This is a genomic window from Streptomyces sp. NPDC058231, assembly GCF_042882275.1.
In the GTDB taxonomy this organism is placed as follows: domain Bacteria; phylum Actinomycetota; class Actinomycetes; order Streptomycetales; family Streptomycetaceae; genus Streptomyces.
Window position 1 is genome coordinate 1 of the sequence record NZ_JBHVWN010000035.1, and the last position, 57,671, is coordinate 57,671.

Consider the following 57,671-nt stretch of genomic DNA (forward strand, 5'->3'; position numbering starts at 1 on the left):
GACCAACGTCAGGTGAACTGGCAGTTCACCACCCACGACGCACGCATCAAACTGCGCCACCTCTATCCCAAAAATTAGCCGCGACGGTCTACTAGCTGGTCAGGGCGGGTTGACGTGGTTTCAGGTTCACTGGTTCGGTCGCTGCCTGGTCGGCGTAGTGCTTCTCCTCGTACTCGATCGGGCTGAGGTAGCCGAGTCGTTTCTGGATGCGGCGGGGGTTGTAGAAGCCGTCGATGTACTCGAAGAGCGTGAGGTTCGCTTCGGCTCTGGTGGCGAAGACGCGGCCGCGGATGCACTCGGTCTTGATGACCATCCACAGGTTCTCCGCGAGGGCGTTGTCGAACGAGTCGCCGACCGTGCCCATGGATGCCTGGATCCCGGCTCTGACCAGGCGTGTTGTGAGCTTCACGGAGGTGTATTGGGTGCCGTGGTCCGCGTGGTGAATGAGCTCACCGGGCGTGACTTCGCGGCTGGCCAGGGCATACTCCAGCGAGGTCAGGACGAGGTCGGCGTCCGCACGTGCGGAGGTTTCCCAGGCCACGACCCGGCGGGAGAACGCGTCGCGGATCGCGGAGAGCCACAGGGGGCCCTCCAGAGTCGCGATCATGGTCAGGTCGGTGACCCACAGCCGGTTCGGCACGGCCGCGGTGAAGTCGCGTTGCACCAGGTCAGGAGCGAGATCGGCGTCAGGGTCGCGTCGGGTGAAGCCCTTGCCCCGGCGGGGACTGATCCCGGCCAGGCCGGCCTGGCGCATGAGCCGTTCGACGCGTTTGCGGCCGACGTGGACGCCTTCACGCCGCAGGACGGCGTGCACGCGGGGTGAGCCGTAGATCCCGCCGGAGTCGGCGTGGACCTGCCGGATCTTCCCTGTGAGTTCGGCGTCCTGGCGGCGTCGCTCGCATGGCTCCTTCTCGGCCTGGCGCCATCGGTAATAGGTGGAGGAGGGGATGGAGAGTTCTCGGAGTACGGGCTCGACCCCCAGGTGCGGGTGCGCATCGACGAGCGCGGTCACCTGGGCCGGGTCGGGTCGAGCTGGGCCGCGAAAAAAGCCGAGGCCGTCCGCAGGACCTCGTTCGCCCGCTTGAGCTGGGCATTCTCTTTCCGCAGGGCGGCCAGCTCCTCACGCTCGACGGTGGTGAGGATGTCGTCTCGCTCGCCGGTATCGGCCTCTGCCTGGCGGATCCAGTTGCGCAGAGCCTCGTGGTGCACGCCGAGTTCCTCCGCCATGCGGCGGATCACAGGCTTCGGCTCAGCGGTCCGGTACATCCGAACCGCACGCTCACGCAACTCAAGCGGGTACTTCCTCGGGGCAGGCATCGTCTGGGCTCCTCTCGTGAGACCCATCTGACCCTCTGTCACCCATCCCCGCATCTCGGGGGAACCTCAGTGGGCGTCCCTTCCTCAAAGTTGCACCGGAGAAGTCGGATTGACCGCCCCGTCACAGGTGCAACACGTCTGGTGTGACGGCCCTGTGTGCGGCGCCGGCTTCGACAGGCGGCGGCCGCCTGCCAGATGAGGGGTGGCGGCCCACGGCGGAAAGATGCCGTGGCACACGCCCATCTGTTCGCCCAGGCAGCGCGGGGGCACTCGATTCGATAGGCAAGTCGATACTTGCCCATGGTGGGGGTGTGGCAGAGGATGTCTTCAAGGCGCTGTCCGACCCCACTCGTCGGCGCATTCTTGATGAGCCGGCGGAACGGGACGGTCAGACCCTGTTCGAGTTTTGCGCACGCCTGCTGACCGAGCACGGTCTGGAACTGTCCCGCCAGGCGATCAGCCAGCACCTGGCCGTACCGGAATCCGCGGGTCTGGTCCGTTCACGGCGCCAGGGCCGGTACAAGTTCCACGATCTGGATAACGAACCGCTGGAGCACATCGTGACGCGGTGGCTCAAACCCGACACACCCGGAGGGGACCCCATGAGGATCCATCTGTCCAGCGTCTTCGTCGACGATCAGGACAAGGCCTTGCGCTTCTATACCGACGTACTGGGCTTCGTGAAGAAAACCGAGGTCCCGCTGGGCAAGGACCGGTGGCTGACCGTTGTTTCACCGGACGATCCCGACGGGACCGAACTACTGCTGGAGCCCGATGGCCATCCAGCGGTGAAGCCGTACAAGACGGCACTGGTCAAGGATGGCATCCCGGCCACCGCATTCGCCGTGGACGACGTCCAGGCGGAGTTCGACCGGCTGCGTGGCCTCGGGGTGCTCTTCACCCAAGAGCCGGTGGAGATGGGGCCGGTCACCACAGCGGTCCTGGACGACACCTGCGGCAACCTGATCCAGATCGTGCAGCACGACAAGTAGACCTCCGTCCCTGAGGCCGGCAGCGGCACCTCGCCCACGGAACAGGTCCCGATGCGTGCGCTGCCCCCGCACTCGCGAGGGCGCGACGGAGAGCGATCCACATGCGATCCACGGACACATTGCGAGTGATCGGAGAGCGATTCATGTAGCGTGGCGCCCGGAGGTGATCCTTGTGTCCCACGAGGAACAGACACTGTTCGGTGCCGTCGACGCGCTGCTGGAGCAGGTCGCGCAGGACCCCCTGCCGGACCCCGCGGAACGCAAGCGCCTGCGCGAGGCGGCCGGGCTGAGCCAGGATCAGATCGCGAAGGCGTTGCAGACCCGACGCGAAGCAGTAGGGAACTGGGAGTCAGGGCGCACGGAGCCGCGGGCGCCGAAACGCGCCGCCTACGCCCGGCTCCTGGAAGGCCTGGCCGCCAGGTACCCAGCCGCCAAAAATACCGGGATCCCGGCCCCGGACACCTCCAAGTCCACCCCGGCCCCAGCTCCGTTCGGCGCCGCCACCCCAGCCCCTGCCGCGCAACCCACCATCGTGCCCGCGGCCCCCGCGCCCGTACCGAAGACGGAGCCTGAGCCGGTCCCCGCCGCCAGGGCAGCGTCGTCACGACGCCCGGCGAAGAAGGCCGCCGTGCAGCCCACCCCCGATCCGCGCTTCCCCCACGGCCCCCTCGCCGTGCTGGACGGCGACGGCACCGCTTACGGCGTGGACGGCATCGTGCTGGACTGCCCGGCGACGACCATCGCGGAACTGGTCGACTGGACCCTGCAGGAGTCCGGGATCGGCGCGCCCCGCCTGCACCGCAACGGCAAGGATTCCGACGCACTGATCGTGCTGACGGCGACCGCCGCCGTACGCCTCGGACTCCCGGAGCGATTGGAGGGTTTCGAGGCCCGCCGTTCGCTGCGTCTGCCCGAGGACCACCCGGTCGTCGAACAGATCTCCCGTGCGAAGTGGAAACTCACCCGGCGCGGCTTCGGGCCGTGGGCACGCATCTACCGCCCGGCGAAGGCCGGGCGGCGTCAGTGCGTGCAGTTGGCGACCCTGCCCTGGGATGCCCTGGACACCCGCGCCTGGGGGGACGCCGCCGCCCTTCCGCCGGCCGAGCTCGCCCGCGCCCTGGGCGTGTACGCGACGCGCGTCATCACCCCGCGCGGCTCGTCCGCGGTCTCCGGACTGGAGCTGATGACCGCGATGCGTCCGCCGACCCGTGCGGTGAAGGACGATGCAACCGGTGCTTGGGTCCAGGGCCACAACCCCGGTTCTCTGGGCACGCAACCGATGGATCCGGCGCCGCCGGAGGCTCCGGCCGAGCACCCGGTCGCGCAGGGCTGGACAGGCGGCTTCCTCGATGAGGAGGCGTACCAGTGGGTGCGCGACCCACAGCTGCTGTCGGACCAGGAGTGCCTGCTGCCGTGGGCGGTCGGGCTGGACATCAACACCGCGTTCCTCGCGGCCGCGGCCCGTCTGATGGTCGGTCTGAGCGAGCCCGTCCACGTCCAGCAGCCGGTGTTCGACAAGAAGCTACCCGGCAGCTGGCTGGTGGACCTCTCCGGCATCGAACTGGACCCGCGGCTGCCCAGCCCGTTCACGCCGTCCGGCGTCCGGCCGATCGGCCCGGCCTGGTACGCCACGCCCACCGTCGCCTACGCCGTGGAACTCGGCCACGACGTCACCCCGGCCCAGGCGTTCCTGCGCCGCGAGACCGGTGCGTTCCTTGACCCGTGGCACGACCGGCTCAGGGATGCCTATGTCGACACCATGGCCGACCTCGGTGTCTCGAAGGACCTGGACGCGAACACGTTCCTCGCCTCGATGGAGACGCACAGGCACAACGACCCGGCCCTCACGGCAGTGCTCTCTGCGATCAAGTCGACCGTCAAGGGCGGCATCGGCAAGCTGCGCGAGCGGCCCCAGGGCCGCCACTACACGGACGGCGACCGCTGGCCCGCCCTGGAGCGCCCGACCTGGCGCCCCGACATCCGGGCGGCTGTCATCTCCAAGGCCCGCGTCAACATGCACCGCAAGATGGTCAACATGGCGAAGGCAACGGGTCAGTACCCTCTCGCCGTGCTGTCCGACTGCGTCGCCTACGCCTCAGCGGGCCCCAGTCCGCTGGACTTCCTGCCGCACACCGAGGACGGCAAGCCGCTGCCCGGGACGTTCCGGCTCGGCCCCGCACCCGGTCTGGTCAAACTGGAGGGTGTCCAGGAGATGGCCTGGGCCGTCGACCTGATGGAGAAGGGCATGAACCCGGCCCGCCACATCAAGGGCGGCGACGCCGTCATGGACGAAGGAGAGTAGCCCGTGGGCGACATCGACGACGCTCTGGAGCGCGCCGACCGCGAGGGCTTCACCCGCGAGCCACCCAGGACTCTCCAGGCCCGCATCAACTTCCTGATAGGGAAGCTGAAGACGACGAGGGCCGTCGCCCAGGAGCTCGGTGTCACGCAACGCTCGGTGGAGCGCTATCGCACAGGCGAGCGGAAACACCCGCCCGGGGACATCGTCGCCAGGATCGACGCGGCTGTCCGCTCCCGCTGGCAGCCCCAGGTCCGCAAGCGCCGCCGCAAGCAGGCCGCGTCCACGACCGGCATCACGGTGGAGACACGGGCCCGATTCGGCTACTCCGCGCCGATCGGCACCACTGACGACGGGCGGATGCGGCGGCTGACCGTGCACCTGCCCCCGGCGTACGCCGACCGCCTCTTCGACGCCCAGCAACAAGGCGCCGGCGACCACCGGATGCGGGAAATCGTCGCCGAGGGGCTTCAGGAGATCTATTTCAAAGACGGTGGCCGCCGCGCCGAACACCTCGAAGTCGCGTTCACGGACATCGACTACTTCGACGTTTCCTTCTGACCAACGGCTGTCCGGGCTTCGGACGGTCGCACGTCGGTACCGTGTCGAACCGCCCGAGCCCCGACCTCCGCGACCGTGCTCGGCTGCTGCCGCCCCGCCCGGAGCTGCCCGACGCGCCGGTCAGTCGGTGCCGGACTCCATCGCGGCGCGGTCCAGCAGCTCGTCGTCGCCGGATACCTCGCCGCGGGAGGCGATGGCCTCCGCGCCGCCCTCCGGCATGGTGCCGATCAGGCCGGTCGCCGCGGCCTGGGCGGCGCCGATCAGCACGGGGTGGGTCGCGCCGACGATGCCGAGGCCGGCGTACTGCTCGAGCTTCGCGCGCGAGTCGGCGATGTCGAGGTTGCGCATGGTGAGCTGGCCGATCCGGTCCACCGGTCCGAACGCGGAGTCCTCGGTACGCTCCATCGACAGCTTGTCCGGGTGGTAGCTGAACGCCGGACCGGAGGTGTCCAGGATCGAGTAGTCCTCACCGCGCCGCAGTCGCAGGGTCACCTCGCCGGTGACCGCCGAGCCGACCCACCGCTGCAGCGACTCGCGGACCATCAGCGCCTGCGGGTCCAGCCAGCGGCCCTCGTACATCAGCCGCCCGAGGCGCCGACCCTCGTTGTGGTAGTGGGCGAGGGTGTCCTCGTTGTGGATCGCGTTGACCAGGCGCTCGTACGCGGCGTGCAGCAGCGCCATGCCGGGCGCCTCGTAGATGCCGCGGCTCTTCGCCTCGATGATCCGGTTCTCGATCTGGTCCGACATACCCAGACCGTGGCGGCCGCCGATCGCGTTCGCCTCCATCACCAGATCGACCGGAGAGGCGAACTCCTTGCCGTTGATCGTCACCGGGCGGCCCTGGTCGAAGCCGATCGTCACGTCCTCGGCGGCGATCTCGATCGAGGGGTCCCAGAACCGGACGCCCATGATCGGTTCCACGGTCTCCACCCCGGTGTCGAGGTGTTCCAGCGTCTTGGCCTCGTGTGTGGCGCCCCAGATGTTGGCGTCGGTCGAGTACGCCTTCTCCGTGCTGTCGCGGTACGGCAGCCCATGGGCGACCAACCATTCCGACATCTCCTTGCGGCCCCCCAGCTCGGAGACGAAGTCGGCGTCGAGCCACGGCTTGTAGATCCGCAGGTGCGGGTTGGCCAGCAGGCCGTAGCGGTAGAACCGCTCGATGTCGTTGCCCTTGAACGTCGAGCCGTCGCCCCAGATCTGCACGTCGTCCTCGAGCATCGCGCGGACCAGCAGGGTGCCGGTGACAGCGCGGCCGAGGGGCGTGGTGTTGAAGTAGGCGCGGCCGCCCGAGCGGATGTGGAACGCTCCGCAGGTGAGCGCGGCCAGGCCCTCCTCGACGAGCGCTGCTCGGCAGTCGACCAGACGCGCGATCTCGGCACCGTAGGCCTGCGCGCGACCGGGCACCGAGGCGATGTCGGGCTCGTCGTACTGGCCGATGTCGGCGGTGTAGGTGCACGGGACGGCGCCCTTGTCGCGCATCCAGGCGACCGCGACGGAGGTATCGAGTCCGCCCGAGAAGGCGATGCCGACGCGCTCGCCGGTGGGCAGGGAGGTGAGAACCTTTGACATAGGAAGAGTATGTGGTAAATCGCATTGTTATGCAACACTGCGGCAATCCCGGGATGTCGGCGCGGCCCGGTGCCGCCCGACCGAGTCCGCGCGCCGCCGGCCAGGTCCTTGAATAAGAGACCTCGATCGACGCGGGGACGGCGCGAGGATTCGCGCTCCCTGAGCAGTCGACCGACGGTCCTGCCTGATCCTCGCACCCTCCACTCGGCCCGGCTCGCCCGGCCACGGCGGGCGGCCCGGGTCGGCCGTGGCAGAGACCCACCCCGACAGACCGACCCGCCCTGGTCCACCCCGTCTTCCGACACCTCCACTACCCCCGTTGTCTCCGTACACGAGCACTGCGGACCCGATGCATGCAGGAGAGCCGCTTGCCCGCTTCGGGCCCCCGCCCGGTTCACCGCGCGAGTCCGGACTCGGCGCAGCCGGGCAAACTCGCCCGCACACATGACGGCCCGCCCTTCGCCGGACCACCCAGACATCGGCGACCGTCGCCGAGACCACCGGCGCGGAGCCAACTCGTCGCAGCGCCCCCGCTCCGCCCCCATCAGGCATGACGCAAAGGCGACTTGTCGCAGGGTGGACAGCCGAAAGGGCTGACGGCAGCAACCGGGGAGTTCAGGGTGGGGTCCAACACCAGCTGCAGGACATCGCGCGCCGCCTCGCTTCAGCGCGGAACGTTCCTGCCGCGCTCCGGGCTGTGCGCCCCCGGAGCGTCGAACACGAAAGGGGCTCGATGACCAGCTCCCGGCCGCGGCCGAAGGCCGGACAGGACGGCCGGGAAATGGGACGCCGACCGACGGGGAGGGCAAGCCCGCGTGCGGGCGGGCCGCGGTCCGGCCCCGCAGGGCCGCTCGACGCGGTCGAGCTGCCCGGTAAGCAGGGCTCGTACGGGATCGGTCCCGAACGACGCGGACAGGCCGCCCGGCGTCGGCCGCCTGCCGGCGCCGCTCGCCCATGAGGACGGCAAGCAGGTCTGCGTCTCCGAACCCGTCGGTCCGAACGGTAGAAGAGCGGACGGGATCGACTCGCCTCCGCTGCCCTTGAACAACCCCCGGCCACAGGTCCCATGTGTGACCCGGCCACGCACCTGACGTCGTGTCACACGTGGCAACCGTTGCCATGCCAATCCAAGGATCCACATGCCATCCATACCTGCCCGCAAACAGGGGCTCACAGCCGTCGGTGTCGCGCTGGCAATGTTCGCCGCGCAGCCACTGGTGTCCGCCTCGGCCACACCGGGGAGCGGTCTCCCGGACCGGCCCCCGACCACTACCGCGACAACACACCAACACACTTCACGCACCGTCACACTGTTGACCGGTGACAAGGTGACGCTCAGCACCGCTCCCGGAGGCAAGGTCACCCGTTCCGTACAGGGTCCGGGCGGCCGGCCGACAGGCTTCGCCATCCACACCGTCGGCAAAGACACCTACGTGTATCCCGACGTGGCGGTGCCCTACATCGCGGCCGGACGGCTGGACCGGGAACTGTTCAATGTCACCCGGCTCCTGGCGGACGGTTACGAGGACGCACGGAGCAGCAGTCTGCCCCTGATCGTCACGTACACCGATGCTGCCGTCCGCGCACGCTCGCAGGCAGTGCCCGCCGGCGCCACCAGGACTCTTGCCCTGGACAGCATTCAGGGCGCGGCACTGTCGCAGCAGCGGACGAAGGCGGGTGCCTTCTGGTCCGCACTCACCGGTGGGACCGAGTCGGCCGCCAGCCGTGGCACCGTGGCCGAACCCCGGCTGAGCAGCGGCATCGCGAAGGTCTGGCTGGACGGGAAGGTGCAGGCCGATCTGGCCGACACGACCGCGCAGATCGGCGCGCCGCAGGTGTGGTCCGGTGGTGACACCGGCCAGGGCGTGGACGTGGCCGTGCTCGATACGGGGGTCGACACCCGCCATCCCGACCTGGTCGGTCAGGTGAGTGCGAGCACGAGCTTCGTGCCGGATCAGGACGTCGAGGACCGCAACGGTCACGGCACTCACGTCGCCTCGACCATCGCCGGGACCGGCGCGGCCTCCGACGGCAAGGAGAAGGGCGTCGCGCCCGGCGCGCGCCTGCACATAGGCAAGGTCCTCGACAACGAGGGCAGTGGCCAGGAGTCCTGGGTACTGGCCGGTATGGAATGGGCCGCCCGCGACCAGCACGCCAAGGTCATCAGCATGAGCCTCGGCGCCGGCCCGACCGACGGCAGCGACCCGCTGAGCCAGGCTGTCGACAAGCTCAGTGCCGAGACCGGTGCGCTGTTCACCATCGCGGCCGGCAACAGCGGCAAGTACACCGTCTCGACTCCGAGCGTTGCCGACGCCGCGCTGTCCGTCGGTGCGGTGGACGCCTCCGACCAGCTCGCCGACTTCTCCGGCACCGGCCCGCGCCAGGGCGACGCCGGTCTGAAGCCGGAGCTGACAGCTCCGGGTGTCGACGTGCTCGCGGCCCGCTCGCAGTACGCCGCCGAGGGTGACGGCTACTACCAGACGATGAGCGGGACCTCCATGGCCACCCCGCACGTCGCCGGCTCCGTCGCACTGCTCGCCCAGGCCCACCCGGACTGGACCGGGCAGCAGCTCAAGGACGGTCTGGTCAGCACCACCAAGATGACACCCCAGTACACCCCGTACGAGGGCGGCAGCGGCCGCCTGGACGCCGCAGCAGCTGTCAAGGGCACCGTCTTCGCCAGTGGCAGCGTGTTCGGTGGCTACCGCGACTCCACCATGCCGGCCGGCGGCAAGACCGAGAAGAAGGTGACGTACACCAACACGGCGGACCATGCGGTCACCCTCCGTGTGGCGGTCCAGGCACCTGGTGCAGCCTCCGGAGCGTTCACAATGTCCGCGCCGCAGGTCACCGTCCCGGCCAACGGCAGCAGTACGGTCACGCTGATCACCGATTTCGACCTGGTGAAGAGCGACACCGTCACATCGGGGCAGATCGTGGCCACGGACCCGTCCGGCGCCCTGGTGGCCCACACGATCACCGGCGCCTACAAAATGGGCCCGCGCTACACCATCACGGTCAACGGCAAGAACCGCGGCGGCCGTCCGATGGGCGGCGCGGTGTGGGTGCTGGGCGACAGATTCGCGCTGCCGCTGGTACTTGACGATTCGGGCACGGGCACGGTCACTCTGCCCGGCGGCACGTACTCCGTCGAGCTGATGGGCGACGTCGAGGGCACTCACGGGCCGCACTCCCTGGGCAAGGCGATCCTGACCGATCCTCAGGTCGTCCTCGACAAGGACGTCACGGTGGATCTGGACGCCTCCAAGGCGAAGGAGGTCGTCGTCCGGACTCCCCAGCAGACCACTCCTGTCCTGACCCGCGTCGACTCGTACCGGTTCTTCAACGACACACACGCCTACCGCAGCGAGTACGTCGCCGACCCGTCGTACGACAGCACCTGGGTGCTGCCCACGCGCAAGGTCACGACGGGCACCTTCGAGTTCGGCGTCGCGTCACGACTTCAGGAGCCGACCCTGACGGTCGCAGCCGGGGGGCGTGCCTTCGACGACCTGCGTGTTCAGCGCGGTCACACCCCTCTCAAGGAGGGCAAGCACGAGTTCGACACCGTCTACGCCGGGGAGGGCGGCACATCTGTCTACGCCGGGCTCAAGGTGAAGGGCAAGGCCGTCGTGGTCCGGCGCAACGACTCCGTCGACCTGGTGCAGCAGGCCGACGCGGCAGCCGAGGCCGGCGCGAGCATGCTGCTGGTCGTCAATGACGGCGACGGGCGTCTGACCCCCTGGAACGACAACCCGTATACCGTCACCGAGAACCCGGCTCCCCTGACCGTGGCCACGCTGACCGCCGACGAGGGCAACGAACTGATCGCCGGGATCAAGCAGGGCAGCAGGAGACTGCGCGTGGCCTCCCACCCGACCACGGACTACCTCTACGACATCTCCCACCACCAGACCGGCGTCCCCACGGACCCCAGCTACCGGCCGCAGCCCCGTGATCTCACCCGGGTGAACGTCTCCTTCCGCAACAACCGTCCCGCCCGGGCTCTGGAGACCCGTGTCGCCGTCTGGCGCGGGGACTACATCCCGGTACCGCTGCCCACCCCGGCCCAGGGCGAACGCACCGACTGGGTGTCCACCGATGCGGACTGGTACGAAGAGGCCCAGGTCAACCGGGAGCTCCAGGTTTCCAGCGACTCCTTCAAGCGGTACCCGGCCGACGCCACGTCGCACCTGGAGTACTTCGGGCCGATCCAACGCCCCCGGCTGAACGGCAACTACCGGCCGCTGCGCGCGGGCAACACGGTGTTGGCGCTGATCCCCGGCTGGAGCGACTCGGGAGCCGGACACGTCGGCACGACGTTCGGCAACCCCGATGTCCAGGACAGGGTGAAGATCTACCAGGGCAACACCCTGATCAGAGCGTCCACCACCAACACCATCGGCAGCGTTCGGTTCCCCCTCGTCCTGGCTCCCGAGAGGCTGCGCTACCGCCTGGTGTCCGACAACTCCCGGGGCGCCTGGACGAACGACTACTCGACCGCCACACACACCGAGTGGGGCTTCGTCTCCGAGCAGACCGCTGCCGACACGGTCGCCACCCTGCCGCTGATCCAGCTCGACTACACGGTCAAGGACATGGACGCCTCCGGCAAGGCACACCGCCGGACCGGCATCACCGTCACCCCCTCGCACCTTCCGGGTGCTCCGAGCTCCAGCGCCATCAAGACGGTGAAGGTGGACGTCTCCTACGACGACGGCGCCACCTGGCACCGTACAGCGCTGCGTCACACCACCCAGGGCTGGCGCACCCGACTGGATGCCCCGGCAAAGGCTCGGTTCGTCACGTTGCGCACCAGCGCGGGCGACAGCCAGGGCAACACCGTCGCGCAGAGCATCACGCGGGCCTTCGGCCTGAAGTAGGCACCGACCGGGTCAGCCCTCGCTGACCGGCACGGGGGCGGGGCAGCATTCAGCGGCCCCGCCCTTCGGTCCGCCCACTACCGCGCCTCCCGGACAACCGGCCCGGTCGGGCACCCATCGCCGGACCAGGCCGGACGGAACCGACTGCTCCGCACTCCGGGGCGCGGCCGAGAAGTGACCCCAAGCACACCGCAAACCCGTCTACGCCCATGGAGAACAGGCCGCGGACCATGAGGTACCTGGTTCGAGCAGCGGATCCTTGCCATCACACAGAAAGGAGCATATGCTCCTTTCTGTCGGTGGGGCCCCTCGGGACCGCCGTCGGTCAACGAGCGGAAGCCACAGCGGTTTCCGTGACACAGGCAGCCAACCGGTACCGGGTCGGCAGGCGCAGCGAGTCGCACGTCCAAGCCCGCGCCTCGCCCCGAGTGCCACGCGCAGCCTTCATCGCCCTCCCCTCGGGACCGCCTGCGGGCAGGCGAAACACCACAACCCTTGCGTGGATCGCGCATTTTGGAAGGGAATCACATCGTGACTGTCATAAAAGCAGCCGCAGTCCAGATCAGCCCCGTGCTCTACAGCCGGGCAGGCACGGTCGAGAAGGTCGTGACGAAGATACTCGAACTAGGGGAACAGGGCGTCGAGTTCGCGGTCTTCCCCGAGACCGTCGTTCCCTATTACCCCTACTTCTCCTTCGTGCAGCCGCCCTACACCATGGCCGAAGAACACCTGCGCCTGCTCGAGGAGTCGGTGACCGTTCCGTCCGCCGAGACCCACGCGATCGGCGAAGCCGCCCGGCAATCCCATATGGTCGTCTCGATCGGCGTCAACGAGCGTGACGGCGGCACCATTTACAACACGCAGCTGCTGTTCGACGCGGACGGCACGCTGATACAGCGACGCCGCAAGATCACGCCGACCTATCACGAGCGGATGGTCTGGGGCCAGGGCGACGCATCGGGCCTGCGTGCGGTCGACAGCACCGTCGGCCGCATCGGCCAGCTCGCCTGCTGGGAGCACTACCTGCCGCTGGCCCGCTACGCCCTGATCGCCGACGGCGAGCAGATCCACGCCGCGATGTACCCGGGCGCCTTCGGCGGCCCGCTGTTCGCCGAGCAGATCGAGGTCAACATCCGCCAGCATGCACTGGAATCGGCCTGCTTCGTGGTCAACGCCACCGCCTGGCTCGATGCCGATCAGCAGGCGCAGATCGCCAAGGACACCGGTGGCCCCGTCGGTGCGATTTCCGGCGGCTTCTTCACCGCGATCGTCGATCCGCAAGGTCGCATCATCGGCGAGCCGCTCACGTCCGGCGAAGGCGAAGTCATCGCCGACCTGGACTTCGCGGAGATCGACCTGCGTAAGCGCCTGATGGATGCGCGCGGCCACTACAGCCGCCCGGAGCTGCTCAATCTGCAGATCGACCGCACGCCGACGGCCAACCTCCATGAGCGCAGCACCCGCGCTCCGGCCCCGGCTGCTCAGGCAGACGAAGACGGCCACTCCGTCGAGGCCCGGTGATGTGATTCCGGCCCGGTCGGCGGTGCAGCTACCCGTGCGAGGCGCCTCCTGGTCACCGGCGCCTCCGTAGCGGGCCAGCAGGCGAGTCGGAGAACACGGGGGCATGAGCGGACGGTCTCCGCCCGCCCGGATCGCCCGAAGGCCAGGCAGGCCTGCGCCGCGCGATCCGGTGGCAGCCCGCCCGCGCCTCCTTGATGACCGGAACGGTCAGCGGCCGGGCAACCGCTGCGTGATCTCCTGGAGCACCCAGCCGTTGCCGTCAGGGTCACTGAAAGTGGCATAGGAGGCGTAGCTGGCGCGCTCAGGATGGGGACCGGCGATCCGCTCCTGTCCCCCGCCGTCGTGGGCAACGTCTCCGGCATCGTGGCCGTGGAAGAAGAGCCCTCCGGCGTCGTGGAACACCTCGCTCACCTCGATGCTGCGGTCGACGAGCTCCGTGCGGGCCTCTTCGATGTCGGTGACGATGAGGTACAGGCCCTGCGCCGACCCCGGCGCTGCGGTGGTCATGCCTTTGCCGAAGATGATCGAGCATTCGGAGCCGGGCGGCGTGAGGTGCACAACGCGGTACTCCTCATTGATGTCCTTCGCGAGGTCCAGGCGGAATCCCGCCTTCTCATAGAAATCCCTCGCGCGATCCACGTCCGAGACGGGCAGCACGACGAGTTCGAGTTTCATGTTCATTCTGCGTCCACCTTTGTCGGTTCGGAGTCCGCACCCTGATGTGGACCCTGCTCACTGAGTGGAGAGCCTGGCGTCGTCCGCCGCCTGGCAGGCAGGTGTGATGCCCCTTGACCACTCAGGGCGAAACGGACTTGACGCCCTAAATTCTCACAGTTTTCTCCATAGTGCCGGACCTCGCGACGGAGCCTGTCGTCCGATACGGCGCGACCGACGGGGAGACCTCCGGGCGCAGGAGCCACGGACCTGATGTCCGGGAAGGTCACTTCAACGCGGCGGGCCGTCGCCTACAGGGTCGTTTTCAGCCTCGCGATCGAGGTTTTGCAGGTACTCTGTGTGGCTCTTTTCCACAATTACCGGCAAGCAGATGTCAACCATCTGCTCGTCGGTTGTCTGCTGGGATACTGGATTGTCCGGTTGGCGGTCAGGGTCTCTTTCCTGGGGCACGTCCTGCGTCGTTTCGCGCTGCTTGGCTCCGTCCTGGCAGCCGACCCCCAAAGCGTCGGCGCGGTGTTTCACGGTGGATCCCGGGAGTGAGCTCCTCATACGCCGCACAGGTCCAGGCGGGCTCGACATCGGCTCTTGGCTTCACTCTCATCGGACCGGACGGGGTCTGGTCACGATGGCCACGGCGGCTCTTGTCCGCCAGGACCTCCAGTTTGCGGATAAGAGGGCGTGAGGTGTCAGCCGGCCTTGGGGGCGTGTCTCTCAGGCCGGGTCGTCGGTTGATCGCCTGTGTCTGTCCGACTGGTACTCCACGGGGTTCATGACCTGTCAGAGGGTCAGGTGGTGAGCGCAAGCGGTGGGTCACGAGGACCGTTTACGACTGGAAGTACTCCGCCATCAGGCTGCTGACCCAATCGGGCTGTTTGACACTCACCGCGCGGAACTCCGCCATCGTCGGCTTCAGGTCAATGACCGGGGTGCCCGAGACCGCGTCGAGGCCCACCACTGTCAGTTCCCGGCCGTGGACGGATTCGATGGCGCAGCACGTCACACCGATACGGTTCGGCCTGCGGGGGCCACGGCCTGCGAAGACACCAACGGGCGGGAGGTCGGAGCGGCCGCGATAGGGACGGGGCTCGCGATAGTCGTCGTGTTCCGGGAACTGGTCGAAGATGAAGAGAACCTCCACGTGGGAGAAGCCCTCCAGACCCTGCAGGCACGTCTCGCCGAAGCGCTCGTCGACGGTGATCGTGCTGCAGACGGCACCCCAGTTGTCCGTGTGCTGGACGTCCGTTCGGTTGTTCCGGACTGTACCTATCGATGTGACCTCGAAGCTTCGCATGACAAGGTTCTATCTCTCCGGGCAGCGTTGTGACCAGATGAAAACGGCCGCGCGACGGAGTCCGGCTCGGTGGGTGACGGCAAGTTGTCGCACCGTGTGGCCGGGCCGCACCACTGCTTGAAGCGGTGGATGCAGCGTTCGACGGTGTTGCGCCGCTTGTACACCTCGGCGTCGAAGCCGGGCGGGCGCCGCCGTCTGCGGCCAGGTGGACTTTTACTCAGGCAGCCTCGGGAACGCCCGACCGTGGCACCGGTCTTCGCCTTCGCCGAGGTCGCATTTCGATGGTGGGCTCAGAAGGCATCGAGTAGCGTCCGGACATTGATGACTGAATCCTGGGACACCATCGCCGACTGGTACGCAGAGCTGTTGCGATCTGGCTCGGCCATGCACGACTTCGCACGGGACATCCTTCTCGCCCGTCTCCCTGAGCCTCTTGCGGGCCAACGTGTCCTCGACCTCGGATGCGGTGAGGGAATCATCGCCCGCGCTGCGGCCGCCCGAGGAGCCGCAGTGGTCGGCATCGACTCGTCACCGCGAATGATCGAAAATGCGCGGAATGCCGAGAGGGGCCGGCCAAGCGGGATACGCTTCTCGGTCGACGACGGATGCACGCTCGCCACAATCGCCACCAACTCGGTCGAGTGGGTGACAGCTGGGCTCTCGCTGAACAACGTCCCCAACCTCGACGCCGCGCTCTCGGCTGTGCGCAGGGTTCTTGTCCCCGGAGGGCTCCTGGTCTTCACCATCCCGCATCCCTGTTTCGAGGCACCCCACGCCACCTGGACGGAGACCGAGAACGGGACCGTGCGCAGGGTCGTCGGCGACTATCCCACCGAGGGATTCTGGCGTTCCGAGAACCCAGAAGGCGCCCGTCGGGCGGGAAACCAGCACCGGAAACTATCCACCTATCTGACCACACTGATGCGGCAGGGCTTCAGGACCGAAGGCGTCGAGGAACCGGCACCAGATGCCATCGTCGCTGCCGCGCAGCCCCAGCGTGCTGGACTGCCTCCCTTCATGGTCTTCCGAGCTCGTAGCCCGGGGCCAATGCGGATCGAAGATCCATCTGATCACCGAGCGGACCGCTCGGCCCCCTCGCAACCGGGATCTGGGGTGCAGACGTGCACGCCGGCCAGGCCCTGCCCCTCTCGTGCACGGGATACCGCCGATCCGCTCCCACCGCAGACGTCTGCACCTCAGGTCAACAGCTGAGCCCCGTCAAGCATTCATCTGAGAGCGCTTCCAGGCTCTTGACGACGGGTCCGGCCCAGTATGGGATGTGGACCGTGTCTGCAAGCCGCTTTCGAGACCACTTCCCGGCGAGCGCCTTCGCTGACGCGCCGCAAGGGAGCGGGCAGCGCCCGTTCGACTGTTCTCGTCGCCTGGTCGTGGCTCGGCACGCATGATCGCTCCGGCGAAGGAAGGGACTCAGTGCTCATCAGGTCTGCACGGCGAGCGCTCTCACGATGCCTGAGTGTGGAGTTGCCCGCATGAGCGCAGAGTCAGGCCACGGTGCGAAGTCGTCCATCTGGCGCGAGCCCGGCCTCGCCCGATTGGTCGTCAGCATCTCGGTCAGTCAGCTCGGCACCGCAATAACCGGCGTCGCCCTGCCCATCTTTCTGCTGGGCCGGTTCGGTCTGGGCCTTGACTTCGGGCTCACGCTGGGGATTCGGCTGATCCCGAACATCCTGCTCGGCACGGTCGTATCCGAAGTGGTCCGACGCTGGGACCCTCGTGCCGTGTCCGTCCTGGCATCGGTCGCCAGTGCCCTCATCGCCGTCGTGATCCCGTTCACCGGCGCCCTGTGGCAGATCCAGGTCCTATCGTTTCTGATCGGTCTGACCACGATGTTCCTGGCCCCGGCCCGGCTCGCGCTGCGCACCAGGGTGACCCCGGACGGCAGAGAACTCGAGTCGAACGGGTTGATCGTCACGGCCCAGCGGGTGGCCTCACTGCTGGGCCCGGTGGTGGTCGGGCCGGTCCTCGCCTTCGGAAGCATCTCCGTGGCGTTCTTCGCCGAGGCAGCCACTGCCCTTCTCGCGGCGGGACTGCTGGCCGGGCCGTTTCCCGCCCCCAAGAGCGAGCCCACTACGGCGGTCGGCGCGGCGGTTCCCAGAATGCCGAAGTCTCCACTGAGGATCCCGCGCCGGCTGTTCCTGGACAATCCTCGGGAGCTTCTCACCATCATCCGTGGCGATGGGATGATCTTCGGCCTCACGCTCACGGCATTCACCTACGTCTTCGTCGTCGGCATGAACTCGGTCTTCGTTCCCGCGTTCGCTCGCATCCGGTTCCCGGAGATCGACGGAATGCTCGGGTATCTGATCGCCGCCATGGGCCTGGGCGGTGCTGCCGGCGGTATTTTGGCCGGGCGGCTCACACGGTTCAGTCCGGGCTCGATGTACATCCTCGGCAATGTGGCGGAAGCAGTGTGCTGGCTGCTTCTGCTCCTTGCCCACCAGCCGGCGCTCGCCATCGGTCTACTGGTTGCCGGCGGCATCCTGGAATCCCTGGCGACGACGGTCTACATGGCCGAGGTCCAGGCACGCTTCACGGAACGCGAGTTGACCCATTACTACTCGATGCTGCTGCCGACCAACGACATGTTCGTCCTGCTCGGGGCCACGGTGGCCGGCTTGCTGGTGGCACCGGGCCGGCTGGGTGTCTCCGCCGTTGTGCTCGCGGGTGTGATGGCGGTACCGATCCTGCTGCTGGCCCACAGTTTCTTCACCCCGCGGCCGGAGCGCATCACGACCACCGTCCGTACGGATGGGGCGGCGCCGGCCGCCGACGTCGCTGGTTGAGTCCGTTCCGGATGGCCTGGAAGGAAGGGGCGGCGGTGAGCCAATGGGGTCGGGTCACCGCCGCCGGTAGCGGCATCGGCTTCGCGGTCACTGAGCCTTCGCCGCCGCAGGAGAGCGGCTGCTCAGAAAAGATGAAGGAAGCAGCCCACTGCGATCGCACTCGCAGCCGACACGGACGTCAGCTGCAACAAGAGCTTCCGGGTCCTCATAAGGGTCTCCCTGGGAGGGGTGTGGATCGTTCGATCGGCTGGTCAGCACCGGGTGACGCCACGGGGAGGATCAATCCAGCCTCACCCCCTGTCCGCACGGCCAGGGGGCTTCGATTCGGATCGTGCCGGGCCCGATCCGAACGAAAGGCCCTGAGCGCTGTCCGAGGCGACCCTCGGACCAGGCACCCCTCAGGCCAGGCACCGGCTCACACGCCGCCCATGCGCAGAAGCCACCAGTCCGAGTTGAATGCGCCGCTCACCGAATCATGCGTCGCTGCCGGCCGCTCTTCGATCATGTCTTCCAACCGGATACGCTCCGGCAGTTGCGAGAACCGCAGGTGGCGCAGCGCCTGGGCGGTGTCGGTGTCCTTGCGTTCCTGTTCCATGTCAACGCCTCCTCAGTGCAGTGTGTCCACGAGCACTTGATGGCCGGCCACCCCGTCTGCTCGACAGGGCTGGAAGCGGGATGCCTCCTGGCAACTCCCCGGCTTGAGAGTGGCGCGGCGGCAACACCGCCCACGCTCTCAGTCCGGACACGCCAGTCCTCTTCGGCTGAAAAGTGGTACGTGAACGTCACCGGTCTAACGGATGACGATGCCCGCAAATTCCACCCGCACCAAGTCGTTTCCGTCGACTCATCACTGCCGCACCGCGAGGCAGCGGCAAAGTCGGCCTCCCGCGGAAACACGCCCCCGAACCACTGCCCCTTGCCCAGCGTCGGTTCGTGCAGATGCCGGCACGCAAGTCAGGTGGCGTGCGCTTCGAGGCGGCGGGTCGGCCACCCGGCCGGTACCGCGCGTGAGAAGACTGAGTCCCACTCCGCCCGTCCGCCAGCCCTGTTCACATCAGAAGACGTCCGCACGGCAGAACAACCGGGTCTCACGCGCGTGCGTCTATGCCTGCTGAGCCGCGCGCTTACGTGCGCGGTACGCCGCAGCCTTGATCTTGTTGCCGCACGGATCCATCTTGCACCACTCCCGGCGCGCGCCCCTGGAGCGGTCGATATAGGTCTGAGTGCAGTCGGGGTTCGCACATTCCTTGAGCAGCGGCACCTCCGGCCCGCCGAGGACTGCGACAGCGTCACGGGCGACGTGGGAAAACGCCTGCTCGATGGTGGCTTCGACCTGGCGACCGTCCGCCGTGAGCTGGGGAACAGGGGAAGGCAGGCGTGCCGCATCGTTCACCAGGCGCAGTGCCTCGTCGTCGTAGTTGTCTTCGGCGATCCTCGCGACGACCAGCCGGTAGATCGCCTCCCTCAGAGCCACCGCTCTACGGAGATCGGACGACCGGCAAACAATGTCACTCTCTGTGATTCCTGACTCACGGAACCAGAGGTTGAGGCTCTCCGTCGAGTCGAGCATCTCCCGGGGTTTCGGGCTACGCCGCACACGCAGCGTCCCCGCAAAGTCGAGTGCCGGGGCTCCGGCAGGGAAGGAATGTTTCACATCACTATTCTGACAGGTGACGTTTTCACGTGCAATATTCTGCCCGGAGGGGCGCCCGCGCCGCTTCACAGGGTTCCGGGCGGACGACAGTGACCGGCCACACCCTCAGCTCCGCCTCAGCCACCGAGGCAATGCGACCGCAACGGGTGCGCCACGTGTCGCGAGGACCCCACTCAGCCGAGACCCCCTGCACCGGCGTGAGCAGTTCGAGGGTCTCCACATGGCGCCGCGCCAGGGCGAGCCCGAACGTCGCCAGCCAGGCCTCCGACAGAGGCGCGCCGCACGAGCTGCCGCCCTCGACCCGTTCAAAGCGCAAGGGGCCGCCCAACCGCGCCGCCAAGGGTGGCAGACCGGCCTCCCCAAAGGCGTAGGTCTGCCAATTTCACCATCTTCGTCACCTGTTTGACAGGTGATTCCCCTCGTGTGAAAGTACGATTGAGAACCTTCGTAAGACGTTGTCCACGAGTCAATCGAAGCGGGGTCGACCTCAGGTTCAGGTCGAGGTTCCACATCCTTTCGCCGCCGCCGATTCGACACATCAACAGAACGGAGCGGCGAAGTGCCGAACACACTCAAGAAGAACAGGGTCCGATACCTGAGTGCAGTCATGGGTATGGCTGCAACGCTCTATGGCGGCGTCGCCCTTGCGCCGTTGGCGTCGGCCGACACACCCAGTTCCGTGAGCGCACCGGCCTCCGAGCATCACGCAGAAACTTTCGAGCTGGTCGGAAAGCAGACTTCGCTCGCAGAAGTCGATCTGGGAAAGCCAGGCATCAGCGCGGGTGACCAGCGTGTCATCCACGAAGACCTATACCGCGACGGCAAAAAGGTGGGTGACCACAGCGTGGTCTGCACCTACACCCAGGTCAGCCCGGCAGCTCTCCAGTGTCTGGGTACCTTCTCCCTCCCCGAGGGGCAGTTCGGCGCGCAGGCGCTGCTCCACCTGCCCGCCCCGGCGTTTGTCGACGTCGGCATCACCGGTGGCTCGGGCGCCTACAGCAATGCCCGGGGCTTTGTTCGTACCGTTCCCGCCGGCGACACGGAGCGCCACTTCACCGTCCACATGACGCGCTGACAGCCGCTTCCCGAAGTTCCCTGCTCCCTTCACCGAGAGCGCCTCGGGCCGACCGGGCTCGGTCTGACACCTCTCCCACCTCTCCGGCAACGCAGCGCGACCGTGCGCGCCACCGCTGGACCGGCCACCACTATCGTCACGACACCGACAGAGGAGTGATCAGGCGGACGGTTTCGCCGGCAGGACCATGACCGGCGCTCCGCATGGTTGGGTCGGAGGCCCGCAAGGCTCGCCCGGGACAGGACCTGAGCGTCCCGTGACGACGCAGGCCTCCCTACGAGGAGTTCCGTAGGGAGGCCTGCGGTCATTCGGAGCAGCCTCGAATCAGACTTCTCCGCGCTTCGGCAGTCGCCAGTTCGGGCGCGGGAAGTGGCAGGTGTAACCCTCCGGATAGCGTTCCAGGTAATCCTGATGCTCCGGCTCCGCCTCCCAGAACTCACCGGCCGGAACGACTTCGGTCACGACCTTGCCCGGCCACAGACCCGATGCGTCGACATCGTCGATCGTCTCCTGGGCGATGCGCCGTTGATCGTCGTCGAGGTAGAAGACGGCGGAGCGGTAACTGGCGCCGATGTCATTGCCCTGCCGGTTCTTCGTGGAGGGGTCATGGATCTGGAAAAAGTACTCGAGGATGGTGCGGTAGTCGGTTACGGCGGGATCGAAGACGATCTCGATCGACTCCGCATGACTCCCGTGCTCGCGGTAGGTCGGATGGGCCGTACTGCCGCCGCTGTATCCGGTCCTCGTGCTCAGGACACCTGGGAGCTTCCGAATCAGGTCCTGCATACCCCAGAAACAACCACCCGCCAGCCAGGCCTTCTGCTGAATTTCACTCACAACCTGTTCATCCTTCTCTTCGTCTGAAACGAACTCGGGAACGGGCGGCTGCCCGCTCGGTGGAGATCAGCAGGGTCACGGTCGGACCTCGATGTACCTCAGGCCCGAGGCGCCCCGCCATCGTGTGATGCGGCATCCGCTACCCATGATGCGTCGGCCGCGTACACACGCACGTGAAGGCTCCGGTACCGGGCCCGTACCCCGACATCACCGATGACTCCACCCACGACAACACCACGGACGAGTCCGGCCATCCCGCACGGGAGACCGGGCAGTCCGGGGTGCATCCGGGATGCTTCATGGAACCCGTCGTACAGCGCCAGTCTGTCGGACGGCAGATGCTGATCTACGGGGCGGGGTGTGCCCAGGTCCCGTCGGTCGGTCTTCGCGGATCGGCGCGCGGCGTCCGCTGCGGTGCATCGCAAGTCCGAGGATCGTCCTCGCACTGGAGGTACTCGGGCGCCTCCGACAACACGTCAAGGCGCTGCGCCAGGCGCCGCTGGCCCGCGAGGATCGACCGCACAGGACCCGGTGGAGGTGACATGCCGCGCCTGCCGATCCGGAACGTTCGCGTGAGCGGGTACGGAGATTCCATGGGGTCGCAGGTCCCGCGCCCGGACGACGTGAACAAGTGCGGGACCTGCGGTTCGGGTGGGCCGGTCGGATCCGGCCGGTTCGCGGTGGGTCAGACGGCGACGGCGTTGATGGTGACGGGGACGTTGCCGCGGACGGCCTTGGAGTAGGGGCAGATCTGGTGCGCGGCCTCGGCGAGCTCGCGCGCCTCGTCCTGGGTCACGCCCCCGACCTGGAGGTTGAGGACCGCGGCGAGGGAGTAGCCGTCGCTGCCGTGGTGCAGGCTCATCTCGGTGTCGATCTCGGTGCTGGTCAGCCGGATCTTGCGCTCGGCTGCGGCAACCCGGACCGCGCCCAGGTAGCAGGCAGCCCAGCCTGCGGCGAAGAGCTGCTCGGGATTGGTGGCCGTCCCTGCCCCACCGAGCTCCTTCGGCAGCGACAGGTCGGTCTCGAGCAGACCGTCGTCGGACTGGGCGTGGCCTCCGTTGCGACCTTCGCCGGTGACCTTGACAACGGCTGTATAGCGGTGCGACATGGCATTCCTCTTCGAGTGGGGGCGTTACGGATTCCGTAAGTCGACGGAACTTCGCAGCGGGAAGACAGAGCGTCACCCGCTCAAGCGGTGACTTGATACTCAGAGTCGCATCATCACCCGTCAAGCAGGTGACGCATGAAGGTCGCGCACCTCACACCGACCACCCGGACCCGCCCCACCCCCAAGCCACCTCGAATACCTGAAATCCCACGGCGGGACCGGTCGCCGTGCAGGGACACGGGCACTCCCGCCACTTCAGCGCATATACTCTTATCGTGTCAGGGAAGCTCTGGAGGAGATCATGGCCGATACGCAGACGGACCTCGTCGCCACCTGCAACAACCTCGCCCTGCGCAAGGCGGCCCGGTACCTGAGTGCCACGTACGACAAGGCCCTGGCCCCGACAGGGCTCCGGGCAACACAGTTCAGCATCCTGCAGAAGCTGAGCACCTGCGAGGAAGCAACCATCACCACCCTCGCCGAGCTGATCGCCATGGACCGCACCACCCTGGCCACCAACCTCAAGCCACTCGCCCGCGAGGGCCTGGTCACCGTCGAACCGTCGCCCACCGACCGCCGCGCACGGATCGTCACCATCACCCCGGACGGCCTCGCCCGGATGAAAACCGCACTCCCCCTCTGGCGCACCGTACAAGCCCAGTTCGAGGAGAACTTCGGCACCGAGAAGGCCGCCAGCCTCCGCGCATCGCTCGAAGACGTGCTCCACACCGGCTTCCAACCCTGGGCCGAGTGAGACAGGGCGCGGCGCTTGGCGACGACGTGGCAGGAGGTTGTCGCTGCTGTCCCAGCGTGACGGCGAATACCGACCTCGCGCCCCTTCCGTCTCCGGATCTGAAGTGCCTTTCCGCACAGGAAGGTTCCCCGTCGGGCGGCGCGGGGCGTACGGGCGCTCTCACATACACACGAAACCTTCGCGGCCACTGTTGACGAGGGCTCCCGGCGAGCCGGCGGAGTGGCGAAGGCCCTCCGGTCGGCGCGATGGAGCGGCCGTCGCGCAGACGACGCACAGCGCTCCGGGCCGGCGCGACCTGGCCCAACAGCTTGCTCCGCATCCCGGACGCAATGCCTGAGGCGAGGGTGTGGAGGCTGTCGCGCCGGACGGCTTCCGGCCACTGCGGCAGCAGTCCACCTTTGCGCTCGGTGTACATCTCCGCAAGGATCGCGCACTCACGCTGCCTCGCCTCAGCACCGTCAGGGGCCCTCGTGTGCTCCGTCTTCGCTACAGCCAGCCGCGGCGGGCCGCCTGCCAGGCGAGCTGCATACGAGTGGCAGCGCCGGCGAGGGCCATCATGTGCTGGATGTGACGCTGGACGGTCCGGCGGCTCAGCCCCATCTGACTTGCTATGGCTTTGTCGGCAACACCCGCCACGAGGAGCGAGAGCAATCTGCGGTCGGTCTCCCCCAGGACGTCCTCGTTGTGGGCACTGCCGTCGGCGCCGTCGACGGCTCCGGAGTCGCTGACGTGCAGCGGCACCGCGTCCTCCCAGTAACGTTCGAAGAGGGCGATCAGCGCCTCCAGGAGACTGCTGTCGCGCAGGAGTGCCGCTGTGGGTTCATTCGGGCTGCCGTAAGGGCCGCCGGGCACCAGGGGGCAGATGGCGATGGCCCGGTCCGCGACGGCGAGCCGGAGGGGCAGATGGGGGACGGAGCGGGCGACCTCACCCGCCCGGACACCTTCGATGACGTTGTCCACGGCGCCGTCGTCGTCGAAGAACGCCTGCTCGTAGACGACGCGGTAGCGGACCCCGCGGGCCAATGCTTCGAACTCGGCCCGATTGCTCTCCGAGGACATGGCGACGTACTGCGCCTTGCAGAACCACAGCATCTCGTGGCGTGTGTTGTCCTGTAGTTGGCGCAGGCGCTGACGCAGGGCTTCGGCACCGGTGATGACCTCGATGAGCTGGTCGGCATCCTGGCGACGGCGGGTACTGCGGTAGCTCTCCAACAGATCAGTGACCGCGGCGCGGGCCTGGTCGATGGCGTCGGCGTTGCGTTGCAGGCGCGGCAGCAGAGCCACGTCGGGAGGGGCCGCGGTGAACTGGCGGGGCTGGCGGTCGGTGGGAGTGGCGAGACCCTTCGTGGCGAGCGCCGCGAGGATACCTTCGGCCTGACCGGGTGCGAGCCCTGTCTGCGAGGCGATCTCGTCGGCCGAGGCCGTGGCGTTGGTGATCAGAAGCCGGTAGACGGTCTCCTCGACCGCTGTGAGGCCAGCAGCCTCGAGCATGCCGCGTCCCTCCTGGCCTGAACGGGTTTCGTGCAGGCAATGGACAACACAGATGATTGAAAATTGGACTATACCTGAGCGCCCTGCACCCCGCGCGGCGGATCCGCCCGACCCGAGCACCGTCCTCCAACAGCCCGGCGTCGGACGGCGGCACCTCCGCGCCGCACCGCTCCGACATCCTTACGGAGAGGTCTTCACGACCGATTCCGGATTGCGCCGATGCCGCACGTCAGGTTTCCCAGTCACCGGCCACAGGTCACCGGCCACCGGCCACCGGGATTGAACGACACAGGAGCCGCCACGCGTGTCAGCCCTGGCGACGCCGTCGTCGATCGACGGATCGATTCCATCAACCATGCACCTTCCATACAGCGTGAAGCCTCTTGCTGCACGACAGAATCCGCCGACATCACCGGCCGTGTCACTGACGCCAGGTGTCACAGGTGCGACATGTCCCAACGGCGACAGCCGCGCGGCAAGACACCGTCTCGCGGCGCAACCCACCTCGGGATCCCGACCCCAACGGCCTGCCGTCCGCAATCACCCCCACCGGACGGTCGGATCCCGCGAGCCACGCACACCTTTGACAGTTCCGGACCGGTCGCCCACTTAACTAGGCAACCGGTCTACTAAACCTCGATGCCGGGATTGGGACCGGAGCGGAGGTCCGCCTGCTCAAGGCCGCCGAGCTGGCCCCGCAGGCCGCCATCGACGCCAACCCCGCATGGGCCGCCAACAACACCGCCACCGCACACACCCCGGTGGCCACCCCCGAGGACATCGAGTGGGCCGACGCCGTGATCGTCGGTACGCCCACCCGCTTCGGAAACGTTTCCTCGCAGCTCAAGCAGTTCATCGACACCCTCGGTGGCCTGTGGGCCCAGGGCAAACTGGCCGGCAAGGTCTACAGCGGCTTCATCTCCACCGCCACCCCGCACGCCGGCCAGGAATCCACCCTGCTTGCCCTCTACAACTCCGTCCATCACTTCGGCGGCATCATTGTCGCGCCCGGATTCACCGATCCGTCCAAGGGATCTGCCGGCTCCGGCCTGGGGACGCTCGCGTGCATGCGCCGAACCGGGGGACGTGAGCGTCGTCGGGACATGACCCGCCCGGGCCCTGATCGGCCTCACGCCGTCGCGGGCCCCCAACGCCCGTACGCTCCCCCACAATCCGACCCTGGAGATACCCACACATGCGCGTCGAGATCTGGCCCGATATTGCCTGCCCCTGGTGCTACATCGGCAAGGCACGTTTCGAGCGGGCACTCTCGACCTTCGAGCACCGCGACCACATCGAGGTGACGTACCGCTCGTTCGAACTGAATCCGAGCGCCGAGAACGGCACCACGCCGATCATCGACGCCGTAGCCGCCCAGTACGGCCGGACCCGCGAGCAGCAGATCGCGAGAGAGGAGTACGCCGCGTCCGAGGCGCGCTCCGAAGGACTCGGTTTCCGGATCGGCGGACGCGTCCACGGCAACACCTTCGAACTCCACCGTCTTCTGCACTTCGCCAGGACCTGCAACCTCCAGGTCGAGCTGATGGATCTCGCCTACCAGGTCAACTTCGCAGATGAGCGCTCGATCTACGACCAGGAGACCTTGGTGAACATGGCGGTCGAGGTGGGGCTGCACGAGGCAGCGGTCCGCCAGGTGCTCGCCGACGGCGACGCGTATGCGGATGAGGTACGGGCCGACGAGCGGCGGGCCGCTGAACTGGGTGCAGGTGGTGTGCCGTTCTTCGTACTGGACGGGCAGTACGGCGTGTCCGGTCTTCAGTCCGTCGACGTGTTCACCCAGGCGCTGGAACAGGCATGGCAGAATCGTTCGACGGCGGACTGGTCTGCTTCGACGCCTCCCGTGGAAAGCTGCTGCCGGCATGGGCACTTGTCTTCAGAGTGCGGCGGAGGCAGATGATGCAGCATGCGAGCTCCAGCAGGGCCCGGTGGAGCTCGGCTCGGCGTTCGTAGCGGGTGCGGAGCCGTTTGAACCGGTGGAGCCAGGCGGTCGAGTCGGCCGCCCCTGAATCACAGCAGGTAAGGCCACAGGCTGACGCTGTTCCGCTCCACACGGACCTCGACCCACGTTCCATCGCTTGGAATCGGCGGCGGGTCGGCGAGGTCGAACAGGATCTGGGCGTCGGCCACTTCCAGGACGGCCCCGCCATCGCCCGTGAGACTCAGTCGACCCCGGAAGACAACCTGACCGCCGTCCTCGCCCAACGCGGGAGAGGACACAGTGGCTGGCCGCGTGTTGCCGTCCCAGGACACGTCTTCATCGACGGTCCACTCCACATGATGCTCACGACCCACTTCTGTCGGATCGCCGCACCAGAACGCCGCGGCGGTACCCACCCCCGAGCGCACCCGGACCGTAACAGGCCCGCCGGGGGCCGCTCGCACTGCTTCCACCTGGACCAACATCCGGTAATCATCCACGGCAGCGCGGCGTTACCAAACACTCCTGCCAGGACAAAACGATCTTTGAGGAGGCCGTCCTTGTTGAGCGAGAGACCAGACGACGGCCCGGTCCGCCGTTTCGTGCGGCACCTGGACCACCGAGCCATCGGCCTCCACATCGGACCCGCCCACGCCAGGCCTCGGGTCAGTCGAAGAGAGGGCCGACGGTGCGACTGCGCTTGATTTCGTAGAAGCCCGGGGTGGAAGCGACGACAAGGGTGGCATCCCACAGTCGCCCGGCCTGCTCACCCTTGGGAGCGGGCGAGACGACCGGGCCGAAGAACGCGACCTGACCGGCATCGGTGCCACCGCCCGGACCCGGTACCGCGATGACGGGGCTGCCGACTTCTTCACCGACAAGCGCGATGCCCTTCTGGTGCGAGGCCCGCAGCGCCTCGTCGTAAGCCTCCGTGTCCCCGGCGTCGGCAAGGTCCACGGGGAGTCCGACATCTCGCAGTGCGGCTTCGATGGTGGTCCGCGTCCGGGGCTGCTGCTGCAGATGAAATCGAGTGCCGAGCGCGGTGTAGAGCGGCTCCAGCACGTCGGGGCCGTGAACCTGCGAGGCCGCGGTCATGACACGAACGGGGGCCCACGCCTCCCCCATCAGCACACGGATACGTTCGGGCAGTGTGTCGAGACGGCCTTCGTTGAGTACGGCCAGGCTCATCACGTGCCAGGTGGTGGTGACGGGCCGGACTGTTTCCACCTCCAGCATCCAGCGAGAGGTCAGCCAGGTCCAGGGGCACACGGGATCGAACCAGAAGTCGACGGGGGTGCTGGTACGGGAGTCGTTCACGAGATGGTCCAAGCGTGGTCGCGGCGCCCGCGGGACGGGCCTGGCATGGTTCAGCGATCAATCGGAAATCGGGGTGGACCCCGTCACGGCGGCCCCCATGGTGAGGACGGCAATCAACTGCTCGTACCGCCTGTTCCACCAGACGCTGGGCGTCGGTGCCGAACACGAAGTGGACCGGCGGGTCATCGGCATCGAGCCCCTGCGGCAGGATCTTGGCGCGACACCGCGTCACGACTCGCCCCACCGGGAAGTCGGCGGTCTGCCGATGCCGACCTTCTCCCGTCGTGCCCACTCATGTGTCACGCCGACGGGCCCCTGCCTCAAGCCCCGACACACCGGCGCGCCGCCACATTGCGGCTACCTGGACGGGGCCTCTGCCCCCAGGGACAGCAGGGGGCCGCGGCTCAGCGGCCGGCGCTCTGGCCCCCGTCGACGGGGAGAATGGCACCGGTGACGAACGGAGCCTTCTCGAGGTAGATCACCGCGTCGACGATGTCGCTCACCTCGCCCATCCGGCCGACCGGGTGCAGGGCACCGAGCATCTCGTGGGTTTCCTCGGGATGCATGGGGGTCTTGATGGTGCCCAGGGCTACGGCGTTGCTGCGGATGCCACGGGTGGCGTACTCAATGGCGAGAGCCTTGGTGGCGGACTGCAGGCCGCCCTTGGTCAACGAGGCGAGCACGGAGGTCACATGGGAGTCGGCCTGATCGGCCAGGCTGCTCGTGATCTGCACAACGTGACCGCCGCCCTGCACGAGCATGCGCTCGACCGCGAGCTGGGTGACCCGGAAGAAGCCGTCCACGTTCACGCCGAGCACCGCGTCGTAGTCGTCCTCGGTGTACTCGGTGAACGGCTTCGCGATGAAGATCCCGGCGTTGTTGACCAGCGTGTCGATGCGGCCGAATCGCTCCACGGCTGCAGCGACGACGCGCTCGGCGGTGGCACGGTCGGCTATGTCCCCCCGGACCGTGACGACGTCCGGGTCCTGAGACTCGGCGATGCTGCGCGAGGTGGCGACGACGGCGTAGCCCAGCTTGCGGTATCCGGCGACCAGGCCGGCTCCAATGCCTTGCGAGGCTCCGGTGATGACCGCGACCTTCTGACCCTGACTGCTCATGTCCTTCTCCAAAGGGGTGGGGGGTGGTGAGTGCGGGACCGATACTGGCCGACCGGTCGACTATTAAAGTAGACGACCGGTCGAGAAACGTCAAAGAACTTGCTTCCATCGCAGCCGGCGCAGGCCCACACCAACGACCCCGCATGCCCCTGCGCGCGCCCTCGTCACCGGGTTCGGCCGGGCAGGGAGGGGTGCGACAGTCGCGCAGCCGGCGCCGGCCCGAGAACGCCTACGACCACACCACGGAAGCCTCGCCTGCTCCTCCACGAGACCGAACCGGGACAGCCGGCCAGGTCGACACAGCCACCGGGTGGGACACCGGGGCGCGGGAGCAGGCGAGGCGAGCCGGGGCGCCTACCGCACCCGCCGGAGACCGAAGCGTCGGCCCCCACGGCGTTGCGGCATGCGCCCACGGCATCTCGGCGACGCTCGTGGTGCCCACAGGGCGGGGAGCCGCCCCAACGGATGCCGGACGGACGGCTTCGCGCGCGACGCGCCACTCGACGAGGCGGGCTCAGGGGTTGGCGTGCCGAGCGCAGGTCAGACGACGCAACCCGGGTCGTTGGGATGCGGCCGGACGGCGGTGACGGTCGGAGTCATCCACGGCCACAGAGGGAGCGTGCCGAGCACCTTCTCGTACAGCTCCGCCTCGTCGGCAGCTCGCCAGAGGCCGATGCTGCGCAGTTCGCCCACCGGACGCCACAGTCTGACCAGGTGGCCGGCGGCGGCCAACTCCCCGGCACGGACAGCTTCGGCTGCGCGGCGCCGGTCGACCTCAGCCGGGTCGGCGTCTTCGGGGACGGCCGTGGTGAGCTCGACCAGGTATTCCTTCACGGTCTTTACCTCTCCGTACAGGGCATGGGGACTTCGGCGGGGCCGCGAACGCGTTGCGCGATCGACGCTTCTCCCCGCCGCCGGGACCGCCTCGCGGCGCCGTCGGCAAGGCAGACGTGGAATCGCGCAGGTCTCAGCGATCGACGGCGGTCCGGGAGACGTGGTACTGACGGATTCGCCAACGGCCGCACTCGCTCCGGAGGACCAGCGACAGATGCACAGGGGCCTCCCAACCTGTCGGATCCCGGAACGTGACGTCGGCGAAGCCGCCGGCCACTTCCTCACCGATCCGATAGCTGTGGACGTCCCCAAGATGGGCACTGCGGGAGTCCGGAACGGCCTCGTAATATCCGCGCACCGCCTCCCGGCCCGAGATGACCTCGGGCCCGAACCCTTGGAAGAGGGTGTCGGACGTGAACAGGTCAGCCATGTCGTCGGCCCGGTGGCCGTCGAAGGCGGCCTTCCAACGCCTCAGCACCTCGCGCATCGGGTCGTTCGCTTCGTGAGTACTCATGATGTCAACGCTCCTGGGGACGAAAGGACGGAAGGGATCGGCAGCACCCCTCCACGGGTGGACGCTGCCTGGAAAACGGAGGAACCACACCAGCAGGTCGGCACGGCGGCAGGACTTGGCCACGGCCACGTCCACCGCACCGAAGGCGCGGGCCCGTCGGCGGTATCGGGTCCCGGGCGCCGGGTCGCGCCTCGGACGTCGATCACCGGGCGGCCCGGCCATCGGGCGCGAACGATTTCGACCACACCCGACACCTCTTCGACGGGTGGCTCCGCGAGAACTAGCCGACCGGTCTAGTACACCGTAGTCGAGCGGTCGTATACTGGCAACATGGGACGTACCAGTGATGCCAAAGAGAAGATCCTCAGCGCTGCACATTCGCTCATCGAGCTGCGTGGCTACTCGGCTCTGGGCGTGGCCGAGATCTGCAAGACAGCCGGCGTACCCAAGGGCAGCTTCTACTACTTCTTCGAGTCCAAGGAAGCTCTCGCCCTGGCCGTGATCGACGAACAGTGGGCCGTCCAGCAGCGCGACTGGACCCGCATCCTGAACAGCGACGTGGAACCACTGCAACGATTGCGCCAGCTGTTCGAGGAGACGGAAGCCGATCAGCGGGCCGGTCAGCAGAGCTGCGGGACCGTTTCAGGCTGCCTGTTCGGGAATCTCACCCTGGAGATGAGCAACCAGACGGAAGCCGTCCGCGAGCACCTGAAAAAGATCTTCGAGGCCCAGGTCGAGATGGTCGATTCGGTCATCGCCGAGGCCCGCGAGCGTGGCGAGGTCACCGTGACCGACACCCGCGAGGCCGCCCGCTCCGTGGTCGCACAGCTTGAGGGCCAGGTCCTGTTCGCCAAGCTCTACAACAACACTTCCCAGCTCAGCGCCCTCTGGACGAACTGCCTGGCACTGCTGGGCAGCCGGACGCCACAGGCATCGACCAACGCCTGAGGGTCGAACTCGCCAAATCGACCCCCGGCCGCACACGCCGCGTGGCACTCCCCCACCAGCCGCCACAGGGAGGCCACGATCGAGCCGAACGGTCAGCACCCGGCTTTCGCAAGGAGGCGCCGCAGGTGCACCCGTGGGCCCGCGCGAGTCCACGGCCTGCCGCACCGAAGCCAACTCGCAGGCCGTGAACGTTCGGACCCCCTCCCGGACCGACGGACGGCTCATCCCGGCGAAACCGGCCGCTCCGATTCCGCGGACCGAGACCCGAGTCACAGCAATGCGGCACAATAGGAGCATATACTCTCAATTGAAGAATCCGCCGCGCTGACGAGTGGGCCGCCTCCGCGGCGGAGTCATGTCGGCCGGCCACATGCCCGAGGAGACATCTCGCAGATCAAGAAGAAATCCGCCATGAGTGATCTCGTCACCACTGCCATCGAGGCGCACGGCGGCCTGGACCGCTACAACCGGTTCAGCTCGGCGACCGTGCATCACCGGGTCGGGGGGTTCGCCGTGGAAGCCGAAGGGCCGAGATCGCGCCCACGCCGCGGATCCATAAGTACGCTTCGCGCGGCGATCCGCATCGAGACTCCAACCCCGTTCATCGGATGGCTTGTTGCAAAGTCGTCAGCGGTGCCGCGTTTCACATCACAACGAGCACAGGGCTGGTCGAGCGCTGCCCCGACGCCCGTGCCGGGCCGGCCGCCACGTCGCACGCGGTACGCCGCGAGGCGGAGCGACGTCCTCACAGCTGCGGTTCGGCAAGCGTTTGACACTTTTAAGACGACCGACCATATTGAAATGACAGAGCGAGCCATGCAGCGCTCCGAGGTGCCACGAGTGAGGCAGGCCGACTCCTGCCACGCCAAGGCCCAGCCACCAGCACGCTTCACTGTTCGAGGAGAGCCATGTCCACTTATCGCGCATTCGAGGTCACAAGGGCGCGGAACTTCGAGCTGGTCACCCGGGAGCTCCTCATGCCGCCTGCCGGGCATGTGAGGCTGAAGGTGGAGAGTTGCGGGGTCTGCCACTCCGACGCTCTTGCCGTGGAGGGCCTGCGGGCCGACCCCTCTCAGCCGATCGTTCCCGGCCACGAGGTCGTCGGCGTCATCGACGCCATCGGCGAGGGAGTGCACGCCTGGCGCATCGGGGACCGGGTGGGCGTGGGATTCCTGAACGGCCACTGCGGTGAATGCACACCCTGCCGACGCGGAGATTTCGTCAATTGCACCGACCAGCCCCAGACCGGGACGACCACGGACGGCGGATACGCGGAGGTGCTCATCGCCCGCAGCAGCGGCCTGGTACGCGTACCGGACGACATGTCCTCCGTCGACGCCGCCCCGCTGCTCTGCGCGGGATTGACCACCTTCAGCGCTCTGCGCCGCCTCGATGCCCGCCCGGGCGCCCTCGTCGCGATCCAGGGCATCGGGGGCCTCGGGCATCTCGGCCTGCAGTACGCCGCCCGGCTCGGCTACCGTGTCGCGGCCGTCGCCCGGGGCAGCGAGAAGGAAGCGCTCGCCATGAAGCTGGGCGCGAGCCACTACATCGACAGCTCGGCGGAGGACCCCGGTGCCGCTCTGCAGAAACTGGGCGGCGCCGATGCCATCATCGCCACCGCGGCAAGCGGCGCCTCGATGACACCGCTGATCCCGGGCCTTGCCCCGCGGGGGCACATGGTGGTGGTCGGTGTCGCTCCGGATCCCGTCTCCGTCGCCACGACGGACCTGATCCTCGGCACGCGCACCATCAGTGGGAGCCTCACGGGCTCCTCCATCGAGAACGAGGACAACCTCGCCTTCAGCGACCGCTTCGGTATCCGGCCGATGGTGGAGGCCATGCCCCTGACGCGGGCACCCGAGGCGTACGAGCGGATGATGTCCGGCCGGGCACGCTTCCGCGTTGTGTTGGACATGACCGCCTGAGGCCGCGACAGGGGCACTCCCTAGCCGGATGCCCCACCGGACATGCCCGCCCTGCCGCATGCGGCAGGGCGTTCCGGTCAGTGAACAAACCGCCGTGCGTCATTTGACCCGGTAGAGGCGACCGACCATATTGTGAAGGGGAGGTGGCGTCATGGCCCGACACAGCATGCGTGAAGAGATCGTCGACGCGGCGGTCGCCCAGTTCCACTCGAAGGGGTACAACGCCGCGGGCGTCAAGGACATCACCGACGCCGCCGGTACGCCCAAGGGGTCGTTCTACAACCATTTCGACAGCAAGGAGTCCCTGGCTCTCGTCGCCCTGAACCGCTACGGTGCGGCCCGGCGGATGCAGGATCTGGCAGCGTCCGATGTCGCCCCCCTGCTGCGTCTGCGTACGCACTTCGAGTTCCTGCGTGACGAAACAGTGAATGCGGGGTACACCCGGGGCTGCCTGATCGGGAACTTCGGGGCCGAGGTCGCCGACCACAGCGAGACGATCCGCGCCGGCGTCCGCGAGTCGCTCGGCCACTGGGCCTCGATGATCGCCGGCACGCTCGCCGAAGCCAAGGAGGCCGGCGCGCTGCGAGCGGACCTCGACACGGAGAAGACGGCACGCTTCCTCCTCAATGCGTGGGAAGGCACACTCATCGCCGCGCGCTCCAGCCGATCCCCCGGCACCTTCGACGACTTCTTCGACACGGCCTTCGGGACATTGCTCACGCCGCCCCCGACGCAGTCTCAGCCATAGCTCCACCGCCGCGCCGGCGACGACCTTCGGGTAGTCGGTCCCCCGTACGTGATACGAGTAGGCGCTCATAAGGGCCCGGGGGCCGCACACCGCCAGGGCCGGTGGCGAACTCCATGAGCCTCGACGGATTTCACCCTGTTGCCATCGAGCAAATAGGAGCATATGCTCTTATTGAGGACCTCCGAATGGTCTTCCCACGCGCCCACGTCCCGCCATCAGAAAGCTCCGTCCATGAAATTCCCCTTCGGATCCGCTTCTGAGCAGACGGCCTCCGCCACGGCCGCGCTCTCCCCCGAGCCCCGCACCGCCGCCCGGCCACCGGTGAAGGCCTGGCTCCAGCCGACTCTGATCGCCTTGGTCGTCGTGGCGGCCTTCATCTCCTGCTACGTCGGTCTGCAGCGCAATCCCCAGCCGCACCAGCTCGCCATCGCCGTCACCGGACCGGATCTGCAGGGCGAGATACAGCAGGCCCTCGGTGACGCCGTTGAGGTCCACCCGGCCGCTGACGCCGAGGCGGCGCACCGCGCACTGGAACGCCACGACGTCGCGGCGGCGCTCAGCACCGACAGTCCGGACCGACTGCACCTGGAGATCGCGGGAGCGGTCGGTACGTCCACCACATCGGCCGTGAGCCACCTCGTCGGCGCCTACGCCCACGGCGCGGGGAAGGCCGTCACCACGGAGGACGTCGTTCCGCTGGCCCCCTTCGACGCACGGGGACTCGCCGGCTTCTACGTCGCATTCGGTGTGACGCTGGCCGGTTTCGTCCTCGGATCGAACGCCCTCGGCCTGGCCGGCGTCCTGCACCTCCGTCACCGATTCCGACTGCTGGCCGGTGCCTCCGTGGCCATCGGCACCGTCGCGGCGATCATCGCCGGACCCATTCTGGGGGCGGTCCCGGCCCCGGTCCTCCCGCTGGTGCTCACCCTCACCCTGCTGGCGGCTGCGGCCGCTTTCACCACCAAACTTCTCGGCACCTACCTGGGTCCGATCGGCGTCCCGGTCGCCACCCTGGTCCTCCTCACCGTCGGCAACGCAACCAGCGGTGCGGCCATCGGCGCCGATCTGCTGCCTTCTGCGGCCCGGGCCGTCTCCGCGCTGCTGCCACCCGGCGCGGCCGTCCGCGCGATCACCGGTCTGAGCTACTTCGACGGCGCGCACGCGGCAGGCCCCGTGATTACCCTCGCCCTGTGGGCCGTCGTCGCTGCCGGCCTGCTCGGACTGCGCCCCCGTCTGACGCGGCGGCGCACCGCGGCTGTCTCCTGACCCCCGGTCCCGGCCGTTCCACCATTGCCACGCCGGACGGCCGGGGCGACCGGATCGGCATCGCGATCCCAGAAATCACAACGGTGCGGCGCCACGGCGGTGGCGCCACGCCGCGAGAGGGCCGCCATCGCATCGGCCGGTGGATGTGCGGCCACGCACCCGACGCCGTCACCCGGCGTCCTGTGACATCGGGGAATTCCCACCATTCGTACGGGTGATCACAACCCACACCAGTTACTCGCAAGGAGACCGACGATGGTTGCCAGCAGCCTTGTTCTCATCGCCAATGCAGGTGGCGTGGGCCGGACGGCCCTGGACCAGTTGCGCGCGCAGGACGTACCGGTGCGCGTGATGGTCCGCCGCGACGACGAGCGTGCGGCCGAGCTGCGTACCCTCGGCGCTGAGGTCGTCGTCGGTGACCTGACCCGGCCGGAGAGTGTCGCGGCCGCGCTGGAGGGTGTCGGGAGGATGTACTTCGCGATGCCTGTATCGCCGGACCATCTGCTGGCGGCAACTGTGGTGGCCAGCGTGGCACGCGAGCAGGGGCAGCTGGACTGCCTGGTCGGCATGTCCCAGATGACGGTGTCACAGATGACTGCCACCAGCACCGCGGAGTCGCAACAGCAACGGCTGCACTGGCTGGCGGAGCAGGTACTGAACTGGTCCGGGTTGCCAGTCGTACACATCCGGCCGACGTCGTTCCTGGACAACCCGCTCTTCACGTCGCTGCCCGCCAGAACGATCAAGGAGAACGGCACGATCGCGCTGCCGTTCGGTAGCGGGCGCACCTCGCCGGTCGCCGTGGACGATGTCGCACGGGTGGTCTCCACGGTGCTCCGCGACCCGGCCCCGCACATCGGCCACGTCTACGAGCTGACCGGGCCCCGCACCGTCGACATGCCCGAGCTGGCGAAGGAGTTCTCACGGGCGTTGGGGCGCCCGGTGTCCTATGTCGATGTGCCGCTGGACCAGTGGCGGACAGAGGTGCTCGCCAAGCTGGGCCTGCCCCCGCACACCGAGCAGCACATCGCCACGATGGCCCGCCTGCACCGCGAGAACCGCTACGACCGCGCGTCCGACGACGTCGAACGTGTGACGGGCGTACCGGCTCGATCGATCGAGGAGTTCGTGGCCGCTCACAAGAACCTTTACCTGGGCTGAGCCGCCCGGACACGGCGTCGGATGCGGGCTCCTCCATGTGTTCTGCACAGCCCGATGCGCACCTCACTTCCTTCCTCCGGACGATGCAGGTACGGGTGGTCGCGGCGCGGAGCCGTGCGGTTCGCCCAGGAGCCGCGCTGCGTGATCACCGGGCGTGACGAGGAGCGGGAAGTTCGCCGGAGCCTCGGGGTACGAGACGGGTCTCGACCATGATGGTGCGGCCCCGGGAACGGTCTCCCTCAAGGCGCTCGATGGCAATGGCACCCGCCAACTCACCCATGGCTACGGGGTTCTGGGCGACGACCGTGAGCCCGGGATCGAGAATGGCGGCCATCGGGACGTCGTCGAAGGCGACGACCGCGACGTCCTTGCGGCCGCTGCGGGAGACCTCGGTCATCACGCCGATCGTCATGACGTTGTTGCCCGACACCAGCGCGGTCGGCGGGTCGGGAAGGGCGAGCAGCCGGGCCGTCGCCTCGGCCGCCCCTTCCGGGTCGTGGGCGTCGGCGACCAACGCCCGGTCGTAAGGCAGTCCCGCTTCGGCGAGCGCCGCGCGGTATCCGGCGATTCGTTCACGGCGGGTGTACAAGCGGGCCGGCAGATCTCCTATGAAGCCGATCCGGCGGTGTCCGCGGGCGATCAGGTGGGCGACGCCCTCCTGCGTGCCGGAGCGGTTGGAACTGACCACGGTGTCGGCAGTGAGGCCGTTGCCGGGCCGGTCCAGGAAGACGACGGGCATCCCGGCTGCCCGGTGCGCCTTGAGGTGGGAGTGGTCGGCGCCCACTGCCGGTGCGACCATCAGGACGCTGACCCGTCGGGCCAGGAACGTACGGATCAGCGTGTGTTCCCGCTCCGGGTCGTCGTCGGAGGAACCCATCAGGAGCGTCAGCCCTCGGCCGCGCACAGCCTCCTCGATGCCTCCTGCGACCGCGCCGAAGAACGGGTTGCCGAGGTCCGGCACCACCAGGCCGACGGTGGTGTCGGGGCCGCCCACCCGGATGCTCCTGGCCATCAGGTTGGGCTGGAAGCCGAGCCTCGCCACGGCGGCCAGAACGCGCTTCCTGGTCTCCGGGGAGCTGGGGCCGTCCTCGTTGAGGACCCGGGAGACCGTTTTGGCACTGACGCCGACCTCACGGGCCACGTCCGCGAGGGTCGGTCTGCGGGGCGATGCCATGAACCACCTTTTTCTGGAGGGTGTCCCCTCGGATGTCGGAGACGGCGGGTCAGCTCCCCCGCACCCCGGCAGCCGAGGCGGCGTCACTGTCCGCCACGACCGTACCCCCGTCCGGTCGCACGCTGAGCGCGCCGGTCATGATGGCCACGACTTCGGCCATGGAGTAGTCCGACGGTTTGATCACGGCCTCGCGTCGCCCGAGCCGGTGGACGTGTACACGGTCGGCGATCTCGAAGACGTGCGGCATGTTGTGACTGATGAGAATCACCGGCACGCCCTTGTCCCGGACCCGGCGGATGAGGTCGAGCACCTGCCCCGACTCCTTCACCCCCAGGGCCGCCGTCGGCTCGTCCATCACCACCACGCTGCGGGCCCAGGCAGCGGCCCGGGCGACGGCCACGGCCTGCCGCTGGCCGCCGGAGAGCGTCTCCACGGGCTGTGACAGCGAGCCGACTCCGACCTTGAGCTCGGCCAGGTGCCCGGCCGCCTGCTGACGCATCGCCTTCTTGTCGAGCATGCGGAGCACCGAGCCGAGCACGCCCGGGCGCCGGATCTCCCGGCCGAGGAACATGTTGGATGCGATGTCCATGGACGCGGCGACGGCGAGGTCCTGGTACACCGTTTCGATGCCGCGTGCCCGTGCGTCCTGCGGTCCGGCGAATTTGATCGGCCTGCCGTGCAGCCGGATCTCCCCGGCATCCGGCACCAGGGCGCCGGTGAGTGCCTTGATCAGGCTCGTCTTGCCCGCGCCGTTGTCACCGATGACGGCCAGTACCTCACCGGGCATGAGATCGAAGTCGGCCTCGTCGATGGCGGTCACGTGCCCGTAGCGCTTGATCAGTCCGCGCGCGCTGAGCACGGGAGTGGGTCCGCCGTCCGGTGCGGGCGGGGTGGCGGACGCGGCCGGCGGCGGGGACTTCGACGCCTGCGGGGCGAAGTCCGTTTCCTGCGCCGCCGGGTGTTGGGGTGAGTCCGGGCCGGTCATCGGGTCCCCTTTCGCGAGAGCTGGTCGACGGTGACCGCGAGGATCACCAGAACGCCGGTGACCAGCGTCTGGTAGACGGACGAGACGCCCATCAGCTGGAGACCGTTGCGGAACACACCGACGATGAGTACGCCGACGAGGGTGCCGAGCACCGTGCCGCGGCCGCCGAACAGGCTCGTGCCGCCGAGCACGACCGCGGTGATGCTGTCGAGGTTGTCGGTCTGACCGGCCTGTGGATCGCCGACGCCGGTGCGTGACACCAGCAGCAGTGCCGCGATCCCGTAGACCAGCCCGGCAACCGTGTAGACGCCGACGGTGAGCCGGGACACGCGGATGCCGCTGAGCCTGGCGCTCTCTGCGCTGTTGCCGAGGGCGTAGACGTGCCTGCCCCAGGCGGTGCTGCTCAGCGCGTAGGCGAAGCCGAGGAAGAGCGCGATGGTGACCAGCGAACCGTAGGTGATGTCGGTCCTGCCGAGCGGAAAGGTCCGGCCCAGCGTGGTGAGCGGTCCGGGCAGGTTGGTGACCGTCTGCTCTGCGGAGTAGATGTGGGTCAGGGCGAAGGCGACGTTGAGCATTCCCAGGGTCACGATGAACGGCGGTAGCGGCACGATTCGCACCAGTATCCCGTTGAGCAGACCGAACCCGGCGCAGGCCAGGATCCCGAGGGCGATGGCGAGCAGCGGCGACAGCGGACTGCTCACGGCCAGCTTGGCGATGAGGATGCCGCCGAAGGCCATGACGGCGCCGCAGGAGAGGTCGATCCCGGCGGTGAGGATGATCAGCGTCTGCCCGATGGCGAGGGTGCCGACCACCATGACCTGCTGCAGGATCAGGGAGAAGTTGCCGCCGGACAGGAATTGGTCGGTGGTGGTGGAGAAGAACACCGATGCGAGGACCAGGGCCGCGAGGGGCCCCGCAGCCGGTGCCGAGAGGAGCCGGCGCAGCGTAGCCGCCGGCTCGTCGGCACGGACGGCGAGCGGAGTGGAAGTGGTCACCGTGGCTCAGCCCCAGCAGTTCTGCAGACCGAATCCGGTGTCCTTGGACTCGGCGCCGGTCTGCGGCTTGTCGGTGATGAGCTGGACGCCGGTGTCGGTGTAGCCGGAGGCTTTCTTGCCGCTCTTGGCGTAGTCGGCGATCGCCTTCACACCGTCGGCTGCCATCTTCAGGGGGTATTGCTGGGAGGTGGCTGCGATCTTGCCGTCCTTGACTGCCTGCACACCGGTGCAGCCGCCGTCGATCGCGACGATGGTGACATCGTTCTCGCGGCCCTTGGCCTTGATGGCGGTGTAGGCGCCGAGCGCGGCCGGTTCGTTGATCGCGTACACCAGATTGATGTCGGGTGCCTTCTGCAGACAGGTCTCCATGGCGGTCTGGCCCTTGGCCTGGTCGCCGCCGGTGTCCTGGGAGCAGACGATCGACGGGTCGGAGGCGCCGATGCCGAAGCCCTTGACGAATCCGTCGTGCCGCTGGACGCCGACCGACACACCGGGGGCGAGGTCCAGCGTGGCGATCTTCACCGGCTTGCCGCCCATCGCGGCCTTGGCGTAGGCGCCGATCAGCTCACCGGCCTTCACGTTGTCGGTGGCGAACAGTGCGTCGACGGCGGTCTGTGGCTCCGGCGGCGTGTCCAGGGCGATGACGAGCACGCCCTTGGCTCGGGCCTTCGCGATGGCGGGAACGATGGCCTTGGAGTCGTTGGGGGTGATCAGCACTCCCTTGACGCCGGCGGCGACCATGTTCTCCAGTGCGGTGACCTGTCCGGCGTTGTCCCCGTCGAACTTTCCCGCAGCGGTGGTCAGTTCGGCGTTCGAGCTCTTGGCCGCCTGCTCGGCGCCCTGCCTCATCTTCACGAAGTACGGGTTCGTGTCGGTCTTGGTGATCAGGCCGACCTTCACCTTGCCCCCGGACGGGGAACCTCCGTCGGAACCGGATCCGCACGCAGCCAGGGAGAGGGCGAGGCCGACGGCACCGATGGCGAGGACCGGGTGGGCTCTACGGGACATGTTGCGACTCCTACGGGAAGCAGTGAGCGTGGGCAGCCGAGAGGTGCCGAGCGGCGCCGGAGAGCGCCGTCGTCCTGGTGTCATCGTTGACACATGTCATCGTTGACACCGCCTGCGGAGGATGATGGACTCCCGGTCCGGCAACGTCAATGCCTTGTGCTGAAAGCCAGTTGGCCGTACGAAGGGCCGATCCCCGATGCCGCGCCCCTCCGGCCCGCCTGGCCGATGCGGCCGAAGCCCGATCCCGTGTCTCACCTGGAGGGTCCACCACATGCAGCCACCGCGTCAGGTCACCGTGCTGGGAGAGTGTGTCGCCGATGCCTTCGCCGGCCCCGGGTCCGCGCTCCCGCACACCGGCACGCAGGGCTCCTCACCGAATCAGCAGGGGATGGTCCTGCACGTCCTGCCGGGCGGTGGTCCCGCCAACACCGCTGTGGGTCTGGCCCGTCTCGGCACGCCGACGCGGTTGATGGCACGGTTGTCCGGCGATGTCTTCGGTCGCCTGTTCCGCGCCCATCTGCTGGAGTCGGGAGTCGATCTGTCGGATGCGGCGACCGCTGCCGAGCCGAGCACGCTCGCGGTCGCCGATGTCGACGCAGGCGGCCAGGCCTCGTACTCGTTCCACGCCGAGGGCACCGCGGACTGGCAGTGGACGCGCACGGAGCTGGCCGCCGGCGATCTGCGCAACTCGGCTTGCGTGCACTCCGGTTCGCTCGCGCTGGTCCGCGAACCGGGCGGCTCACTGGTGGAGGAGCTGCTGACCGGGGCACGGCGGCACTCCACGGTCAGCGTCGATCCCAACATCAGGCCGGCACTGGTCGACCCGGAGGTCTACCGCGCCCGACTCCCCGGCTGGTGCGCAGTGGCGGACATCCTGCGGCTGAGCCGGGACGACCTCGACGCGGTGGCCCCGGACCTCACGATCGAAGCGGCCTGCGACAGCTTCCACGCGGCTGGCGCTCGCCTGGTCGTGGTCACCCTCGGCGCGCACGGGGCGCTCGCCTCGCTCGACGGCCGGCGGATTTCCGTATCCGGTGTGCACACCCGCGTGGTCGACACGGTCGGCGCCGGAGATGCTTTCACCGCGGGGCTTCTGCACCACCTCGGCGGACGCGGCCTGCTGGGCGGCCGGCTCGAACGGCTGACGCCGGCCGAGGTCTCGGCGGCCTGTGCGTATGCGGTCCGCGTGGCGGCACTGACCTGCGCTGTCGCCGGCCCCAACCCGCCGTGGGCACACCAGATGGATCCGGAGCACAGCGGCGCGAGTGCCCAGGGACTGTCATGACGGTCCTGGACCGATCCTGTGCGGAGCGTTGACGGGCTCCCGACGGGGGCCCATCATCTGTCATCGATCGGATGTCATCGATGACATATGTCAACGATGACACTCATTCACCTAAGTGCAGAGAGTGGGTTCACATGCGCCGAAGAGTCGGGGCGCTGTTCGTCGCCCTGATCGCGGGCCTGGCCGCGTTGCTCCCGAGCACCCCAGCGGTCGCCGGGACCATCGGGGACTATCCCGAGTTCCCGTACCCGTCGACCACGTACAGCGAGCCGTTCCGCGGCCAGTTCCACTTCAGCTCGCAATCGGGCTGGATGAACGACCCGAACGGCCTGGTGTACGCAAACGGGGTCTACCACTTCTTCTACCAGCACAACCCGCACGGCCTGGCCTGGGACACCATGCACTGGGGCCACGCCACCAGCCCCGACCTGGTGCACTGGACCCAGAAGCCGATTGCGCTGGAGCCCGACGTGCACCCCGGCACGCTCTTCTCCGGAGGTGGCGTCGTCGACAAGGACAACACCTCGGGGCTGAAGACCGGAGCCCTCGATCCCCTCGTGGTGTTCTCCAACACCGACGGCGTCAGCGTGTTCTACAGCAATGACAACGGCCAGACCTTCCAGGCGTACGACAAGGGCCGCAAGCAGATCCAGATCCCGGACTCGAGCCGCGACCCCAAGGTCTTCTGGGACGCGGCACGCCACCGCTGGACCATGGTCGTCTGGTCCGATCAGGGCGGCAACGGTGTGAACATCTACACTTCACCGAACCTGCTGGACTGGACCTTCGCGAGCCGCTTCAAGGCCCCCTGGCTCTTCGAGTGCCCCGACATGTACCCACTGGCTCTCGACGGCAAGGCCGGCCAGCAGCAGTGGGTCCTGACCTCCGCCTCAAGCCAGTATGTCGTCGGGTCCTTCGACGGCACGACGTTCAGCACCGACTGGACCGGCCCGCAGCAGATGGACCTGGGCACGACGTACGCGGGTGGCACCTTCTACGCCGCGCAGACGTTCACGAACACACCGGACGGTCGCACGGTGCAGATGGCCTGGCAGGGCGGCAACCGCGGCAGTACCTGGACCGGCAACGCGACGTTCCCGGTGACGCTCGCCCTGGTCAGCACAGCGGACGGGCCACGGATCACCCGTACGCCGGTCGCCGAGCTCGCCTCGCTGGCGTCGGAGACCAAGAGCTGGAAGAACGAGACCGTCAACGCAGGCAGGGCCGGTAATCTCTTCGGCGACATCAAGGCCGACACCTACGAGATCACCGCACAGTTCGACGTGAAGGGAGCGAGCGCGGCGCAGTTCGGCTTCGACCTGCACGCCCGGTCCGACGGCACCGCCGATCGCAGCGTGGTCTATGACACCAAGGCGCAGACCCTCCAGGGCAAGCCGCTCAAGCCGACGAACGGCAAGATCACGATGCGGCTCCTGGTGGACCGGGGCCAGTTGGAGACATTCGCCGACGGCGGACGGTACTCCCTGTCCGACAACGCCGACTTCGACTCCGCGGCCGACAGCCAGGGCATCCGGCTCTTCGCCGTCGGCGGCAAAGCGAAGCTGGACAGCGCGACCTTCGCCCGCCTCAACACCAGCTGGGGTACGTCCCAGTCCACTCTTCTCAGCAACCTGAAGGGGCCCTGGCACGCGGCCGGCGGCGCCTGGAGCGACGTGAGCGCGGGCAAGCGCGCCTCCACCAGCGGCGACGGCTTCTACATGAGCGCGGGCAGCAGCGGCGACGCCGTCTACCAGGGTGACATCACGCTGGACACGGCACACGCCGGTGGCCTGACGTTCCGCGCGAACGCCGCGGGCGCCGGCTACACGGCTACTCTCGACACCAGCGGCGTGGTCAAGCTCTGGCGCCCCGGCAAGGACATCGCCGTCCACTCGACACCGATCACCGCCGGCCGCACCTACCATCTGAAGGTGCAGACGGCCGGCTCCCGCATCCGGGTCTGGCTCGACAACGGCGCCGACCCCGTCATCGACGCCACCGACACCACGTACACGAGCGGCCTGTTCGGCGCGAATGTGTACAACGGCGCGGCAACGGTGCAGAACCTGAACACCGGTACAGCCGGCTTCTCCGCGTTCCCCACCGGAAGGTGGACACCGCGCGGCGGCAACTGGACGGTCACCCCCGCCGGGCTGAGAGGGGACTCCGCACAGGACGGCTTCTACCTCAGCGACCGCGCAGGCACCGACTTCACCTACGAAGGCGACCTGTCCGTCACCAACGGCGCCGCCACCGGCCTGACCTTCCGGGCCGGCGCCGACGGGGCCGGCTACACGGCCAACATCGACACCGACGGCGTGGTCAAGCTCTGGCGCCCCGGAAAGGACATCGGCACGTATTCCACTCCGATCGTCGAAGGCCGCACCTACCACCTGAAGGTGCGAACGGACGGCTCCCGCATCCGCGTCTGGCTCACGGGACGTACCGACCCCGTCATCGACGCGACCGACGACACCTATACCAGTGGCCTGTTCGGCGTGAACAGCTTCGCGGCGAACACCATCGCGCAGAACGTGACCGTCAGTTGACCGGTCGGGGCCTTCCCGTGACCCGCGCCCGCGCCGGGCCGCCGGGAGGGCTCCGCTCCGGAGAGCCGGGGGTCGTGACCGGTGGGCTCGCATCTCCAGCTATCGCCGGTTCTCCGCGAGAACGAGCGAACCGGTGACAGTGCGTGGTCGTAGTTCAGTAGGCTCGCGACGCCTGTGGATGGTCGAGGCAGCACCTTCGACCGGCGTCGCGACCATCCGGAGGAACCTTGCCCGACACGGGACCCCGTGCTGCTTCCGACTCCTGATTCTCAGCCGGGTCGCTTGGCCATGACGACCAGACCCGGCCCGCTCTGCTCATCCGCAGGGAGCCGAAGTTCGGCGACCGGGCTCAGTCCGGCCTGCTCGATCAGGTCCACGAGTTGTTCCGGCCGCCATTTGTGTGTCGTCCAACGAACGGGTACGCCTCCGTATGCCTCGGTGCGCACCGCGTCTTCGTCGCCGACGTGTGTCGCGGTGAGGAAGTGTCCGCCGGGCTTCAGGGCGCGCGCGAACAGGGCGAGGACCTGGGGAAGGACGTAACGGGGGAGGTTGAACAGTGACCACCACCCGAGCACGCCGCCGAGGGACGCTTCACCGAGGTCGAGGTCGGTGGCAGAAGCGACGCTGAAGCGGCACTGCGGATGAAGACGGCGCGCGTTCTCGATCATGCGAGGGGAGAGATCGACCCCGGTCACGTCGAGTCCGCGTTCGGCAAGGTAGGCGGTCACCGTTCCAGGTCCGCAACCGACGTCGAGGACGGGCCCTATCTCGCTCACGGTGTCGGCGAAGGCGTCGATCGACGCCTTGAGCCATGGATGTCTACGGATGTCGCCGAATCCTGTCGTCACCACCATGTGGGCGTAGTTGTCGGCCACGCGGTCATAGGACTCACGGACCACGTCGAGATCGGCTGGGCGGTCAACAGGGTGGGCGTGCATCAGCCGATGATAGAACTGCGCGACGGCCCACCGGAGCCCGTCGGGCCTTCGCCGTACTGGTGGTGTGGCTACAACTCACTTGCGTGCACGCGGCGTTCCGGAACCCGCCACCTCCTCCAACGGGGACGCCGTCAGGGTCGTCAGCCCTCGGTTCAAGGCCCCACTCCTCGCGAAGAGGCGGCCGCATGCCCCACAACCTGGCCAGAGGCGGCTCCGTCGAGACGACGAGGGCGGGACGATTTCGATCGCACACTGCCACCTGAGCGTCAGGGTTCGGCGTTCGCCTGTATCGATGGGCCCGCAACGAGTTCTGTCTCGACTGAGTGGCCGCGAACGTGGCACCTTCGCAAGTCGACCGGTGCAGTTCGCCCTCACGGGGGGTCGCCGTGCCGCGGCGCGCGAACGGCCCTGATCCGGAACCACCCGTCGGCGTCCACGAGCAGGGACCGGTACGGCGTGGGCGCCGGCCGAATTACAGCTGCGGGTGATCCGGACACTGCTGTGCACCGTGCCGCCGTTCCCGAGCCCGCCGACGCCCGGCGCGCCCTGTGGCCGCCGAGGAGGTCCGGCGCGCCGCAGCCGACCGAAGTCGACCGCCGCGTCGAACAGGGCCCTTCGGGTCCTCGCCTGTCGTCCGGGCCGGCACCCCCGAACCCTACTTGCCTAAAGCGGGACTGATGAAGTGTCAGCTCCGTGTACCGGTCGGGTCGACAGATCCGGTTGGCCCTCTTGCGCTGAGCACTCGACATGAACATGCTAGCCCTCGCGAGTTCTACCCGCATAGACCTGCTGATGGCAACTCGAAATCATCCTGAACGTTCACCCCCCTTGTCGGCGCCCCGCCACCACACGGGGCGCCGCACGCTCACAGGAGGAACCTTGAACAGACGTATGACGCGACGCAACGCCTTGGCGCTCACCCTGTGCGCCACGACGGTCGTCGCGCTGTCGGGCGTCGCCACGCCCGCGGCGGGCGCAGCGGCACGGTCGGAGACCCCGACGGCCGCTCCGTCGTCGACGGTGACCCGTATCGAGGACAGGACAGCCAAGGCGGTGGCCGCATCGCTGGCGAACGCCGGGTGGCGGGAGGAACTGCGTTCGGCGGTACTGAAGTCGGACGAGATCGATCTACGCGCGGTGACCGCGCGCGCGGCGAACACGGCCGGCCGGCGCCTGACGGGCGCGGTGGCCGACGCCGACCGGCGGATCGTGGCGGTGAAGGGGCTGGACAGCAGCGTGGGTTCACTGCTGCGGCTTCGGCTGGGTACCGACGCGATGAGGAAGGAATTGACGCCAGGTGCGAGCCCGTTGGTGGCGGTGGCGACGCAGGATGACAACGCGGCGACGGTGACAGCGTACGACAGCAGGGGCCGGGCGCACACCCTGGACGCGACCGAGGCTCCGCGGCGGGCGGTGTACGTGATCGACCTGGACGTGTCCAAGGCGGTGGCAGCGGGGCTGGACCTGCTGAACAAGGAGCTGACGAAGGACGGACTGACCGCACCGGAGGCCGACCGGCGGACGGGGGCGCGCGCGACGGCGGCAGCGGGCGGATTCTGGACGACCAAGATCGACGCGGTATCCCTCAACGACGACGAGGAGCCGTGGACTTCAGGTGATGCGGAGATCTTCTCGCTGGTGAGCGGCTTCGGGCTGGACGGCAAGGTCCGGGTGGACTCGGTCGACATGCCCTATCTGGACACCGACCATCACACGTACTACCCGAATCAGATCCTGGTGAACTGGTCGAACTACAAGTACAACCTGGCCGACGTGGTGATGATGGAGGACGACGGTGACACGAACTACGCCGCCCTCACCAAGGCCATCGCGGACGCGCTGCTGACGATCACCGATCAGGGCGCGTACGTACCCCTGGTGAACGCGATCCTGGATGCCATCCCGGCGTCCTGGTACACCAACGATCCCGACTACGTGGACTCCTGGTACACACTCGCGGTCAACTCCACCGGCACCATCAACGGAGCCCGGGGCAACGGCTGGATGCAGGTCTCCAAGTACTGGGTCCAGGAACTCTGAACCTGCCGTACGAGCCTTCCGCGCCTCCTGGGTCCTTCTTCCCGGACCGAGCCCGGAATGATCCGGACGAGAGACCACAGCCGGGGCCCGAGCTACCCTCCGCTCGGGCCCCGGTCCGGCTCGGGAACGAGGAAGGATGGCCGCCCGAACCGTGGGCCTGAACATCACCGGAGCGCGCCCTCCCGTGTTCGGCACCACGCTCGTCGACATCACCCTCACCGATCGGTCGTCACCGGCGGCCCGCCCGGTCGGGGTGCAGTGATGTCGTGGCGCGCGCATGGAGCGCAGGCGGACGGGTCAGAATTCCCGGTCGATCCCCGTGACGGCCGCCGGCCCCAACGGTGCGTCGTCCATGGACAGGCCGCTGCTCCGGAGTGCGGCGGACACCAGGCGGGCGGCGTCGCTCTCGGCGGAGGCCCGGTCGGAGGCCTCGACCTGCAGCCTGACGGAGAACGCGTTGCCGTCGTCCTGGATCGTCAGGAGGTTCAGGTCTTCCGTCTCGCCGAGATCTGTGTTCTGCGGATCCTGCGGGCGCAGCCTCCGCTCCACCTCGGAGCGCGCCGCGTCGGTGATGCCGTGGACGAAGGTGCCCGGCACGGTGATGACGTAGGTGGTCACAGAAACTCCTCGCATGACGGTTCCAAAGGTGCTGGTACTTCGCGTCTCCCCAGTTCCGAGGATTACACCTGTGTCTGCGAACGGTGGACATCGTGGCGGGCATGTTGACGGGAAGCTGCCTTCCGTGCGGCCGGACCCGAGCCGCTGCCTGTGCCCGGCCAAGGCGCCCCGGTACGTGCGCGTCGCCGCCATGCCTCGTTGGCCCTGATCCCGGGGCGGTGCGAAAAAAGAGCCCCGCAATGCGAGTAGGGCCGTAACCCGTACGGGTGGGGGTAGGCGAGTAGTGGGAGCCGAGCGAGGGAGTTCCGATGACGAGAGAGACATCGATGCGCGCGGTGGGATGGGCACAGTCGTTTCCCATATCGCGCGGGGTACGGGCCGGCCGCCGCTGGACACGCGAGCACCTGGAGTCCCTGGGCTGGACGAAGGACGCGCCGGAGACCGTGGACGCGGTACTGCTCAGCGTCTCGGAGCTGGTCACCAACGCGCACATACACGCACACAGCGAAGCGCAGTTGGTGCTGACGTGGGACAGCCGCTGCCTGCATGTCAGCGTCCACGACTCCGACCCGATGCCGCCCGCCCAGCGGTCCGAGGACGTCACGACGACGGGCGGACGCGGACTGGCCATCGTCGACGCGCTCGCAGACAGCTGGAACACCCGTCCGCAGCGGTCGGGCAAGACCGTCACCGCCTGCTTCGTGCCGCCCGGTGCCCCGGCGCCGCGTCACGGCGAGACCATCGGCTGACGCCCGGGCGGGAGTGACTCCCCAGGGGCAGGATCGGAACTGCCATGCCGGGTGCCGGGTGGCCGGCCGCCGTCCCCTGCGCGCACCGGGCAGGGCAGCATGCCGGCCGGCGCCATCCGCGGCCGCGGGTCTATCGCCACGTCTGTGTGGTTCGCCCGTCCTTTGCCACGCGGTAGTAATCGGCCACCGACATCTGCAGTCTGAAGACCATCCCGTACCGCTTGCGAAGGTCCGCGACCGTCGTCGATGCCGGCTCGCTCAAGCACCGCTTGACGGGCGGATCACTCTCGGCACACGGCTCCGGCTCCTCGATCAGTCTCTTCCGGCTGCTGCGCACGGTGTCCCACGACAGGGTCTGCGACGGGTCGAAGACCTGGCCCGGTTCCGGCGCGTCCGGGCCTGTCGGGTTGGGGCCGTGACCTCGGTAGTAGGCGACGAGCCGCTTGCGGTAGTCGTTGTGGTCGAAGGGGATCGTGTTCGCGGTGGCTCCGGAGGCGTCGTGGTCTCCGGCGGTGAAGACATCGTCCAGCACGTCGCCGATGCGGTGCGGGGCGGCGCCGTAGTAGGCGGTGACGCGCATGGCACAGCGGATCTTGTACTGGTCGTCGCCGGTCTGGAAGAACAACTCTTTCGCCGTTCCCCCGACACACAGGTCATTCACCGTGACCAGGCCCAGGGAGAGAGGCGTGCGCTCGTCGTAGGCGCGCACGATCTTCCTGAGATGCTCCTCAGCAGCCTTCCGGGACTGTTGCGCCTGGCTGCTGCCCGCGAGCTTGCGCACCTCTTTCGGGCTCGTGGCGCGACTGTCGGAAGAACAGGCGGAAAGGGCGAGGAGAAGAAGGAGACCGAGGGCACCCCTGGCTCCGTCCCGCACGGCACGTGCGGTGATCAGTGTCCGCTTCGCAGTCATGTGGCCATTGTTTCAATGTAGTTGGCAACGGATATCCGTACGCGTACTCGGACGAGTCCGGGGGCACCCGAGGTGGCGCACCCCCGGACTCGAAGAACGCCTGTACCTACAGACCCATACCCGCCATGGTGCGTTCCAGGGAGTTCGCGTACAGGCGCGCACCCCCGATCTTCGGGTGGAACGACTGGGCCGACAGGCCGTAGTTCTTGATGATCGGCCAGTCCTTGACCGGGTTGTCGGATTCGGTGAGGGTCTTCACGATGCCGTGGACCTGCTCCGGGTCCCCGCATACCGCTTGGCCCGCGAAGTCACTCTGCGGGTTGGAGAACCACACCTGTGCGCCCTCTTGCTCCGCATCGTCCGCCGCTCCCTGCATTGCGGCAGCGAGGATGCCGGCGGTGTCGTTGAGCCAGGCCGCGGAGGCTTCGGACAGACCGATGGTGGGCAGGCCGATGATGTTGATGTTGAGGCAGGAGCCCTTGTTGGAGATCAGCGGCGGGTAGCCCATCAGCGCGATTTTCGCCTTGGGGGCGAGTGCATGGATCCGCAGCAGTGTCTCGGTGATGTCCGGGCGGACGATCTCGTTGATGATGCCCGACACGGCCGTCTCCAGTGACTGGCCGACGAATTTCTGGTCCCGCCCGCCCACTGACGCGTCCGGACTGTCGAATGTCTTGTCCTTGCAGTTGCCGTCGCCGAACGAGACGAGACACTTCTGGACGATGTCGGAGAAGCGGGCGTCGTTGCCGCCGATGGAGATCGTGACCAACGTCGTGTTCTGGTCCAGGTAACCCTGTTCGATCTGCGGCAGCTCACCGCCGTTTTCCTGCACGTCGCTCAGGACGTTGTACGTACGGGCGCCGGAGCAGGCGATGAGGTGGTAGTCCATGTTCGGATCGGATCCGTCGTCGAGGTCGCCGACGGACGCAGACCGTCCGGGAACCGTCGCCTGCCTGGACCAGGCGTACCGGGAGCGGTGGCAGGCGTCTCGGGTCTTGTCGTTGTTCACGTTGCGATAGTTGGTTTCGGGGTAGTAGTCCCGATCTCCTTCCGACGCACCCTCACCGGAGGAGTAGGAGTCGCCCATGGCGACCACCATGTCCTTCGGCTTGCCGGGAAGCGGCTGGAAGGCGACGGCTCCCCAGGCGATGTCCTCATCGGCTGTGCCGTCCGCGGTGGCGTTGGACAGCTTCACCTTGGGCGTGCCGGTGAAGTGGAAGACGCCGAGGCTGACCCAGCGGCCGGCGCGTTGCTCGACGGCACGGGTGTCGCTGTCGCTGTCGGTGTTGAGGACGGTGTACTTCGCCTGCCGGGTCTGCGCTCCCGTGTCGGGGAGATGGACGGAGACGCGTGCCCATCCGAGGGTTTCGGGGTCGGTCCAGGTGCCGTCGACGGTCATGCTCCCGCTGTCACCGCCGAGATGCCCCGTGTCGCGGGTGTGGGCGTACCAGAAATGACCGCCGTATCCGCCGCCGATCTGGTGCAGGTCCTCCTTCGCCTCGTAGTAGCCGTCGCTGTCCGGATAGAAGGTGAACTGGAAGCTGCCGGAAGAGGTCACCTGTCCGCAATCGCCCCAGGATTCGGTGGTGTTGGGGACGGAGGCGACGACGTGGGAGCCGGGTGGGGCGCCGGAACAGACGGGTTGGCCGCTCTGCAGGCGATAGCCGCGGCCCGGCTCGGACACCAGGGTCGCGTACTTGATGTGCTCGTGCCCGCAACTGGAGTCGCAGTCCGATTTCCACGTCGCGTTCGGCTGGTTCCACCAGTACTGCTCGTAGCACTTCGCGTCCGGGCAGTCCGGCGGGTTGCTCGAATCGCAGTTGTTGAGGCTGTTGCAGAAGGTGCTCAACGGCGGCGAGACCGCGCTGCGCTGCGCGGTGGTGGTCCACCACGCGGGGTAGAAACCGGCTGTGGCGTAACCGTCGTCCCCCGGCCAGTCCTGACGGCCCGATGTGGCGTAGGAGAAGCCGGTGTCGATGGACCAGGCGGACCAGCCCATCACCTTCTCCTCATATGGCCAGTCCTGCGGATGCGCCGCGTCCTTGTTCGCGTCCGGCCCGTCCACGTCGGTGTCCATGAACGGGTGGCCCCACCCCTTCGCATACACCGGGTTGACCGGGTTGTTGTACCAGCCCAGGCCCCAGTGCCCGTCGTTGGCGGGGGCGTCGGATACGGGGTTGAAGCCGAGGTTGTAGTTCCAGACTGCGGTGAACCAGTTCTCCACACGGGAGGGGTCGTCGTTGTTCACCGTGACTGTCTGCCCTGCCTCGTGGACCTCGTTCCACTTGTCCGCGAGGATCTGGACGGAGGCGGCGATGTTCGTGGCGTAGTCGACGGCCACCGCCTTCTGCCTGTCCGGGGACAGGTTCGGGATGATGTTCCCGTATGCGTCCTTCTTCTCGTAGCCGTCACGGCGCATTCCATCGGTGATCTGCCCGACGCCGTACCCGCAGTCGGACTCGTCCCAGTGGATCTTCCAGTAGGCGTTCGGGTCGCCCTCGACCGTCTCACGGCCGTAGTAGCCGTCCATGGCGGCGAGCGGGCTGCCCATCTGCCCTGGAATCGAGCCCTGTTCGGCCTGCCACAGGTTGGATTCCTGGGCGAGGATGCCGAGCAGGACGTTGGCCGGAACCTGGCCGCCACCGGTCAGGATCGGCGCCGGGAACAGACCCTGTGGGTCGATCGTGCCGATACCCGTCTGATTGCGGTAGCCGCCCTGCCTGATCCAGTTGGAGCGAAGCTGACCGCGCACGGCCATGTCGACCGCCCACTCCACCTGGTTCGGTGTGGGCTGCAGCGCCTGCGCGTTCACGTCGTTGCGGGAGATCGCGCAATGGCGGTCCGGGTCGGTGGGGTCGTGGGAGACGGTCCCGACGGCGGACGCGGCACGGGAGTGCGCACCCGTGGTGGCGAGGGCAGGGGAAGGCCGCGCGGCAGAGGCGCTCGTCGCTCCTCCGGCAACGCCCTGGGTGATGGCGGCGCCGGTAGTGGTGGCGGTGGAGGTGACCGTCAACCGGTCCTCCTCCGCGCCCTTGACCGCAGTCGCCTCCGGCTCCGCCGCGCTCTTCTTCGTGAACCCGCGTCCGGCGCCCGAGATCCGCTCCAGACCGGCTCTGACGCCCGAGGTGAGTACGGGGTCGACGGCGAGCCGGCCGTGGGAGGAGATGTCGGCGGTGGCCGGGGCATCGAGTTGCGTGATCCCGGTCCCCTCCACACTCGCCTTCTTCGCGGGGTGCCCGGTGAGGAAGATACGGGAAGCGCCCTGGGCGAGAGCGAGGTCCCCGAGCGGACCGGTGGCCACCGTGGCCGGTCTGCCCTTGCCCTTCCACAGCTTGGCGTGCGCCGTCTTCTCTCCCTCGCGCTCCATGAACGCGACGCTGCCACCCTGACCCGGGCGGATGTCGAACGGGACACCCCCGGCCTCCGTCAGGGTCTTCACCTTGCCGGAGCCGTCCAGGTGGACGAGGCGGTTCCCACGCGCGGCCACGGTGCCGTCGGACACAGGTACGGCCGACGTCACCTCCCCGCCCGTCGTCACATCAGCCGTCCTGTGTCCGGAGACGTCGACGGTCACCACCCGTGTGCTCATGCCCTTGACGTCGTTCATGCCCCGGAAGGCGGTGAAGGCGGCGGTGCGGGTGGCAGGGTTGCAGGTGGGGTCGAAGTAGGCGAGCGAGGCCGTGAACGGCAGCTTCGTCACCGCGCCGGTCCTGACGTCGACGACGGCGGTGAAGGCACCGCCCTGCATCAGGTCCGGCTTGTTCGTGAAGCTCCTCGGCGCATAGGCGACAGCGACATGGGAACGGTCCATGACGCAGGTGTTGCCGATCCACGAATCCGCCGACATCCCTGGTTCGGCCAAGGTGGCGACGGTCTTCCACTCGTACGCCTTCGCGCTGTCCGCTACCAGGACGTGCAGGCCGTCGCTGTCGGCCGCCGAGATGACGGCTCGGTCCTGGGATGTCTTCCAGCCCTTCCCCAGCTTCTTGTCCGGGGTGGGGACCCGGCCGGGAGACTGCGGCGCGGCCCGGTCGCTTCCGGGGGTCGGCTCCGGGGCGGCGGCGGCCGGCGCGGCCTGGAGCAGTCCGCCGGCGAGTGCGGCGCAGACGGCCGCCGCAGCCAAGGGCGCGTACGTTCTCTTTCTTGATCTGTGCTTCATGGGTCTCAAGTGAGTGTCTTCCTCGAGTCCTTCGACGGATGTCCCGGTGTGCCCGGTCGGCACACGGAACCGCTTCTCCGGGCATGCCGGAGCGCCTCCCGGGGGAACGGGAGATGTCATGGGGCCGATGACGAGCCCGGTGCCGGACGGGTCATCGCTCCGCGGCGAGCACACAGGGGCCGACCACGACGGTCGGCCGGAGATGCCGGGCGGCTGTCTGCTTGCCGGCCTCGGCCGGCGTTCGTCGTCGGGTTGGACAGCAGTCCTGGTCCGCCGGATCGCGGACCACACGTGGACCCGCGTCCGGGTCGGCTCAGCTTCGTCCCGAGGTGAAGGGATTCCTGTCGGCTCGCCCGTTGTACGAGCTCAGCGGGGTGACTTCGGCGCGGGCAGCCGGGGGGACACCGGGAACAGGGTCAGCCGCGAGCAACCTGTCCGGGTGTGTCCTCGGTACCGCGCCTCTCGGACACACAGAACCCCCCAGTTCAGCTTCCGGCACATGGGCCAACTCGCTGTGCACCAAGGGCCCTGCCGCCGGTCGCGCTTCGCGCCCGGCGACCAAGGAGTGGTCTGGTCCACTCCCCCGGGCGGCGATCACTATAAAAGCTGCATGTACACGCCAGGCAGCTACCTCATCGGGCTCTGGCCGGAAACCGCTTCGGCCACCACCCCAAACGGAATGCGGTTCCACGGACCGCAGCAGACGCCTCTGTTGTGAAGTTCCCCCGAGCGGAACCGGGGCGAGGCGACATGGCGTGTGATCAGGTTGGCCGTTTCCCGGCAGTCGTGACGCCTGCGCTCACGAGTTCGGCATCGTCGTCGGCAGGCTCTGCGAATCGTCGACCGCGCACTGAGCCCCAAGGGCTTCCTGCTGCCCGCCGGATGACCCCGGGGGCGGCGGCGCGCCCGTTCCCGGGTGCGGCCGACCCCCGCCGTGCTCCCGGTGGGCGGGAGCACGGCGCCACCCTGGCTCCGGCGGCCTCGCGCCGGTGAGGGCCGGGTCGTGGTGTGCACGCGTCGCGCAGCCGTGCGGACGGCGTCCGGCGGGGCGGGCCACGGACGTCCCACGTCGTTCTATGCGCTGAGTACTCCGGTGGCCAGCAGGCCGAGGAGCAGTGTGCCGACGATGATCCGGTAGATCACGAAGGCGTTGAAGGAGTGTTGGGCGACGAATTTCAACAGCCAGGCGATCGAGGCGTACGCGACCACGAACGAGACGGCGGTGCCTGCGACGAGGGGCGCGGCACCGACTCCGGCGCCGACGGCGTCCTTCAGCTCGTACAACCCCGCGCCGGTGAGGGCGGGGATGCCGAGGAAGAAGGAGAGCCGGGTGGCCGCGACCCGGTCCAGGTCGAGGAAGAGAGCGGTGGACATCGTGGCACCTGAGCGCGAGAAGCCGGGGAAGAGCAGGGCCAGGATCTGCGAACTTCCCACCAGCATCGCGTCCTTGAACGAGGTGTCGTCCTCCCCGCGCTTGTGCCGGCCTGTCCGGTCGGCCGCCCACATCACACCGCTGCCGACGATCAGCGAGGCCGCCACCACCCAGAGGGAGCCCAGCGGGCCCTCGACGAGCGGCTTGGCGGCGAGCCCCACGACGACGATCGGTACGGTCGCGTAGATGACCCACCAGGCGAATTTGTAGTCGTGGTGGTAGCGCTCCTCGCGGTCGCGCAGTCCCAGGCTCCAGGCGGAGACGATCCGCACGATGTCCTTGAAGAAGTACACGAGCACGGCGGCGATGGCGCCGACCTGAATGACAGCGGTGAAGCCGACCACCGAGGCATCGCCGACCGGGATGCCCATGATCCCTTCGGTGATCTTGAGGTGACCGGTGGAGGAGACGGGCAGGAATTCCGTGACTCCCTCGACGATTCCGAGGACTACGGCCTGACCGACGCTGATAGCGCTCATCGGGGTCCAATTCTGCGGTGGATGGGGCGGAGGCGTGACTCCTGCGAAGCGATGCCTGAGGTGAGCGACCGTACTCAGTGGCGGAGTGCTCGTACGGTCCGGCACGCCTTGGTCGCGCCTGGTTCGATCGGAGAGGACGGCTCGTCCCCGGCCACCGGACCGGCCCGGGCCCAAGTCGTCGGGCCGTCCGCTGCCCACTCCCCCGGCCGTGTCGCCGTCGGCGTGGCACGGCGCGTCGGGCCCGGGTGCGGTGGTGGCTCCTGCGGCCACCGCCGAGAAGATCCCTTTGCGGAGGGGATGTCGTGCCGCCCCCGGCCGGGCCCGAGGTCCGGCCGGGGGCGGCACGGCTACGCCGTCCGGACCCCGGCCGGTCTCGCGCCTCGGCACATCTCAGCCGGCGTCAACTGCGGCTGCGGGGAATCCCGCTCGGCTCCGGGTGACGGGCACCGTGCCGGTCAGAGCGCACGGGCGAGAAGGTCCTCGAGCGCCGTCCAGTGGCGTTCGTCCGCAACGGGGTTGTAGGCGTTGGTGTCGGCCTGCGTGTAGCCGTGGTGCGCGCCGGGGTAGACCTCGCACCGGTGGCGGACGCCCGCTGCCGTGAGTGCCTTCTCCAGGCGCTCGATCTGCTCGGGGGGCATGGAATGGTCCTGATCGGCATGCCCGAAGTACACCTCTGCGGTGATGCGGTCGGCGAGCAGGTGCGGGCTGTCCGCGGCATCCGAGGCCAGGTTCCCACCGTGGAAACCCGCGACGGCGGCGACGCGGTCGGGATAGGCGCAGGCCGTCCGCAGAGCCAGACCCGCGCCCATGCAGTAGCCGGTGATACCGATCGGTCCGTCGGTGGCCTGCGGGCAGGCGGCCAGCCAGCGCAGATAGGCGTCGGCGTCACGCACCACCAGCTCGGGAGTGAGTGACTGCAAGACGGGGACGATGCGCTCGAAGATGCCGGGGCGCTGGTCGGGGCCGATGAAGTCGGGAAGCTCCACCACCGGGGCGCGGCCATGACGGTAGAAGACGTTGGGGACCAGGACGGTGTACCCGGCCCCGGCGATGCGGTCAGCCATCTTCTTCAGTTGCGGGCGCAGTCCGAAGGCATCCATGTAGAGCAGAACCGCCGCGTGAGGGCCACCGTCGTCGGGGTGGGCCAGGTATGCGTCGGCAGTGCCATCCGGGGTGGGAATGTTCACCGCTGTTCCGTGCACGGCAGTCATCGGTACGTCACTTCTCTCTGTCTCACATTCGATGGCGGCGCCGATCCTGCGCGGGACCTTGCATGTGCCCGGCACCGCGCTGACGCCACCGCGGGCAGAAGTGCGTCCGTCCCCGTGCCCTGTTCGCTGCGCACGCCGACGGGCCGCGGCCACTGCCTGCTGTCCGTTCATGATGCCGATCATCGGCCGGGCGGCCAAGGCGACATCGAGAAGTGCCACGATCACCTCCGCGCACGGGACTGACGAATTGCCGTGCGGACCGTCCCGGGTGCTGAGAGTCGACGAGCGTTCTCGGCCCGGTTTTCACCGAGGTCCGGGCAGGCGGGAGTCACAGATCGAGGGTGATGTCCGCGGGCGGCTGTGAGCAGCAGATGAGCGCGTTGCCCTCGGCCGGAAGGTCGATCGGGTCGGGAGAGTAGTCGACACGGCCGGAGACGACAGCGGTCTCACAGGTGTGACACACGCCGGTTCGGCACGACCACCGCACCGGGATGTCGCATGCCTCGGCGAGTTCCAGCAGCGTGCCGTAGCCGGGGTC

General features: G+C 68.1%; 47 protein-coding genes and 3 pseudogenes (1 of these 50 running past the window's edge). 22 read left to right on the top strand and 28 right to left on the bottom strand.

Annotation, left to right across the window (positions count from 1 at the left end; translation table 11 throughout):
* Nucleotides 1-91: 91 nt before the first annotated feature.
* Both ACFVXE_RS22585 and ACFVXE_RS22590 read right to left on the bottom strand, forming a co-directional pair.
* Entirely contained in the window at nucleotides 92-1,012 is a 921-nt protein-coding gene (locus ACFVXE_RS22585) for an IS3 family transposase (RefSeq protein ID WP_267007760.1), read from the bottom strand.
* The gene (locus ACFVXE_RS22590; protein WP_389673497.1) at nucleotides 1,009-1,371 is read right to left on the bottom strand and encodes a transposase; all 363 of its coding nucleotides are present in this window, start codon (nucleotides 1,369-1,371) and stop codon (nucleotides 1,009-1,011) included. The genes ACFVXE_RS22585 and ACFVXE_RS22590 overlap by 4 nt, the downstream gene beginning before the upstream one ends.
* Nucleotides 1,372-1,628: 257 nt before the next feature.
* Here ACFVXE_RS22590 and ACFVXE_RS22595 point away from each other — a divergent pair.
* The 4 genes and pseudogenes from ACFVXE_RS22595 to tpg all read left to right on the top strand — a co-directional run.
* Nucleotides 1,629-1,919 (top strand): annotated as a pseudogene (locus ACFVXE_RS22595) (ArsR/SmtB family transcription factor); the annotation flags it as partial.
* Entirely contained in the window at nucleotides 1,920-2,309 is a 390-nt protein-coding gene (locus ACFVXE_RS22600; protein ID WP_389673583.1) for a VOC family protein, read from the top strand.
* A gap of 172 nt (nucleotides 2,310-2,481) precedes the next feature.
* A complete protein-coding gene (gene tap / locus ACFVXE_RS22605; protein WP_389673499.1) occupies nucleotides 2,482-4,611 on the top strand; it encodes a telomere-associated protein Tap in 2,130 nt (709 codons plus the stop codon).
* A gap of 3 nt (nucleotides 4,612-4,614) precedes the next feature.
* Nucleotides 4,615-5,169: a telomere-protecting terminal protein Tpg gene (gene tpg, locus ACFVXE_RS22610; protein ID WP_389673501.1), complete on the top strand. Its 555-nt coding sequence runs from the start codon at nucleotides 4,615-4,617 to the stop codon at nucleotides 5,167-5,169.
* Nucleotides 5,170-5,289: 120 nt separating this feature from the next.
* On the opposite strand, the gene argG is transcribed toward tpg, so the two are convergent.
* Nucleotides 5,290-6,738: an argininosuccinate synthase gene (gene argG, locus ACFVXE_RS22615; protein ID WP_389673502.1), complete on the bottom strand. Its 1,449-nt coding sequence runs from the start codon at nucleotides 6,736-6,738 to the stop codon at nucleotides 5,290-5,292.
* Between the two features lie 1,313 nt (nucleotides 6,739-8,051).
* On the opposite strand from argG, the gene ACFVXE_RS22620 reads away from it, so the two are divergent.
* Both ACFVXE_RS22620 and ACFVXE_RS22625 read left to right on the top strand, forming a co-directional pair.
* On the top strand, nucleotides 8,052-11,621 hold the full coding sequence (locus ACFVXE_RS22620) for a S8 family serine peptidase (RefSeq protein WP_389673503.1): 3,570 nt from the start codon (nucleotides 8,052-8,054) through the stop codon (nucleotides 11,619-11,621).
* A gap of 531 nt (nucleotides 11,622-12,152) precedes the next feature.
* On the top strand, nucleotides 12,153-13,142 hold the full coding sequence (locus tag ACFVXE_RS22625; RefSeq protein ID WP_389673504.1) for a nitrilase-related carbon-nitrogen hydrolase: 990 nt from the start codon (nucleotides 12,153-12,155) through the stop codon (nucleotides 13,140-13,142).
* 207 nt (nucleotides 13,143-13,349) lie between these two features.
* Here the strand turns inward: ACFVXE_RS22625 and ACFVXE_RS22630 are convergent, their stop codons facing one another.
* The 3 genes from ACFVXE_RS22630 to ACFVXE_RS22640 form a co-directional block, all read right to left on the bottom strand.
* A complete protein-coding gene (locus ACFVXE_RS22630; RefSeq protein WP_389673505.1) occupies nucleotides 13,350-13,823 on the bottom strand; it encodes a VOC family protein in 474 nt (157 codons plus the stop codon).
* A 264-nt stretch (nucleotides 13,824-14,087) separates the two neighbouring features.
* A complete protein-coding gene (locus ACFVXE_RS22635; RefSeq protein WP_389673507.1) occupies nucleotides 14,088-14,339 on the bottom strand; it encodes a hypothetical protein in 252 nt (83 codons plus the stop codon).
* A gap of 301 nt (nucleotides 14,340-14,640) precedes the next feature.
* Nucleotides 14,641-15,108 carry an SAM-dependent methyltransferase gene (locus ACFVXE_RS22640; protein ID WP_389673508.1) on the bottom strand — a complete coding sequence of 156 codons (468 nt, stop codon included), beginning with the start codon at nucleotides 15,106-15,108 and terminating at the stop codon, nucleotides 14,641-14,643.
* Between the two features lie 384 nt (nucleotides 15,109-15,492).
* On the opposite strand from ACFVXE_RS22640, the gene ACFVXE_RS22645 reads away from it, so the two are divergent.
* Complete coding sequence (locus ACFVXE_RS22645; RefSeq protein WP_389673585.1) at nucleotides 15,493-16,320, top strand: methyltransferase domain-containing protein; 828 nt, start codon at nucleotides 15,493-15,495, stop codon at nucleotides 16,318-16,320.
* 278 nt (nucleotides 16,321-16,598) lie between these two features.
* Nucleotides 16,599-17,912, top strand: a complete 1,314-nt coding sequence (locus tag ACFVXE_RS22650; protein ID WP_389673510.1) for an MFS transporter — start codon at nucleotides 16,599-16,601, stop codon at nucleotides 17,910-17,912.
* A 415-nt stretch (nucleotides 17,913-18,327) separates the two neighbouring features.
* Here ACFVXE_RS22650 and ACFVXE_RS22655 read toward each other — a convergent pair whose 3' ends face one another.
* On the bottom strand, nucleotides 18,328-18,507 hold the full coding sequence (locus tag ACFVXE_RS22655) for a hypothetical protein (protein ID WP_389673512.1): 180 nt from the start codon (nucleotides 18,505-18,507) through the stop codon (nucleotides 18,328-18,330).
* A gap of 507 nt (nucleotides 18,508-19,014) precedes the next feature.
* A complete protein-coding gene (locus tag ACFVXE_RS22660; protein WP_389673513.1) occupies nucleotides 19,015-19,635 on the bottom strand; it encodes a CGNR zinc finger domain-containing protein in 621 nt (206 codons plus the stop codon).
* Nucleotides 19,636-20,125: 490 nt separating this feature from the next.
* On the opposite strand from ACFVXE_RS22660, the gene ACFVXE_RS22665 reads away from it, so the two are divergent.
* Complete coding sequence (locus ACFVXE_RS22665; protein ID WP_389673515.1) at nucleotides 20,126-20,641, top strand: hypothetical protein; 516 nt, start codon at nucleotides 20,126-20,128, stop codon at nucleotides 20,639-20,641.
* Between the two features lie 324 nt (nucleotides 20,642-20,965).
* Here ACFVXE_RS22665 and msrA read toward each other — a convergent pair whose 3' ends face one another.
* Together msrA and ACFVXE_RS22675 are read right to left on the bottom strand one after the other, a co-directional pair.
* Nucleotides 20,966-21,478 (bottom strand): peptide-methionine (S)-S-oxide reductase MsrA, encoded by a 513-nt coding sequence (gene msrA, locus ACFVXE_RS22670; RefSeq protein ID WP_389673516.1) that lies wholly within the window; start codon nucleotides 21,476-21,478, stop codon nucleotides 20,966-20,968.
* A 685-nt stretch (nucleotides 21,479-22,163) separates the two neighbouring features.
* A complete protein-coding gene (locus tag ACFVXE_RS22675) occupies nucleotides 22,164-22,586 on the bottom strand; it encodes an organic hydroperoxide resistance protein (protein ID WP_389673517.1) in 423 nt (140 codons plus the stop codon).
* A gap of 301 nt (nucleotides 22,587-22,887) precedes the next feature.
* Between ACFVXE_RS22675 and ACFVXE_RS22680 the strand changes: the two genes are divergently transcribed.
* The gene (locus ACFVXE_RS22680) at nucleotides 22,888-23,340 is read left to right on the top strand and encodes a MarR family winged helix-turn-helix transcriptional regulator (protein WP_389673518.1); all 453 of its coding nucleotides are present in this window, start codon (nucleotides 22,888-22,890) and stop codon (nucleotides 23,338-23,340) included.
* A gap of 486 nt (nucleotides 23,341-23,826) precedes the next feature.
* On the opposite strand, the gene ACFVXE_RS22685 is transcribed toward ACFVXE_RS22680, so the two are convergent.
* On the bottom strand, nucleotides 23,827-24,831 hold the full coding sequence (locus ACFVXE_RS22685; protein ID WP_389673520.1) for a helix-turn-helix domain-containing protein: 1,005 nt from the start codon (nucleotides 24,829-24,831) through the stop codon (nucleotides 23,827-23,829).
* Between the two features lie 647 nt (nucleotides 24,832-25,478).
* Between ACFVXE_RS22685 and ACFVXE_RS22690 the strand changes: the two are divergent.
* Nucleotides 25,479-25,889, top strand: a pseudogene (locus ACFVXE_RS22690) (NAD(P)H-dependent oxidoreductase); the annotation flags it as partial.
* Nucleotides 25,890-26,026: 137 nt separating this feature from the next.
* Nucleotides 26,027-26,749, top strand: coding sequence for a DsbA family oxidoreductase (locus ACFVXE_RS22695; protein WP_389673521.1), 723 nt, complete (start codon nucleotides 26,027-26,029; stop codon nucleotides 26,747-26,749).
* On the opposite strand, the pseudogene ACFVXE_RS22700 reads toward ACFVXE_RS22695, so the two are convergent.
* The 6 genes and pseudogenes from ACFVXE_RS22700 to ACFVXE_RS22725 form a co-directional block, all read right to left on the bottom strand.
* Nucleotides 26,742-26,837, bottom strand: a pseudogene (locus ACFVXE_RS22700) (IS5/IS1182 family transposase); the annotation flags it as partial. The gene ACFVXE_RS22695 and the pseudogene ACFVXE_RS22700 sit on opposite strands and share 8 nt — an antisense overlap.
* 22 nt (nucleotides 26,838-26,859) lie before the next feature.
* Nucleotides 26,860-27,255 (bottom strand): hypothetical protein, encoded by a 396-nt coding sequence (locus ACFVXE_RS22705; RefSeq protein ID WP_389673523.1) that lies wholly within the window; start codon nucleotides 27,253-27,255, stop codon nucleotides 26,860-26,862.
* A gap of 181 nt (nucleotides 27,256-27,436) precedes the next feature.
* Complete coding sequence (locus ACFVXE_RS22710; RefSeq protein ID WP_389673525.1) at nucleotides 27,437-28,087, bottom strand: DsbA family protein; 651 nt, start codon at nucleotides 28,085-28,087, stop codon at nucleotides 27,437-27,439.
* A gap of 404 nt (nucleotides 28,088-28,491) precedes the next feature.
* On the bottom strand, nucleotides 28,492-29,205 hold the full coding sequence (locus tag ACFVXE_RS22715; RefSeq protein ID WP_389673526.1) for an SDR family NAD(P)-dependent oxidoreductase: 714 nt from the start codon (nucleotides 29,203-29,205) through the stop codon (nucleotides 28,492-28,494).
* A 540-nt stretch (nucleotides 29,206-29,745) separates the two neighbouring features.
* Nucleotides 29,746-30,039 (bottom strand): muconolactone Delta-isomerase family protein, encoded by a 294-nt coding sequence (locus tag ACFVXE_RS22720; protein WP_389673528.1) that lies wholly within the window; start codon nucleotides 30,037-30,039, stop codon nucleotides 29,746-29,748.
* Nucleotides 30,040-30,172: 133 nt separating this feature from the next.
* Complete coding sequence (locus ACFVXE_RS22725; protein ID WP_389673529.1) at nucleotides 30,173-30,553, bottom strand: nuclear transport factor 2 family protein; 381 nt, start codon at nucleotides 30,551-30,553, stop codon at nucleotides 30,173-30,175.
* A gap of 330 nt (nucleotides 30,554-30,883) precedes the next feature.
* Here ACFVXE_RS22725 and ACFVXE_RS22730 point away from each other — a divergent pair, with 330 nt between their 5' ends.
* From ACFVXE_RS22730 to ACFVXE_RS22750, 5 genes are all read left to right on the top strand, one after another.
* Nucleotides 30,884-31,501 carry a TetR/AcrR family transcriptional regulator gene (locus ACFVXE_RS22730; RefSeq protein WP_389673530.1) on the top strand — a complete coding sequence of 206 codons (618 nt, stop codon included), beginning with the start codon at nucleotides 30,884-30,886 and terminating at the stop codon, nucleotides 31,499-31,501.
* Between the two features lie 908 nt (nucleotides 31,502-32,409).
* Complete coding sequence (locus ACFVXE_RS22735) at nucleotides 32,410-33,426, top strand: alcohol dehydrogenase catalytic domain-containing protein (RefSeq protein WP_389673531.1); 1,017 nt, start codon at nucleotides 32,410-32,412, stop codon at nucleotides 33,424-33,426.
* A 151-nt stretch (nucleotides 33,427-33,577) separates the two neighbouring features.
* Nucleotides 33,578-34,174: a TetR family transcriptional regulator C-terminal domain-containing protein gene (locus tag ACFVXE_RS22740; protein ID WP_389673533.1), complete on the top strand. Its 597-nt coding sequence runs from the start codon at nucleotides 33,578-33,580 to the stop codon at nucleotides 34,172-34,174.
* A gap of 231 nt (nucleotides 34,175-34,405) precedes the next feature.
* The gene (locus ACFVXE_RS22745) at nucleotides 34,406-35,440 is read left to right on the top strand and encodes a hypothetical protein (protein WP_389673535.1); all 1,035 of its coding nucleotides are present in this window, start codon (nucleotides 34,406-34,408) and stop codon (nucleotides 35,438-35,440) included.
* A 255-nt stretch (nucleotides 35,441-35,695) separates the two neighbouring features.
* On the top strand, nucleotides 35,696-36,601 hold the full coding sequence (locus tag ACFVXE_RS22750) for an NAD(P)H-binding protein (protein WP_389673537.1): 906 nt from the start codon (nucleotides 35,696-35,698) through the stop codon (nucleotides 36,599-36,601).
* A gap of 145 nt (nucleotides 36,602-36,746) precedes the next feature.
* On the opposite strand, the gene ACFVXE_RS22755 is transcribed toward ACFVXE_RS22750, so the two are convergent.
* From ACFVXE_RS22755 to ACFVXE_RS22770, 4 genes are read right to left on the bottom strand one after another with little or no spacing between them, the layout of a single operon-like run.
* Complete coding sequence (locus ACFVXE_RS22755) at nucleotides 36,747-37,775, bottom strand: LacI family DNA-binding transcriptional regulator (protein WP_389673538.1); 1,029 nt, start codon at nucleotides 37,773-37,775, stop codon at nucleotides 36,747-36,749.
* A 49-nt stretch (nucleotides 37,776-37,824) separates the two neighbouring features.
* A complete protein-coding gene (locus ACFVXE_RS22760; protein WP_389673540.1) occupies nucleotides 37,825-38,760 on the bottom strand; it encodes an ATP-binding cassette domain-containing protein in 936 nt (311 codons plus the stop codon).
* Nucleotides 38,757-39,755 (bottom strand): ABC transporter permease, encoded by a 999-nt coding sequence (locus ACFVXE_RS22765; protein WP_389673542.1) that lies wholly within the window; start codon nucleotides 39,753-39,755, stop codon nucleotides 38,757-38,759. Before ACFVXE_RS22765 ends, ACFVXE_RS22760 begins: the two co-directional genes overlap by 4 nt.
* A 6-nt stretch (nucleotides 39,756-39,761) precedes the next feature.
* Nucleotides 39,762-40,763 (bottom strand): sugar ABC transporter substrate-binding protein, encoded by a 1,002-nt coding sequence (locus ACFVXE_RS22770; protein WP_389673544.1) that lies wholly within the window; start codon nucleotides 40,761-40,763, stop codon nucleotides 39,762-39,764.
* A 271-nt stretch (nucleotides 40,764-41,034) separates the two neighbouring features.
* On the opposite strand from ACFVXE_RS22770, the gene ACFVXE_RS22775 reads away from it, so the two are divergent.
* Both ACFVXE_RS22775 and ACFVXE_RS22780 read left to right on the top strand, forming a co-directional pair.
* Nucleotides 41,035-42,048: a carbohydrate kinase gene (locus tag ACFVXE_RS22775; RefSeq protein WP_389673546.1), complete on the top strand. Its 1,014-nt coding sequence runs from the start codon at nucleotides 41,035-41,037 to the stop codon at nucleotides 42,046-42,048.
* A 134-nt stretch (nucleotides 42,049-42,182) separates the two neighbouring features.
* Entirely contained in the window at nucleotides 42,183-44,597 is a 2,415-nt protein-coding gene (locus ACFVXE_RS22780; RefSeq protein WP_389673547.1) for a glycoside hydrolase family 32 protein, read from the top strand.
* 269 nt (nucleotides 44,598-44,866) lie between these two features.
* On the opposite strand, the gene ACFVXE_RS22785 is transcribed toward ACFVXE_RS22780, so the two are convergent.
* Entirely contained in the window at nucleotides 44,867-45,535 is a 669-nt protein-coding gene (locus tag ACFVXE_RS22785; protein ID WP_389673549.1) for a methyltransferase domain-containing protein, read from the bottom strand.
* 879 nt (nucleotides 45,536-46,414) lie between these two features.
* Between ACFVXE_RS22785 and ACFVXE_RS22790 the strand changes: the two genes are divergently transcribed.
* Together ACFVXE_RS22790 and ACFVXE_RS22795 are read left to right on the top strand one after the other, a co-directional pair.
* On the top strand, nucleotides 46,415-47,575 hold the full coding sequence (locus ACFVXE_RS22790) for a DUF3103 family protein (protein WP_389673551.1): 1,161 nt from the start codon (nucleotides 46,415-46,417) through the stop codon (nucleotides 47,573-47,575).
* Between the two features lie 136 nt (nucleotides 47,576-47,711).
* Nucleotides 47,712-47,837: a hypothetical protein gene (locus ACFVXE_RS22795; RefSeq protein ID WP_389673553.1), complete on the top strand. Its 126-nt coding sequence runs from the start codon at nucleotides 47,712-47,714 to the stop codon at nucleotides 47,835-47,837.
* A gap of 35 nt (nucleotides 47,838-47,872) precedes the next feature.
* Here the strand turns inward: ACFVXE_RS22795 and ACFVXE_RS22800 are convergent, their stop codons facing one another.
* A complete protein-coding gene (locus ACFVXE_RS22800; protein ID WP_389673555.1) occupies nucleotides 47,873-48,193 on the bottom strand; it encodes a hypothetical protein in 321 nt (106 codons plus the stop codon).
* Between the two features lie 308 nt (nucleotides 48,194-48,501).
* Between ACFVXE_RS22800 and ACFVXE_RS22805 the strand changes: the two genes are divergently transcribed.
* The gene (locus tag ACFVXE_RS22805; protein WP_389673556.1) at nucleotides 48,502-48,942 is read left to right on the top strand and encodes an ATP-binding protein; all 441 of its coding nucleotides are present in this window, start codon (nucleotides 48,502-48,504) and stop codon (nucleotides 48,940-48,942) included.
* 130 nt (nucleotides 48,943-49,072) lie between these two features.
* Here the strand turns inward: ACFVXE_RS22805 and ACFVXE_RS22810 are convergent, their stop codons facing one another.
* From ACFVXE_RS22810 to ACFVXE_RS22830, 5 genes are all read right to left on the bottom strand, one after another.
* Complete coding sequence (locus ACFVXE_RS22810) at nucleotides 49,073-49,852, bottom strand: hypothetical protein (RefSeq protein WP_389673558.1); 780 nt, start codon at nucleotides 49,850-49,852, stop codon at nucleotides 49,073-49,075.
* Nucleotides 49,853-49,958: 106 nt separating this feature from the next.
* Entirely contained in the window at nucleotides 49,959-53,975 is a 4,017-nt protein-coding gene (locus ACFVXE_RS22815) for a hypothetical protein (protein ID WP_389673559.1), read from the bottom strand.
* A 1,110-nt stretch (nucleotides 53,976-55,085) separates the two neighbouring features.
* Nucleotides 55,086-55,922, bottom strand: coding sequence for an undecaprenyl-diphosphate phosphatase (locus ACFVXE_RS22820; RefSeq protein WP_389673560.1), 837 nt, complete (start codon nucleotides 55,920-55,922; stop codon nucleotides 55,086-55,088).
* 455 nt (nucleotides 55,923-56,377) lie between these two features.
* Complete coding sequence (locus ACFVXE_RS22825; protein ID WP_389673562.1) at nucleotides 56,378-57,133, bottom strand: dienelactone hydrolase family protein; 756 nt, start codon at nucleotides 57,131-57,133, stop codon at nucleotides 56,378-56,380.
* A gap of 328 nt (nucleotides 57,134-57,461) precedes the next feature.
* Nucleotides 57,462-57,671 carry the end of an MOSC domain-containing protein gene (locus ACFVXE_RS22830; RefSeq protein WP_389673563.1) on the bottom strand. The gene runs 1,563 nt beyond the window's last position, so only the last 210 of its 1,773 coding nucleotides appear in the window; its start codon lies beyond the right edge, outside the window; the stop codon is at nucleotides 57,462-57,464.

What these genes read in the sequence shown, in the direction of transcription:
- ACFVXE_RS22705 (WP_389673523.1), bottom strand. Translation starts at nt 27,255, where the DNA reads ATGTTGGTCCAGGTGGAAGCAGTGCGAGCGGCCCCCGGCGGGCCTGTT.
- ACFVXE_RS22780 (WP_389673547.1), top strand. Translation starts at nt 42,183, where the DNA reads ATGCGCCGAAGAGTCGGGGCGCTGTTCGTCGCCCTGATCGCGGGCCTG.
- ACFVXE_RS22675 (WP_389673517.1), bottom strand. Translation starts at nt 22,586, where the DNA reads ATGTCGCACCGCTATACAGCCGTTGTCAAGGTCACCGGCGAAGGTCGC.
- ACFVXE_RS22650 (WP_389673510.1), top strand. Translation starts at nt 16,599, where the DNA reads ATGAGCGCAGAGTCAGGCCACGGTGCGAAGTCGTCCATCTGGCGCGAG.
- ACFVXE_RS22755 (WP_389673538.1), bottom strand. Translation starts at nt 37,775, where the DNA reads ATGGCATCGCCCCGCAGACCGACCCTCGCGGACGTGGCCCGTGAGGTC.
- ACFVXE_RS22745 (WP_389673535.1), top strand. Translation starts at nt 34,406, where the DNA reads ATGAAATTCCCCTTCGGATCCGCTTCTGAGCAGACGGCCTCCGCCACG.
- ACFVXE_RS22795 (WP_389673553.1), top strand. Translation starts at nt 47,712, where the DNA reads ATGGCCGCCCGAACCGTGGGCCTGAACATCACCGGAGCGCGCCCTCCC.
- ACFVXE_RS22655 (WP_389673512.1), bottom strand. Translation starts at nt 18,507, where the DNA reads ATGGAACAGGAACGCAAGGACACCGACACCGCCCAGGCGCTGCGCCAC.
- ACFVXE_RS22630 (WP_389673505.1), bottom strand. Translation starts at nt 13,823, where the DNA reads ATGAACATGAAACTCGAACTCGTCGTGCTGCCCGTCTCGGACGTGGAT.
- ACFVXE_RS22640 (WP_389673508.1), bottom strand. Translation starts at nt 15,108, where the DNA reads ATGCGAAGCTTCGAGGTCACATCGATAGGTACAGTCCGGAACAACCGA.
- ACFVXE_RS22825 (WP_389673562.1), bottom strand. Translation starts at nt 57,133, where the DNA reads ATGACTGCCGTGCACGGAACAGCGGTGAACATTCCCACCCCGGATGGC.
- ACFVXE_RS22715 (WP_389673526.1), bottom strand. Translation starts at nt 29,205, where the DNA reads ATGAGCAGTCAGGGTCAGAAGGTCGCGGTCATCACCGGAGCCTCGCAA.
- ACFVXE_RS22760 (WP_389673540.1), bottom strand. Translation starts at nt 38,760, where the DNA reads ATGACCGGCCCGGACTCACCCCAACACCCGGCGGCGCAGGAAACGGAC.
- ACFVXE_RS22820 (WP_389673560.1), bottom strand. Translation starts at nt 55,922, where the DNA reads ATGAGCGCTATCAGCGTCGGTCAGGCCGTAGTCCTCGGAATCGTCGAG.
- ACFVXE_RS22810 (WP_389673558.1), bottom strand. Translation starts at nt 49,852, where the DNA reads ATGACTGCGAAGCGGACACTGATCACCGCACGTGCCGTGCGGGACGGA.
- ACFVXE_RS22750 (WP_389673537.1), top strand. Translation starts at nt 35,696, where the DNA reads ATGGTTGCCAGCAGCCTTGTTCTCATCGCCAATGCAGGTGGCGTGGGC.
- ACFVXE_RS22805 (WP_389673556.1), top strand. Translation starts at nt 48,502, where the DNA reads ATGACGAGAGAGACATCGATGCGCGCGGTGGGATGGGCACAGTCGTTT.
- argG (WP_389673502.1), bottom strand. Translation starts at nt 6,738, where the DNA reads ATGTCAAAGGTTCTCACCTCCCTGCCCACCGGCGAGCGCGTCGGCATC.
- ACFVXE_RS22725 (WP_389673529.1), bottom strand. Translation starts at nt 30,553, where the DNA reads ATGAGTACTCACGAAGCGAACGACCCGATGCGCGAGGTGCTGAGGCGT.
- ACFVXE_RS22730 (WP_389673530.1), top strand. Translation starts at nt 30,884, where the DNA reads ATGGGACGTACCAGTGATGCCAAAGAGAAGATCCTCAGCGCTGCACAT.
- ACFVXE_RS22785 (WP_389673549.1), bottom strand. Translation starts at nt 45,535, where the DNA reads ATGCACGCCCACCCTGTTGACCGCCCAGCCGATCTCGACGTGGTCCGT.
- ACFVXE_RS22645 (WP_389673585.1), top strand. Translation starts at nt 15,493, where the DNA reads ATGCACGACTTCGCACGGGACATCCTTCTCGCCCGTCTCCCTGAGCCT.
- ACFVXE_RS22590 (WP_389673497.1), bottom strand. Translation starts at nt 1,371, where the DNA reads ATGCGGGGATGGGTGACAGAGGGTCAGATGGGTCTCACGAGAGGAGCC.
- ACFVXE_RS22775 (WP_389673546.1), top strand. Translation starts at nt 41,035, where the DNA reads ATGCAGCCACCGCGTCAGGTCACCGTGCTGGGAGAGTGTGTCGCCGAT.
- ACFVXE_RS22735 (WP_389673531.1), top strand. Translation starts at nt 32,410, where the DNA reads ATGTCCACTTATCGCGCATTCGAGGTCACAAGGGCGCGGAACTTCGAG.
- ACFVXE_RS22740 (WP_389673533.1), top strand. Translation starts at nt 33,578, where the DNA reads ATGGCCCGACACAGCATGCGTGAAGAGATCGTCGACGCGGCGGTCGCC.
- ACFVXE_RS22680 (WP_389673518.1), top strand. Translation starts at nt 22,888, where the DNA reads ATGGCCGATACGCAGACGGACCTCGTCGCCACCTGCAACAACCTCGCC.
- ACFVXE_RS22695 (WP_389673521.1), top strand. Translation starts at nt 26,027, where the DNA reads ATGCGCGTCGAGATCTGGCCCGATATTGCCTGCCCCTGGTGCTACATC.
- ACFVXE_RS22600 (WP_389673583.1), top strand. Translation starts at nt 1,920, where the DNA reads ATGAGGATCCATCTGTCCAGCGTCTTCGTCGACGATCAGGACAAGGCC.
- ACFVXE_RS22770 (WP_389673544.1), bottom strand. Translation starts at nt 40,763, where the DNA reads ATGTCCCGTAGAGCCCACCCGGTCCTCGCCATCGGTGCCGTCGGCCTC.
- ACFVXE_RS22685 (WP_389673520.1), bottom strand. Translation starts at nt 24,831, where the DNA reads ATGCTCGAGGCTGCTGGCCTCACAGCGGTCGAGGAGACCGTCTACCGG.